Origin of the sequence: Salmonella sp. SAL04162 (assembly GCF_046551535.1) — a bacterium.
GTDB classification, from domain to species: domain Bacteria; phylum Pseudomonadota; class Gammaproteobacteria; order Enterobacterales; family Enterobacteriaceae; genus Salmonella; species Salmonella enterica.
In genome coordinates, this window is record NZ_JBGDVX010000008.1 from 173,015 (window position 1) to 229,057 (window position 56,043).

59 protein-coding genes and 1 pseudogene (2 of these 60 only partly in view) are annotated in these 56,043 nt (G+C 54.6%); 42 read left to right on the forward strand and 18 right to left on the reverse strand.

Features of this window, described 5'->3' with window-relative positions:
• On the reverse strand, positions 1–41 hold the beginning of the coding sequence (gene narQ, locus ACLJRH_RS17185) for a nitrate/nitrite two-component system sensor histidine kinase NarQ (protein WP_023223131.1). The gene continues 1,660 nt to the left of window position 1, outside the view; 41 of the gene's 1,701 nt are visible here — the first part of the coding sequence; its start codon is at positions 39–41; its stop codon lies beyond the left edge, outside the window.
• 185 nt (positions 42–226) lie between these two features.
• On the opposite strand from narQ, the gene aegA reads away from it, so the two are divergent.
• On the forward strand, positions 227–2,188 hold the full coding sequence (aegA, locus tag ACLJRH_RS17190; RefSeq protein WP_023223130.1) for a formate-dependent uric acid utilization protein AegA: 1,962 nt from the start codon (positions 227–229) through the stop codon (positions 2,186–2,188).
• 448 nt (positions 2,189–2,636) lie between these two features.
• Here the strand turns inward: aegA and pbp4b are convergent, their stop codons facing one another.
• Positions 2,637–3,935 carry a penicillin binding protein PBP4B gene (pbp4b, locus tag ACLJRH_RS17195; protein WP_000673298.1) on the reverse strand — a complete coding sequence of 433 codons (1,299 nt, stop codon included), beginning with the start codon at positions 3,933–3,935 and terminating at the stop codon, positions 2,637–2,639.
• Positions 3,936–4,138: 203 nt separating this feature from the next.
• Between pbp4b and nudK the strand changes: the two genes are divergently transcribed.
• The 3 genes from nudK (at position 4,139) to ACLJRH_RS17210 (ending at position 6,241) form a co-directional block, all read left to right on the forward strand.
• Positions 4,139–4,714 carry a GDP-mannose pyrophosphatase NudK gene (gene nudK / locus ACLJRH_RS17200; protein ID WP_000084033.1) on the forward strand — a complete coding sequence of 192 codons (576 nt, stop codon included), beginning with the start codon at positions 4,139–4,141 and terminating at the stop codon, positions 4,712–4,714.
• Between the two features lie 124 nt (positions 4,715–4,838).
• Positions 4,839–5,882, forward strand: a complete 1,044-nt coding sequence (locus tag ACLJRH_RS17205) for a DUF1176 domain-containing protein (RefSeq protein ID WP_001270669.1) — start codon at positions 4,839–4,841, stop codon at positions 5,880–5,882.
• A 128-nt stretch (positions 5,883–6,010) separates the two neighbouring features.
• Positions 6,011–6,241, forward strand: coding sequence for a hypothetical protein (locus ACLJRH_RS17210; protein WP_000700635.1), 231 nt, complete (start codon positions 6,011–6,013; stop codon positions 6,239–6,241).
• Between the two features lie 62 nt (positions 6,242–6,303).
• Here the strand turns inward: ACLJRH_RS17210 and tkt are convergent, their stop codons facing one another.
• Positions 6,304–8,304 (reverse strand): transketolase, encoded by a 2,001-nt coding sequence (gene tkt, locus ACLJRH_RS17215; RefSeq protein WP_023136445.1) that lies wholly within the window; start codon positions 8,302–8,304, stop codon positions 6,304–6,306.
• A gap of 19 nt (positions 8,305–8,323) precedes the next feature.
• Positions 8,324–9,274 (reverse strand): transaldolase, encoded by a 951-nt coding sequence (tal, locus tag ACLJRH_RS17220; protein ID WP_001072443.1) that lies wholly within the window; start codon positions 9,272–9,274, stop codon positions 8,324–8,326.
• 271 nt (positions 9,275–9,545) lie between these two features.
• Between tal and maeB the strand changes: the two genes are divergently transcribed.
• The 18 genes from maeB to eutR all read left to right on the forward strand — a co-directional run bounded on the left by maeB (position 9,546) and on the right by eutR (position 27,032).
• Positions 9,546–11,825 carry an NADP-dependent oxaloacetate-decarboxylating malate dehydrogenase gene (gene maeB / locus ACLJRH_RS17225; RefSeq protein WP_000344299.1) on the forward strand — a complete coding sequence of 760 codons (2,280 nt, stop codon included), beginning with the start codon at positions 9,546–9,548 and terminating at the stop codon, positions 11,823–11,825.
• 416 nt (positions 11,826–12,241) lie between these two features.
• Positions 12,242–12,577 carry an ethanolamine utilization microcompartment protein EutS gene (gene eutS, locus ACLJRH_RS17230; RefSeq protein WP_001031445.1) on the forward strand — a complete coding sequence of 112 codons (336 nt, stop codon included), beginning with the start codon at positions 12,242–12,244 and terminating at the stop codon, positions 12,575–12,577.
• Positions 12,578–12,589: 12 nt separating this feature from the next.
• A complete protein-coding gene (gene eutP, locus ACLJRH_RS17235; RefSeq protein ID WP_000820751.1) occupies positions 12,590–13,069 on the forward strand; it encodes an ethanolamine utilization acetate kinase EutP in 480 nt (159 codons plus the stop codon).
• Positions 13,047–13,736, forward strand: a complete 690-nt coding sequence (gene eutQ, locus ACLJRH_RS17240) for an ethanolamine utilization acetate kinase EutQ (RefSeq protein WP_000733867.1) — start codon at positions 13,047–13,049, stop codon at positions 13,734–13,736. Before eutP ends, eutQ begins: the two co-directional genes overlap by 23 nt.
• Complete coding sequence (eutT, locus tag ACLJRH_RS17245) at positions 13,733–14,536, forward strand: ethanolamine utilization cob(I)yrinic acid a,c-diamide adenosyltransferase EutT (RefSeq protein ID WP_000997661.1); 804 nt, start codon at positions 13,733–13,735, stop codon at positions 14,534–14,536. Before eutQ ends, eutT begins: the two co-directional genes overlap by 4 nt.
• Positions 14,533–15,549, forward strand: coding sequence for a phosphate acetyltransferase (pta, locus tag ACLJRH_RS17250; RefSeq protein ID WP_023203689.1), 1,017 nt, complete (start codon positions 14,533–14,535; stop codon positions 15,547–15,549). The genes eutT and pta overlap by 4 nt, the downstream gene beginning before the upstream one ends.
• Positions 15,550–15,589: 40 nt before the next feature.
• Positions 15,590–15,880, forward strand: a complete 291-nt coding sequence (gene eutM / locus ACLJRH_RS17255; RefSeq protein WP_000387716.1) for an ethanolamine utilization microcompartment protein EutM — start codon at positions 15,590–15,592, stop codon at positions 15,878–15,880.
• A gap of 112 nt (positions 15,881–15,992) precedes the next feature.
• Entirely contained in the window at positions 15,993–16,280 is a 288-nt protein-coding gene (gene eutN / locus ACLJRH_RS17260) for an ethanolamine utilization microcompartment protein EutN (protein ID WP_001522340.1), read from the forward strand.
• Between the two features lie 11 nt (positions 16,281–16,291).
• On the forward strand, positions 16,292–17,695 hold the full coding sequence (locus ACLJRH_RS17265) for an aldehyde dehydrogenase family protein (RefSeq protein ID WP_001075640.1): 1,404 nt from the start codon (positions 16,292–16,294) through the stop codon (positions 17,693–17,695).
• Positions 17,696–17,705: 10 nt separating this feature from the next.
• Positions 17,706–18,545 carry an ethanolamine utilization protein EutJ gene (gene eutJ / locus ACLJRH_RS17270; protein ID WP_000929675.1) on the forward strand — a complete coding sequence of 280 codons (840 nt, stop codon included), beginning with the start codon at positions 17,706–17,708 and terminating at the stop codon, positions 18,543–18,545.
• A complete protein-coding gene (gene eutG, locus ACLJRH_RS17275; RefSeq protein ID WP_001147505.1) occupies positions 18,535–19,722 on the forward strand; it encodes an ethanolamine utilization ethanol dehydrogenase EutG in 1,188 nt (395 codons plus the stop codon). Before eutJ ends, eutG begins: the two co-directional genes overlap by 11 nt.
• 119 nt (positions 19,723–19,841) lie before the next feature.
• On the forward strand, positions 19,842–21,068 hold the full coding sequence (eutH, locus tag ACLJRH_RS17280) for an ethanolamine utilization protein EutH (protein WP_000512357.1): 1,227 nt from the start codon (positions 19,842–19,844) through the stop codon (positions 21,066–21,068).
• Entirely contained in the window at positions 21,065–22,468 is a 1,404-nt protein-coding gene (gene eutA / locus ACLJRH_RS17285; protein WP_023223129.1) for an ethanolamine ammonia-lyase reactivating factor EutA, read from the forward strand. The genes eutH and eutA overlap by 4 nt, the downstream gene beginning before the upstream one ends.
• Positions 22,469–22,479: 11 nt before the next feature.
• Positions 22,480–23,841, forward strand: coding sequence for an ethanolamine ammonia-lyase subunit alpha (gene eutB, locus ACLJRH_RS17290; RefSeq protein ID WP_000769990.1), 1,362 nt, complete (start codon positions 22,480–22,482; stop codon positions 23,839–23,841).
• Positions 23,842–23,859: 18 nt separating this feature from the next.
• Positions 23,860–24,756, forward strand: a complete 897-nt coding sequence (gene eutC / locus ACLJRH_RS17295) for an ethanolamine ammonia-lyase subunit EutC (RefSeq protein WP_000372354.1) — start codon at positions 23,860–23,862, stop codon at positions 24,754–24,756.
• 9 nt (positions 24,757–24,765) lie between these two features.
• Positions 24,766–25,425: an ethanolamine utilization microcompartment protein EutL gene (eutL, locus tag ACLJRH_RS17300; RefSeq protein ID WP_001111056.1), complete on the forward strand. Its 660-nt coding sequence runs from the start codon at positions 24,766–24,768 to the stop codon at positions 25,423–25,425.
• Positions 25,426–25,437: 12 nt separating this feature from the next.
• Complete coding sequence (eutK, locus tag ACLJRH_RS17305) at positions 25,438–25,932, forward strand: ethanolamine utilization microcompartment protein EutK (protein ID WP_000606266.1); 495 nt, start codon at positions 25,438–25,440, stop codon at positions 25,930–25,932.
• A 47-nt stretch (positions 25,933–25,979) separates the two neighbouring features.
• Positions 25,980–27,032 (forward strand): HTH-type transcriptional regulator EutR, encoded by a 1,053-nt coding sequence (gene eutR, locus ACLJRH_RS17310; RefSeq protein ID WP_000753666.1) that lies wholly within the window; start codon positions 25,980–25,982, stop codon positions 27,030–27,032.
• Between the two features lie 166 nt (positions 27,033–27,198).
• Here eutR and ACLJRH_RS17315 read toward each other — a convergent pair.
• From ACLJRH_RS17315 to amiA, 4 genes and pseudogenes are all read right to left on the reverse strand, one after another.
• Positions 27,199–27,405: pseudogene (locus ACLJRH_RS17315) on the reverse strand (DUF1963 domain-containing protein); the annotation flags it as partial.
• Positions 27,406–27,480: 75 nt separating this feature from the next.
• Positions 27,481–27,810 (reverse strand): hypothetical protein, encoded by a 330-nt coding sequence (locus tag ACLJRH_RS17320; RefSeq protein ID WP_001194342.1) that lies wholly within the window; start codon positions 27,808–27,810, stop codon positions 27,481–27,483.
• A 20-nt stretch (positions 27,811–27,830) separates the two neighbouring features.
• Positions 27,831–28,730 carry an oxygen-dependent coproporphyrinogen oxidase gene (gene hemF / locus ACLJRH_RS17325; protein ID WP_000801324.1) on the reverse strand — a complete coding sequence of 300 codons (900 nt, stop codon included), beginning with the start codon at positions 28,728–28,730 and terminating at the stop codon, positions 27,831–27,833.
• Between the two features lie 2 nt (positions 28,731–28,732).
• A complete protein-coding gene (amiA, locus tag ACLJRH_RS17330; RefSeq protein WP_000102880.1) occupies positions 28,733–29,602 on the reverse strand; it encodes an N-acetylmuramoyl-L-alanine amidase AmiA in 870 nt (289 codons plus the stop codon).
• A 212-nt stretch (positions 29,603–29,814) separates the two neighbouring features.
• Between amiA and ACLJRH_RS17335 the strand changes: the two genes are divergently transcribed.
• The 10 genes from ACLJRH_RS17335 (at position 29,815) to cysM (ending at position 38,284) form a co-directional block, all read left to right on the forward strand.
• Positions 29,815–30,240, forward strand: a complete 426-nt coding sequence (locus ACLJRH_RS17335; protein WP_000406008.1) for a GNAT family acetyltransferase — start codon at positions 29,815–29,817, stop codon at positions 30,238–30,240.
• Positions 30,227–30,676, forward strand: a complete 450-nt coding sequence (locus tag ACLJRH_RS17340; RefSeq protein WP_000842940.1) for a DUF2919 domain-containing protein — start codon at positions 30,227–30,229, stop codon at positions 30,674–30,676. Before ACLJRH_RS17335 ends, ACLJRH_RS17340 begins: the two co-directional genes overlap by 14 nt.
• Before the next feature lie 61 nt (positions 30,677–30,737).
• Positions 30,738–31,313, forward strand: coding sequence for an RpoE-regulated lipoprotein (locus tag ACLJRH_RS17345; protein ID WP_000838971.1), 576 nt, complete (start codon positions 30,738–30,740; stop codon positions 31,311–31,313).
• Positions 31,314–31,407: 94 nt separating this feature from the next.
• Positions 31,408–32,307, forward strand: coding sequence for a porphyrinogen peroxidase (gene yfeX, locus ACLJRH_RS17350; RefSeq protein ID WP_000084583.1), 900 nt, complete (start codon positions 31,408–31,410; stop codon positions 32,305–32,307).
• Between the two features lie 237 nt (positions 32,308–32,544).
• A complete protein-coding gene (ucpA, locus tag ACLJRH_RS17355) occupies positions 32,545–33,336 on the forward strand; it encodes an SDR family oxidoreductase UcpA (protein WP_000517460.1) in 792 nt (263 codons plus the stop codon).
• 157 nt (positions 33,337–33,493) lie between these two features.
• Complete coding sequence (gene cysP, locus ACLJRH_RS17360; protein WP_001606692.1) at positions 33,494–34,510, forward strand: thiosulfate/sulfate ABC transporter substrate-binding protein CysP; 1,017 nt, start codon at positions 33,494–33,496, stop codon at positions 34,508–34,510.
• Positions 34,510–35,343: a sulfate/thiosulfate ABC transporter permease CysT gene (cysT, locus tag ACLJRH_RS17365; RefSeq protein ID WP_000881746.1), complete on the forward strand. Its 834-nt coding sequence runs from the start codon at positions 34,510–34,512 to the stop codon at positions 35,341–35,343. The genes cysP and cysT overlap by 1 nt, the downstream gene beginning before the upstream one ends.
• Entirely contained in the window at positions 35,343–36,218 is an 876-nt protein-coding gene (gene cysW, locus ACLJRH_RS17370; RefSeq protein WP_000852705.1) for a sulfate/thiosulfate ABC transporter permease CysW, read from the forward strand. Before cysT ends, cysW begins: the two co-directional genes overlap by 1 nt.
• The gene (cysA, locus tag ACLJRH_RS17375) at positions 36,208–37,305 is read left to right on the forward strand and encodes a sulfate/thiosulfate ABC transporter ATP-binding protein CysA (protein ID WP_000021076.1); all 1,098 of its coding nucleotides are present in this window, start codon (positions 36,208–36,210) and stop codon (positions 37,303–37,305) included. Before cysW ends, cysA begins: the two co-directional genes overlap by 11 nt.
• 67 nt (positions 37,306–37,372) lie before the next feature.
• Entirely contained in the window at positions 37,373–38,284 is a 912-nt protein-coding gene (cysM, locus tag ACLJRH_RS17380) for a cysteine synthase CysM (protein WP_001093875.1), read from the forward strand.
• A gap of 32 nt (positions 38,285–38,316) precedes the next feature.
• On the opposite strand, the gene ACLJRH_RS17385 is transcribed toward cysM, so the two are convergent.
• The 3 genes from ACLJRH_RS17385 to ptsJ are packed head-to-tail and all read right to left on the reverse strand — an operon-like array spanning position 38,317 to position 40,779.
• A complete protein-coding gene (locus ACLJRH_RS17385) occupies positions 38,317–38,694 on the reverse strand; it encodes a YfeK family protein (RefSeq protein ID WP_000710726.1) in 378 nt (125 codons plus the stop codon).
• A gap of 58 nt (positions 38,695–38,752) precedes the next feature.
• Positions 38,753–39,472, reverse strand: a complete 720-nt coding sequence (locus tag ACLJRH_RS17390; RefSeq protein ID WP_001606681.1) for a type 1 glutamine amidotransferase — start codon at positions 39,470–39,472, stop codon at positions 38,753–38,755.
• 14 nt (positions 39,473–39,486) lie between these two features.
• Entirely contained in the window at positions 39,487–40,779 is a 1,293-nt protein-coding gene (gene ptsJ, locus ACLJRH_RS17395; protein WP_001606679.1) for a transcriptional regulator PtsJ, read from the reverse strand.
• An 82-nt stretch (positions 40,780–40,861) separates the two neighbouring features.
• On the opposite strand from ptsJ, the gene pdxK reads away from it, so the two are divergent.
• Positions 40,862–41,728, forward strand: a complete 867-nt coding sequence (gene pdxK / locus ACLJRH_RS17400) for a pyridoxine/pyridoxal/pyridoxamine kinase (protein ID WP_000529601.1) — start codon at positions 40,862–40,864, stop codon at positions 41,726–41,728.
• Positions 41,725–41,964, forward strand: coding sequence for a hypothetical protein (locus ACLJRH_RS17405; RefSeq protein ID WP_000844541.1), 240 nt, complete (start codon positions 41,725–41,727; stop codon positions 41,962–41,964). Before pdxK ends, ACLJRH_RS17405 begins: the two co-directional genes overlap by 4 nt.
• 162 nt (positions 41,965–42,126) lie before the next feature.
• Here the strand turns inward: ACLJRH_RS17405 and crr are convergent, their stop codons facing one another.
• The 5 genes from crr to cysZ all read right to left on the reverse strand — a co-directional run bounded on the left by crr (position 42,127) and on the right by cysZ (position 46,990).
• The gene (gene crr / locus ACLJRH_RS17410; protein ID WP_000522253.1) at positions 42,127–42,636 is read right to left on the reverse strand and encodes a PTS glucose transporter subunit IIA; all 510 of its coding nucleotides are present in this window, start codon (positions 42,634–42,636) and stop codon (positions 42,127–42,129) included.
• A gap of 40 nt (positions 42,637–42,676) precedes the next feature.
• Positions 42,677–44,404, reverse strand: coding sequence for a phosphoenolpyruvate-protein phosphotransferase PtsI (gene ptsI, locus ACLJRH_RS17415; RefSeq protein WP_000623118.1), 1,728 nt, complete (start codon positions 44,402–44,404; stop codon positions 42,677–42,679).
• A gap of 48 nt (positions 44,405–44,452) precedes the next feature.
• The gene (gene ptsH, locus ACLJRH_RS17420) at positions 44,453–44,710 is read right to left on the reverse strand and encodes a phosphocarrier protein Hpr (protein ID WP_000487600.1); all 258 of its coding nucleotides are present in this window, start codon (positions 44,708–44,710) and stop codon (positions 44,453–44,455) included.
• A 383-nt stretch (positions 44,711–45,093) separates the two neighbouring features.
• Positions 45,094–46,065, reverse strand: coding sequence for a cysteine synthase A (gene cysK / locus ACLJRH_RS17425; protein WP_000036904.1), 972 nt, complete (start codon positions 46,063–46,065; stop codon positions 45,094–45,096).
• Positions 46,066–46,228: 163 nt separating this feature from the next.
• Entirely contained in the window at positions 46,229–46,990 is a 762-nt protein-coding gene (cysZ, locus tag ACLJRH_RS17430) for a sulfate transporter CysZ (RefSeq protein WP_000255004.1), read from the reverse strand.
• 231 nt (positions 46,991–47,221) lie between these two features.
• Here cysZ and zipA point away from each other — a divergent pair, with 231 nt between their 5' ends.
• The 3 genes from zipA (at position 47,222) to ACLJRH_RS17445 (ending at position 50,515) form a co-directional block, all read left to right on the forward strand.
• A complete protein-coding gene (zipA, locus tag ACLJRH_RS17435) occupies positions 47,222–48,208 on the forward strand; it encodes a cell division protein ZipA (protein ID WP_000983115.1) in 987 nt (328 codons plus the stop codon).
• A gap of 71 nt (positions 48,209–48,279) precedes the next feature.
• Positions 48,280–50,295, forward strand: coding sequence for an NAD-dependent DNA ligase LigA (ligA, locus tag ACLJRH_RS17440; RefSeq protein ID WP_023136734.1), 2,016 nt, complete (start codon positions 48,280–48,282; stop codon positions 50,293–50,295).
• A gap of 1 nt (position 50,296) precedes the next feature.
• Positions 50,297–50,515, forward strand: coding sequence for a DUF3820 family protein (locus ACLJRH_RS17445; protein WP_001519708.1), 219 nt, complete (start codon positions 50,297–50,299; stop codon positions 50,513–50,515).
• On the opposite strand, the gene ACLJRH_RS17450 is transcribed toward ACLJRH_RS17445, so the two are convergent.
• Complete coding sequence (locus ACLJRH_RS17450; RefSeq protein WP_000765569.1) at positions 50,512–51,510, reverse strand: bile acid:sodium symporter family protein; 999 nt, start codon at positions 51,508–51,510, stop codon at positions 50,512–50,514. The genes ACLJRH_RS17445 and ACLJRH_RS17450 overlap by 4 nt on opposite strands.
• Positions 51,511–51,599: 89 nt before the next feature.
• On the opposite strand from ACLJRH_RS17450, the gene ACLJRH_RS17455 reads away from it, so the two are divergent.
• On the forward strand, positions 51,600–52,526 hold the full coding sequence (locus ACLJRH_RS17455; RefSeq protein ID WP_001109835.1) for a LysR family transcriptional regulator: 927 nt from the start codon (positions 51,600–51,602) through the stop codon (positions 52,524–52,526).
• Between the two features lie 61 nt (positions 52,527–52,587).
• Here ACLJRH_RS17455 and ACLJRH_RS17460 read toward each other — a convergent pair whose 3' ends face one another.
• Complete coding sequence (locus ACLJRH_RS17460; RefSeq protein ID WP_000722937.1) at positions 52,588–53,349, reverse strand: outer membrane protein OmpK; 762 nt, start codon at positions 53,347–53,349, stop codon at positions 52,588–52,590.
• A gap of 255 nt (positions 53,350–53,604) precedes the next feature.
• Between ACLJRH_RS17460 and xapA the strand changes: the two genes are divergently transcribed.
• The 4 genes in view from xapA to ACLJRH_RS17480 are tightly spaced (at most 58 nt apart) and all read left to right on the forward strand, a layout consistent with a single transcriptional unit that may run on beyond the window.
• A complete protein-coding gene (xapA, locus tag ACLJRH_RS17465) occupies positions 53,605–54,438 on the forward strand; it encodes a xanthosine phosphorylase (RefSeq protein ID WP_023136735.1) in 834 nt (277 codons plus the stop codon).
• 54 nt (positions 54,439–54,492) lie between these two features.
• Positions 54,493–55,749, forward strand: coding sequence for a nucleoside permease (locus ACLJRH_RS17470; protein WP_000513245.1), 1,257 nt, complete (start codon positions 54,493–54,495; stop codon positions 55,747–55,749).
• 58 nt (positions 55,750–55,807) lie between these two features.
• Entirely contained in the window at positions 55,808–55,966 is a 159-nt protein-coding gene (locus ACLJRH_RS17475) for a XapX domain-containing protein (RefSeq protein WP_000658727.1), read from the forward strand.
• A 51-nt stretch (positions 55,967–56,017) separates the two neighbouring features.
• Positions 56,018–56,043, forward strand: the 5' portion of a protein-coding gene (locus ACLJRH_RS17480) for a LysR family transcriptional regulator (protein ID WP_000438884.1). It continues 859 nt past the right edge of the window; 26 of the gene's 885 nt are visible here — the first part of the coding sequence; it begins with the start codon at positions 56,018–56,020; its stop codon lies off the right edge, out of view.

Below are 56,043 nucleotides of genomic sequence, written 5' to 3' on the forward strand. Positions count from 1 at the left end.
GCCTTAGCCAGACTGGCTGAGACCGGGCGTTTAACCGTCACGCTGGCACTCCCCGCATTTAGCTGAATCGCAATTGCATTTGCTTTGAAATAAATTGATCTGCCACAGGTTCTGGACAGATAGTTGTGCTTCCTGGGCAGATGAACATTGCCGACCCCGCCTTCGTCAGTTAATAACAATGCTCATATAAAGAATAAGGTTTTTACAACCAAAACAGAAGGATGCCATGAATCGTTTTATTATGGCCAATAGCCAGCAGTGTCTGGGCTGCCATGCCTGCGAGGTCGCCTGCGTAATGGCTCACAATGATGAGCGACATGTCCTGACGTCACAGCGCTATCAGCCCCGAATTACTGTCATCAAACATCAGCACCAGCGCAGCGCGGTCACATGTCACCATTGCGAAGATGCGCCCTGCGCCCGTAGCTGTCCGAACGGCGCGATCGCGCATATTAACAACAGCGTGCAGGTCAATGCGCAGAAGTGCATCGGCTGTAAATCCTGCGTCGTCGCCTGCCCATTCGGCACCATGCAGATGGTATTGACGCCCGTCGCGCCAAACCAGTTCAAAGCCAGCGCGCATAAATGCGATCTGTGTCAGGGACGTGAACAGGGTCCGGCCTGCGTGGAAAATTGCCCGGCGGATGCGCTGCAATTGGTCACCGAAGACTCGTTGACCCGTCTGGCTAAAACGCGACGGCTGCGTACCGCCCGGCAGGAGATTCGCCCCTGGCATACCGTGGATACACAACACAGTGGGACAGCAAGCAGCAAAGTCGAGCGTATGCAGGCGACGCCGCCGCGCGGCGAACCGGATAAACTGGCGATTGAAGCGCGTAAAACCACCTTTGAGGAAATTTATCTGCCGTTTCGCGCCGCGCAGGCCGAGCGTGAAGCGTCCCGCTGCCTCACATGCGGGGAACACAGTATCTGCGAATGGACCTGTCCTCTGCATAACCATATTCCCCAGTGGATCGAACTGGTGAAAGCCGGCGATATTGATGCGGCGGTAGAGCTTTCCCACCAGACCAACTGCCTGCCGGAAATTACCGGGCGCGTCTGTCCGCAGGACCGGCTATGCGAAGGCGCGTGTACACTCCGCGATGAGTATGGCGCGGTTACCATCGGCAACATTGAGCGCTATATCTCCGATCGCGCTCTGAGCAAAGGCTGGCGTCCCGACCTGTCGGACGTACAGAAGAGCGATAAGCGCGTGGCGATTATCGGCGCGGGGCCGGCAGGTCTTGCCTGCGCTGACGTGCTGGCGCGCCATGGCGTAAGCGCCACCGTCTACGATCGCCATCCGGAAATCGGCGGTTTACTCACCTTTGGTATTCCGGCTTTCAAACTGGATAAATCTCTGCTGGCGCGCCGTCGGGAGATCTTCAGCGCGATGGGGATTCGTTTCGAGCTTAACTGCGAAGTAGGGAAAGATATTTCTCTGGAGACGCTGCTGGAGAGTTATGACGCCGTCTTTGTCGGGGTAGGAACCTATCGTTCCATGAAGGCTGATTTACCGAATGAAGACGCGCCGGGGGTATATGATGCGTTGCCATTCCTCATCGCCAATACCAAACAGGTGATGGGGCTTCCGGCGTTGCCTGACGAGCCGTTTATTGATACTGCGGGTCTTAACGTGGTTGTGCTGGGCGGCGGTGACACCGCAATGGACTGCGTACGTACGGCGCTGCGTCATGGCGCAGCCAACGTCACCTGCGCTTATCGCCGCGATGAGGCCAATATGCCGGGGTCGAAAAAAGAGGTGAAAAACGCGCGTGAAGAGGGCGCGAACTTTGAATTTAACGTTCAGCCGGTTGAGTTGGTGCTGGATACGCACGGGCGCGCCAGCGGTATTCGCTTTTTGCGTACGCGGCTTGGCGAACCGGATGGTCAGGGGCGACGCCGCCCGGTACCTGTACCGGACAGCGAGTTCGTGATGCCGGCGGATGCGGTCATTATGGCGTTTGGTTTTCATCCGCATGGTATGTCGTGGCTGGAATCGCATGGCGTGAAGGTGGATAACTGGGGACGTATTGCCGCCAGCGTCGAGAGCGAGTTTCGTTACCAGACGTCCAACCCGAAAATTTTCGCCGGCGGCGATGCGGTGCGCGGCGCCGATCTGGTGGTGACGGCGATGGCAGAAGGCCGACATGCCGCGCAGGGGATACTCGACTGGTTAGCTAAATAAGCGTATTTGTAGGCCGGTTAAGGCCTGGAACGGTTAAATGATTGAGTGATAAAAAATCTTAAACTTATTGGCTAACCTTACTCCGTTTGCAGAAATGTTGACGCTCGCAGGGCTGGACGCCCTGCGATAAACATTTTCCCGTCGGGTCGACGTTTAACAGGCCTGATGAGGCCAATCTTAGTATTGAAAATAGAGTGTAAATTGAAGGAAGGGACGCTATCAGAATCCCTTCTTAGAGCCTATCCCATTACGGCTATTTTACTTGCCATTTTGGTCCTGGGCAGTGCTCGCCAAAACGCGTTAGCGTTTTGAACGCCGCTAGCGGCGGCCCGAAGGGCGAGCGTAGCGAGTCAAACCTCACGTACTACGTGTACGCTCCGGTTTTTGCGCGTTGTCTGTGTTCAAACTGGCTGCGTCAATAACGCCTGGTGGGATAGGCTCTTAATTTTTATTTTAAGGAACCATATATCCGGTCAACAATCCAGCCATACGTCGCCGCAGGTAATAATCCACTGACAAAAACATTCGGATTTACTTTAGGATTTGCTACCGGCGAGTGCGGCCTGTTACCTAAAATCACAATCGCCATATGATTAACCGGATCGATAGACGTCAGCGTTCCGGTCCATCCGGTATGTCCATACGTTTGCGGACTGGCTAATACCCCGAACGTGGGGGTCATTGAGGCGTTGCCGTTAACGCGCCACCCCAGACCAAAGGTAGCGTCTTCTGGCGAGCGGCGAGTAAACTGCGCAACCGTTTTGTCGTCGAATAGCTTCACGTTACCGTAGCCGCCCCCATTGAGCATGACTTGCATTAACACAGCCATATCATGGGTGTCAGAAAACAGTCCGGCGTGTCCTGAAACGCCGCCCATTGAGTACCAGGCTTTTTCATCATGCACCTGGCCCCATAGTGTATTGGTGCGAATATTGGGGAAATGAATCACGCCGTCACGCGTATTGCCGTGTAGTTCCGTTGCGGCGATTTGCGGCGGCGTGAAGCCTTTCATCAGCGGGTTAAAGACGGTATGTTTTAATCCGAGCGGTTTATAAATGGTGGTTTCGACGTAGCGATCTAATGGCATTGCCGTTATCGATTCAACGATAAAACCAAGAATCATATAATCTACGTCGCTGTAGATATGCTTTGACCCAGGTTGATATTCCAGCGGCGTCTTTTTAATCATCTCCAGAGTAGTGCTTTTACTCTGTGAAAATAATTTACCGGCGACGTTTTTATTGGGATATTGTGGGTCGGCAGGAAAGCCCGCGACGTGATGAAGAATATCAATAATGCGGAGTTTATCTTTGCCTTTTATTTTATCCCCAGGCATATCCTTAAAGCCGGGGATGTATTTTGATACCAAATCATTGACATCTATTTTCCCTTCATACACCAGTTTTTGCAATGCAAAGTTAGTGGCATACATTTTTGTGTTTGAAGCCAGGTCATACATCGTGTTAGTGGTCGCCCGAATGGGATGGGCTAACAGCGTGGAACCGTCATATTTTTTGGCATAGCCCCAGGCTTTTTGTAGAACAATATGATTATCTTTTATCACCAGAAGATTAATACTGGGATATCCGGCATCAATTTGATTTTGAATCCAGCCATCAAGTCGGTGAAGTTTTTGGCTATCAAATCCCACCTGATCAGGGCTCGCGGTGGTCAATACCGGATACTCAACGGCAAAAGCTGAAAGGGAAAACGTCAGTAGAACCGTCGCAACGAGAGTAAATTTCATGATGATTCCCTCAGTCTCACTCCGGCCGTCAAATCATATCGCGAGCATGGACTCTGCGGCCCGGAGAAGCAGAATATGGTCATGGCAGTGACAGAAAAATATGGCTGTACGTCCGTTCAGTTGGCATTAAGGATTAACCCTTCAGCAGACAAAACCGGCCTCACGGCGTAATATTAATGCTCTTTTTACACCCTGGAGCCAGCATGTCGCAAACCATTACGCTTATTAAGGATAAAATTCTTTCTGATAATTATTTCACTCTGCGCAACATTACCTATGACCTGACCCGTCGTAATGGCGAGGTTATCCGTCACAAGCGTGAAGTTTACGATCGCGGGAATGGCGCAACCATTCTGCTTTACAACTCAACTAAAAAAACCGTGCTTCTGGTTCGTCAGTTTCGCGTGGCGACATGGGTCAACGGTAATCAAGACGGTATGTTAATTGAAACCTGCGCTGGCCTGCTTGATAACGACGAGCCGGAGGTCTGTATCCGTAAAGAGGCCATTGAAGAGACAGGGTATGACGTTGGTGAGGTACGCAAGATATTTGAGCTTTATATGTCGCCAGGCGGCGTCACGGAGCTGATTCATTTCTTCATTGCCGAATATCATGATAGCGAGCGTGCCAGCATCGGCGGCGGCGTGGAGGACGAAGAGATTGAGGTGCTTGAACTGCCGTTTTCCCGGGCGCTGGAAATGGTGCGCTCAGGTGAGATTCGGGACGGTAAGACCGTGTTATTGCTTAACTATTTACAGACGTCTCATCTAATGGACTGAAAAAAAAGAAATATATTTCTTTACACAAAAAAGACCAATCCGATAAATCTGATTGAGAACCCTGAGGCGCGCAAGGAAGATACCGCCTTAGCTGTGTTGTTCTGAATCTGGGGTTGTTCCGTTCATGCGCTACCGCGTTATTCTTTTTTGTCTGTTTGGCCTGTTGCCGGTCCAGCTACTGTGGGCTGCGCCTGCGCAACGGACTTTTTCCGACTGGCAGGTCACCTGCAATAACCAAAATTTTTGCGTAGCGCGCAATACTGGCGAACATCATGGGCTGGTGATGACATTAAGCCGCAGCGCCGGGGCGCGTACCGATGCGGTACTGCGTATCGACCGCGGCGGTTTGGCGCCGCCCGACGCCAAAGAAGCCGCAATTGCGCCTCGCTTATTGCTGGATGGCAAACCGCTTTCGTTCAACAGTCCACACTGGCGCGTGTCGCCCTGGCATCTCATGACCGGCGATCCTGCCACCATCACCGCATTTTTACAGACGATTCAGGATGCGCAAGCTATCACCTTAAAAAACGGCGTTCAGACGCTTTCGCTGGCGGGATTAAAAGCGGCATTACTGTTTATCGACGCGCAACAAAAACGTGTGGGCAGCGAAACCGCCTGGATTGAAAAAGGAAACGAACCGCCGCTCAGCGTGCCCCCGGCACCGGCATTAAAGGGGATCGCCGTGATTAATCCAACGCCCGTACCGCTGAGTGAGGAAGAACGCGACGATCTGCTGGACTACGCAGCATGGCGGGTAAACGGCATTCGTTGTTCGCTTGACCCGCTGCGTCGTGAGACGCAGGTCAGCGCGTTGACGGATGATAAAGCGTTATTGATTGTTAACTGCGAAGCCGGCGCCTATAACACTATTGATCTCGCCTGGGTAGTTTCACGCAAAAAAACGCTCGCCTCGCGCGCCGTACGTTTGCGGCTGCCGTTTAATCGCGGCGTCGAAAGTAATGACATGGAGTTGATGAACGCCTTCTTTGACGAGAAAACGCGCGAGCTGGTGACGTTGGCGAAAGGGCGGGGGTTAACCGACTGTGGTATCCAGACGCGCTGGCGTTATGATGGCGATCGTTTTCGTCTGGTACGTTATGCCGAAGAACCGAGCTGCGATAGCTGGCACGGGCCGGATGCCTGGCCTACGCTGTGGATCACGCGTTGAATCCTGGTTGTTATCCCCCTTTTCAGAATAGGGATACACCTATTGAGGTTTCATTTATGGTATAGAGATTGCTACGTTACGGTAGGATTGTTATTTTACCCGATAGCCTCACCACAGCAGGAAATAGTATGAAAATAAATAATGGCCCCGTATTATGCCCCCATTGTGGCTGCCTGAGCGCTTATTATGAAATAGATCGGCTGGCGGCGATAAGAGAAAAAGTGAATAAAGAAGGCGGATCAGCGGCGTGGGATTCAACATTGCAGGCGCATAAAAAAAAGGCCTTTTGCCTGATGTGCCATAAATCCATTGATGAGGTCGTCATCGGGCAGTCAGATGCGCCTGAGTCTACGAAGTAATTTTGCACAGCCTACAGAACAGGTCTGCAGACTGCGCAAAGTCTGTGTTGCTAACGCTCGCCTTAGCCTTTGATGTTCAGCACCCGGCGGGCTTTTTCTACAATATTTTCCACGGTAAAGCCAAAATACGGGAACAGTTTGTCAGCCGGGGCGGATTCACCGTATCCCGTCATGCCGATAATTGCGCCTTTTAGGCCAACATATTTATACCAGTAGTCGGCTATACCGGCTTCCACCGCGACGCGGGCGGTCACGTGCGCCGGTAGCACTGATTCGCGATATGCCTCGTCCTGCGCATCGAAAATATCCGTTGAAGGCAACGACACCACGCGAACGTTATGCCCCTCGCCAGTCAATTTTTCCGCCGCCTGGAGGGTAATTTCCATTTCCGATCCGGTAGCGATCAGAATGATATCCGGCTTGCCGCCGCTATCCTTCAGAATATAACCGCCGCGAGCAATTGCTTTCACCTGTTCCGGCGTGCGTTCCACCTGCGCCAGATTCTGCCGCGAGAGAATCAACGCCGTCGGCCCGTGCTGACGTTCAATGGCCAGCTTCCAGCCGACCGCCGCCTCAACCTGATCGCAGGGACGCCAGGTGCTGAAGTTAGGCGTTAAGCGCAGGCCCGCCAGTTGTTCCACGGCCTGGTGCGTCGGGCCATCTTCGCCCAAACCGATGGAGTCGTGGGTATAGACCATAATCTGCCGGGCTTTCATTAAGGCCGCCATACGCGCCGCGTTACGCGCATATTCGACAAACATCAGAAACGTGGCGGTATACGGTACAAAGCCGCCGTGGTGGGCGATGCCGTTGGCAATGGCGGTCATGCCGAATTCGCGCACGCCATAGTGGATGTAATTACCTGCCGGATCCTCTTTCAACGAGGTCGAACCTTTCCAGATAGTCAGGTTGCTCGGCGCCAGATCCGCCGATCCGCCCAACAGTTCCGGCAACAGGGGACCGTAGGCATTGAGCGTATTTTGCGATGCTTTACGGGTGGCGATTTTGGCCGGATTAGCCTGCAAGTCGTTAATAAATTTTTGCGTGGCGGATTCCCATGTCTCCGGCAGTCCGCCGCTCATCCGGCGGGTAAACTCTGCGGCCAGCTCAGGATAAGCCTTCTCATAAGCAGCAAACTTTTCCTGCCACTGCTGCTGCGCTTTCTCACCTTTTTCACGGCCATCCCACGCGCGGTAAATTTCTTTTGGGATCTCAAACGCCGGATGATGCCATCCCAGCTTCTGGCGGGTCAACGCCACCTCTTCTTCGCCCAGCGCCGCGCCGTGCGACTCCTCCTTCCCGGCTTTATTCGGCGAGCCAAAACCTATCACCGTCCGACAGATAATTAGCGAAGGTTTGTCTTTTACGCTCTGGGCTTCCAGAATGGCTTTTTTCACCGCCTCCGGATCGTGCCCGTCAATGTTATGCACGACATGCCAGTGGTAGGCTTCAAAACGTTTGGCGGTATCGTCGGTAAACCAGCCTTCGGTTTCGCCATCAATGGAGATGCCGTTGTGATCGTAAAAGCCGATCAGTTTGCCCAGCCCCAGCGTACCAGCCAGCGAACACACCTCATGCGAGATCCCCTCCATCAGACAGCCGTCGCCCATAAAGACATAGGTGTAGTGGTCGACAATCTCATGGTCCGGCCGGTTGAACTGTGCGCCTAACGTACGCTCGGCAATCGCCAGCCCGACGGCATTCGCCAGCCCCTGGCCCAGCGGCCCGGTGGTGGTTTCAACGCCGGGCGTATAGCCAATCTCCGGGTGACCGGGCGTTTTAGAGTGCAGTTGACGGAAGTTTTTTAACTCCTCCAGCGGCAGGTCATAACCGGTTAAATGCAGCAGACTATAGAGCAGCATGGAGGCGTGACCGTTGGAAAGGATAAAACGGTCACGGTCATACCAAGTTGGATCGGTGGGGTTATGTTTAAGAAAATCGTTCCATAGCACTTCAGCGATATCCGCCATCCCCATCGGCGCGCCGGGGTGCCCGGAATTGGCTTTTTGAACGGCATCCATGCTCAGCGCACGAATCGCATTGGCAAGGTCTTTACGGGACATAAATCACTCCATGCAAGGTTTATAGTTTGGCGGCAAGCAGGTCTTCCAGTTTGCGCTGGTCAACGGCAAAAAGACGGATACCTTCCGACAGCTTCTCTACGGCCATCGCGTCCTGATTATGTTCCCAGCGGAACTCCGCTTCCGTCATTGGCGTAGGACGGTGGAACATCTGCGAGGAAGGCACCAGTTTACGGATCACCGGTTCTTCTTTTTCTTTCAGCTCTTTAAGCAGGTTAGGGGAGATAGTCAGTCGATCGCAGCCGGTTAGCGCGAGGATTTGCTCAGTACGGCGGAAACTTGCCCCCATCACGATGGTTTCATAGCGATGCTGTTTAAAGTAATCGTAGATATTGCGTACCGATTTCACGCCGGGATCTTCCTCCACGACATACGGCTCCAGCGGACTACGCGCCTGATACCAGTCGTAAATTCGGCCCACGAACGGAGAGATCAAATAGACGCCCGCTTCGGCGCAGGCGCGCGCCTGGGCAAAAGAGAACAACAACGTCAGGTTGCAATTAATGCCCTCTTTTTCGAGCTGCCCGGCGGCGCGGATACCTTCCCAGGTTGCGGCGAGCTTGATCAGAATGCGCGATTTATCAATACCCTGCTGCTGGTAGAGATCCACCAGATGGCGCGCTTTCTCGATACTTTTTTCTTTATCGAATGATAACCGCGCGTCGACTTCAGTGGAGACGCGACCGGGAATACTTTTCAGTATTTCCGCGCCAAAATTGACCGCCAGTTTATCGCTGGCTGCTGCAACCTGCTGTTCCTGCGTACCGCCGTGTTTTTTTCCCCAGGCAATCGCATCCTCAATCAAATGACCATACTGCTCAAGCCCGGCGGCTTTCAACAGTAAAGAGGGATTTGTCGTGGCATCCTGCGGCTGGTAGTGGCGGATGGACTCGATGTCGCCGCTGTCGGCGACGACGGTAGTGAATTGTTTGATGCCGTCTAGCTGGTTCATAGGAAATACTCCTTGAAAAGTAAAGTGTTAGATGAGTGTGTTGATTCACACTTCTGAAAGATTGATACACTACATAACCAAAAAGCATAGCAGACAGGCATGGTATTGCTGGTATAAGCAGGTAACATGGCCGTTATAAGTTGATAACAAACTCTTGCGCCGCGTCGTGATAGTTTGCAGACCTTCAAAGTTTGTGTTGCGCAGTACGGTGATAATGTGCGGCGCACCAGGCCGCGTCACTTTTTGAACGATACGTGAAAGGAACAACAAGATGGATGAGCAGTTAAAACAAAGCGCCCTTGATTTCCACGAATTTCCGGTACCCGGTAAAATTCAGGTTTCTCCGACTAAGCCCCTTGCCACCCAACGCGATCTGGCGTTGGCTTACTCGCCAGGCGTGGCGGCGCCCTGCCTGGAAATCGAAAAAGATCCGCTGGCAGCCTACAAATACACCGCGCGCGGCAACCTTGTCGCGGTCATTTCCAACGGTACAGCGGTGCTGGGGTTAGGCAACATTGGCGCGCTGGCCGGCAAGCCGGTCATGGAAGGCAAAGGCGTTCTGTTTAAAAAATTCGCCGGCATCGATGTGTTTGACATTGAAGTCGATGAGCTTGACCCGGACAAATTTATCAATGTGGTCGCAGCGCTGGAGCCGACCTTTGGCGGCATTAACCTCGAAGACATTAAAGCGCCGGAATGTTTCTATATTGAACAGAAACTGCGCGAGCGCATGAACATCCCGGTTTTCCATGACGATCAGCACGGAACGGCGATCATCAGTACGGCCGCCATTCTTAATGGCCTGCGAGTCGTAGAGAAAAATATTTCCGACGTGCGGATGGTCGTCTCCGGCGCAGGGGCGGCGGCAATCGCTTGTATGAACCTGCTGGTCGCGTTGGGGATGCAAAAGCACAACATCGTGGTGTGCGACTCAAAAGGCGTTATTTACAAAGGCCGTGAGCCGAATATGGCGGAGACCAAAGCGGCCTATGCGGTAGACGACAGCGGCAAGCGCACGCTGGATGAGGTCATTGACGGCGCGGATATTTTCCTCGGCTGTTCAGGCCCGAAAGTGCTGACTCAGGAGATGGTGAAGAAAATGGCCCGCGCGCCAATGATTCTGGCGCTGGCTAACCCGGAACCGGAAATCCTGCCGCCGCTGGCGAAAGAAGTGCGTCCGGACGCCATCATCTGTACCGGTCGTTCCGACTATCCGAACCAGGTGAACAACGTATTGTGCTTCCCGTTTATCTTCCGCGGCGCACTGGACGTCGGCGCGACGGCGATCAACGAAGAGATGAAACTGGCGGCGGTCCGTGCGATTGCTGAGCTGGCGCACGCCGAACAGAGCGAAGTGGTGGCCTCGGCCTATGGCGATCAGGACCTGAGCTTTGGGCCGGAATACATTATTCCGAAACCGTTTGACCCGCGTCTGATTGTCAAAATCGCTCCGGCGGTCGCGAAAGCGGCAATGGATTCCGGCGTGGCGACGCGCCCGATTGCTGACTTTGATGCCTATATCGATAAACTGACCGAGTTTGTCTACAAAACCAACCTGTTCATGAAGCCGATCTTCTCGCAGGCACGCAAAGATCCGAAGCGTGTAGTGCTGCCGGAAGGGGAAGAGGCGCGCGTGCTGCACGCAACCCAGGAGTTGATCACCCTGGGGCTGGCGAAACCCATCCTGATCGGACGTCCGAGCGTGATCGAAATGCGTATCCAGAAACTGGGGCTACAGATCAAAGCGGGCGTTGATTTCGAGATCGTGAATAATGAATCCGATCCGCGCTTCAAAGAGTACTGGAGCGAGTATTACCAGATCATGAAGCGTCGCGGGGTAACTCAGGAACAGGCGCAGCGTGCGATGATCGGCAACCATACGGCCATTGGCGCGATCATGGTGCAGCGTGGGGAAGCGGATGCGATGATCTGCGGCACTATCGGCGACTACCATGAGCATTTCAGCGTAGTGAAAGCCGTCTTTGGCTACCGTGACGGCGTGCATACGGCAGGGGCGATGAACGCCTTACTGCTGCCAAGCGGCAACACTTTTATTGCCGATACTTATGTTAACGAAGATCCCACGCCGGAACAGTTGGCGGAGATCGCCGTAATGGCGGCGGAAACCGTTCGCCGCTTTGGTATTGAGCCGAAAGTCGCGCTGTTGTCGCACTCTAACTTTGGTTCCTCAAATTCGCTGTCCGCCAGCAAAATGCGCGAAACCCTTGAGCGGGTACGCGAACGAGCGCCCGATCTGATGATTGACGGTGAGATGCACGGTGATGCGGCGTTGGTGGAAAGTATTCGTAATGACCGGATGCCGGATAGCCCGCTGAAGGGAGCCGCCAATATTCTGGTGATGCCGAATATGGAAGCCGCCCGCATTAGTTACAACTTACTCCGCGTCTCCAGTTCCGAAGGCGTCACGGTCGGCCCAGTCCTGATGGGCGTGTCTAAACCGGTACATGTATTAACGCCGATCGCCTCTGTACGCCGTATCGTGAATATGGTGGCGTTAGCGGTAGTTGAAGCGCAAACCACGCCGCTTTAATAACGCATTACTCTCTCTTCTGGCGCAGGTTCTCCTGCGCTTTTTTTATGCGCCGCTGGGCTTCGCCATGGCATGAAAGGCTCGGGTGGGGATATTCTGGAACCTATTGCGTTACCCCTACTTATTTCACTGAATCTGTACTATGCATAAATCGAGTGATACGCATTATTTTTATCAATAGTAGTAATACAAAGAATAGCCAGTGGGTATTTATTGCGGAACAGGTTTAAATTCAGAATGACGCCTGAAAATGTGATGCACCACGATATTTATCGTTAACACCTTCGACAGAAGTCCCTTTTATTTTCTTTCTCTTAGTGATCTACCTCACCTTTTACATCACCTTGCCGAATTTTGTTATTTACTCCGACAAAAAATTGCCACGATGACGGCAGTTTCAGTGGAGATGGTGAGCAATGAATAAAGAACGCATTATTCAGGAATTTGTGCCGGGCAAACAGGTCACGCTGGCGCATCTCATTGCGCACCCTGGTGAAGAACTGGCGAAAAAGATCGGCGTTCCCGATGCTGGCGCGATTGGCATTATGACCTTAACGCCGGGGGAGACGGCCATGATCGCTGGCGATTTAGCGATGAAGGCTGCGGATGTACACATCGGTTTTCTCGACAGATTTAGCGGCGCGCTGGTGATTTATGGCACCGTCGGCGCAGTAGAAGAAGCGCTATTACAGACGGTCAGCGGGCTGGGGCGATTATTAAACTTTACCCTGTGTGAGTTAACAAAAAGTTAATTGGTGGCGGTAATGAAACGTATTGCTTTTGTCGGCGCGGTCGGTGCCGGAAAGACAACGCTTTTTAACGCGTTACGGGGAAATTATTCCCTCGCCAGAAAAACACAGGCCGTGGAATTTAATGATCATGGCGATATAGATACGCCGGGTGAATATTTTAGCCATCCCCGTTGGTATCACGCCTTAATTACCACGTTGCAGGATGTGGACACGCTGATTTATGTCCACGCGGCAAACGATAAAGAAAGTCGCTTACCTGCCGGGTTATTGGATGTTGGAACCCGTAAACGACATATCGCCGTTATCAGCAAAACGGACATGCCGGATGCCGACGTCGCCGCTACGCGGCAGTTGCTTTGCGAGATTGGATTCCGGGAGCCGATTTTCGAGCTCAACGGCCACGACCCGCAAAGCGTGCGGCAGTTGGTGGATTATCTGGCGGCTCTCAGTGAACAGGAGGAAGAGGCAGGTGAAAAAACTTATCACAGCTAACGATATTCGTGCGGCCCACGCCCGCGGCGAACAGGCGATGTCGGTAGTGCTGCGCGCCAGCATTATTACCCCGGAGGCTCGCGAAGTGGCGGAACTACTGGGATTCACGATTACCGAATGCGACGAGTCCGTCCCGGCATCCACATCGGCGCAGGCGTGTAAAAGCGAAAGCCAGCGCATTCGGGAAGCCATCATCGCGCAGCTCCCGGAAGGGCAGTTTACTGAAAGCCTGGTGGCGCAGTTGATGGAAAAAGTGCTCAAGGAAAAGCAGTCGCTGGAACTGGGGACGATGCAGCCGAGCTTTACCTCCGTCACGGGTAAAGGCGGCGTGAAAGTCATTGACGGCAGCAGCGTGAAATTTGGCCGCTTCGACGGCGCCGAACCGCACTGCGTCGGCTTAACCGATCTGGTTACAGAGCAGGACGGCAGCAGCATGGCCGCCGGGTTTATGCAGTGGGACAACGCCTTTTTCCCGTGGACGCTGAACTACGACGAAATCGACATGGTGCTGGAGGGCGAACTGCACGTACGTCATGAAGGCGAAACCATGATTGCCAAAGCCGGAGATGTGATGTTCATCCCTAAAGGCTCCAGCATTGAATTTGGCACGCCAACGTCCGTGCGCTTTCTGTACGTCGCCTGGCCTGCGAACTGGCAATCCGTATGAACGATTTCATCACCGAAACGTGGCTCAGAGCGAATCACACGCTCAGCGAAGGCTCGGAGATCCATCTGCCCGCTGATGCACGACTGACGCCCTCGGCCCGGGAACTGCTGGAAAGCCGTCGCCTGCGCATTAAGTTTCTGGATCAGCAAGGCCGGCTGTTTGTCGATGATGACGAACAGCAGCCGCAGCCGGTACATGGCTTAACCAGTAGCGATACGCACCCACAGGCCTGCTGTGAACTGTGCCGCCAGCCGGTGGTGAAAAAGCCCGATACGCTGACCCATCTGACGGCGGACAAAATGGTCGCCAAAAGCGACCCGCGCCTCGGCTTTCGCGCCGCGCTCGACAGCGCCATCGCGCTGACCGTGTGGCTACAAATCGAACTGGCGGAACCCTGGCAGCCGTGGCTTTTCGATATCCGGTCGCGGCTGGGCAACATTATGCGCGCCGACGCTATAGATGAACCGCTGGCGGCGCAGTCTATCGTCGGGCTGAACGAGGATGAGCTGCATCGCCTTTCCCACCAGCCGCTGCGCTATCTCGACCACGATCACCTGGTGCCGGAGGCCAGCCACGGTCGCGATGCGGCGCTGCTTAATCTCCTGCGAACCAAAGTCCGTGAAACGGAAACCCTCGCCGCACAAGTGTTTATTACCCGTAGTTTTGAGGTCTTGCGCCCGGACATTTTACAGGCGCTGAACCGACTCTCCAGCACGGTTTACGTGATGATGATTTTGAGCGTGGCGAAACATCCGCTGACGGTCGCCCAAATTCAACAACGGTTGGGAGAGAAGCCATGATCATTGAACGCGCCCGCGAACTGGCGGTACGCGCCCCCGCCAGAGTCGTCTTTCCCGATGCGCTGGACGAACGCGTGCTGAAAGCGGCGCATTACCTGCAACAGTGCGGTCTGGCTCGCCCCGTTCTGGTCGCCAGTCCGTTTGCGCTGCGTCAGTTTGCCCTGAGTCATCGTATGGCGATGGATGGCATTCAGGTCATCGACCCACACAGCAACCTGAGTATGCGCCAGCGTTTTGCGCAACGCTGGCTTGCCCGTGCCGGAGAAAAAACGCCGCCGGACGCAGTGGAAAAGCTTAGCGACCCGCTAATGTTCGCTGCCGCCATGGTGAGCGCCGGTGAGGCTGATGTGTGTATCGCAGGCAACCTGTCGTCAACGGCGAATGTGCTGCGCGCAGGGCTGCGGGTGATTGGCCTGCAACCCGGGTGCAAAACATTGTCGTCTATTTTCCTGATGCTGCCGCAGTATGCCGGTCCGGCATTAGGGTTCGCCGATTGCAGCGTAGTGCCGCAGCCGACGGCGGCGCAGCTGGCGGATATCGCTATCGCCAGCGCCGACACCTGGCGGGCCATTACCGGCGAAGAGCCGCGCGTGGCAATGCTGTCATTTTCAAGCAAAGGCAGCGCCCGTCACCCCAATGTTGCCAACGTGCAGCAGGCGACAGAGCTCGTTCGCGAACGTGCGCCGCAACTGCTTGTGGACGGTGAATTGCAGTTTGACGCCGCTTTCGTGCCGGAGGTCGCCGCGCAAAAAGCGCCTGACAGCCCGCTGCAAGGCCGCGCCAACGTGATGATTTTCCCGTCGCTGGAGGCGGGCAATATTGGCTACAAAATCGCTCAGCGTCTGGGAGGCTATCGCGCTGTTGGGCCGCTAATTCAGGGGCTTGCCGCGCCGCTTCACGACCTCTCCCGAGGCTGTAGCGTGCAGGAAATTATCGAACTGGCGTTGGTGGCAGCCGTGCCGCGCCAGGCTGACGTGAGCCGCGAACGCAGCTTACACACACTGGTTGAATGAACGGTCCCGTTCTGGACCCCTTTAATGAGAGGAAAACACGATGGAAGCATTAGGAATGATTGAAACCCGGGGCCTGGTTGCGCTGATTGAGGCCTCAGATGCGATGGTAAAAGCCGCACGCGTGAAGCTGGTCGGCGTGAAGCAGATTGGTGGTGGCCTGTGTACGGCCATGGTACGTGGCGACGTGGCGGCGTGCAAAGCCGCAACCGATGCTGGCGCCGCTGCGGCGCAGCGCATTGGCGAGCTGGTCTCCGTACACGTGATTCCACGCCCGCACGGCGATCTGGAAGAAGTGTTCCCGATCAGCTTCAAAGGCGACAGCAACATTTGATGGTAGGCCGGATAAGACGCGCAGCGTCGCCATCCGGCATGAATGCGCGCCATTGCCTGATGGTGCGCAGATTCAAGGCCTACGACCCAACGGGCAATCCATGGAGGCGGATATGAAACTGGCAGTCGTCACAGGACAAATCGTATGTACCGTCCGCCATCAGGGACTGGCGCATGACAAATTGCTGATGGTGGAAATGATCGATGCCCAGGGCAACCCCGACGGGCAGTGTGCCGTCGCTATCGACAGTATCGGGGCGGGAACCGGAGAGTGGGTACTGCTGGTCAGCGGCAGTTCCGCACGCCAGGCGCATCGCAGCGAATTATCACCGGTCGATCTGTGCGTCATTGGCATCGTCGATGAAGTGGTGGCTGGCGGGAAAGTGGTTTTCCATAAATAGGACTGAACATCATGAATCAACAGGATATTGAACAGGTGGTGAAAGCGGTACTGCTGAAAATGAAAGACAGCAGCCAGCCGGCCAGCACTGTTCATGAGATGGGCGTTTTTGCCTCCCTGGATGACGCAGTGGCGGCAGCAAAACGGGCCCAGCAGGGGCTGAAGAGCGTGGCGATGCGCCAGCTTGCCATTCATGCCATTCGCGAAGCGGGCGAAAAACACGCCCGAGAATTAGCGGAACTTGCCGTCAGCGAAACCGGCATGGGACGCGTTGACGATAAATTTGCTAAAAACGTGGCGCAGGCGCGCGGCACGCCGGGCGTCGAGTGTTTATCTCCGCAGGTGCTGACCGGCGATAACGGCCTGACGCTGATTGAAAATGCGCCGTGGGGCGTGGTGGCCTCGGTCACGCCGTCCACCAATCCGGCGGCCACGGTGATTAATAACGCCATCAGCCTGATTGCCGCAGGCAACAGCGTCGTGTTTGCCCCGCATCCGGCGGCGAAAAAGGTCTCTCAGCGGGCAATCACCCTCCTCAATCAGGCGGTGGTCGCCGCCGGTGGCCCGGAAAATTTGCTGGTCACCGTGGCGAACCCGGATATCGAAACCGCCCAGCGGCTGTTCAAGTATCCCGGTATTGGCCTGCTGGTGGTGACTGGCGGCGAAGCGGTGGTGGACGCGGCGCGCAAACATACTAATAAACGCCTGATTGCCGCGGGTGCCGGCAATCCCCCGGTGGTGGTGGATGAGACCGCCGACCTGCCGCGCGCTGCACAATCCATCGTCAAAGGCGCGTCGTTTGATAACAACATCATCTGCGCCGACGAAAAAGTGCTGATTGTGGTGGATAGCGTCGCCGACGAGCTGATGCGTCTGATGGAAGGTCAGCACGCGGTGAAACTGACCGCCGCTCAGGCCGAACAGCTCCAGCCGGTGCTGCTGAAGAATATTGATGAGCGCGGCAAAGGCACCGTCAGCCGTGACTGGGTCGGTCGTGACGCGGGCAAGATTGCCGCAGCCATCGGCCTGAACGTCCCGGATCAAACGCGCCTGCTATTTGTGGAAACGCCAGCCAACCATCCGTTTGCCGTCACTGAAATGATGATGCCGGTACTGCCGGTGGTGCGGGTCGCCAACGTCGAAGAAGCCATCGCCCTGGCGGTTCAGCTTGAAGGCGGTTGCCACCATACGGCGGCGATGCACTCGCGCAATATCGACAACATGAACCAGATGGCGAACGCCATCGACACCAGCATTTTCGTCAAAAACGGGCCGTGCATTGCCGGGCTTGGATTGGGCGGAGAAGGCTGGACCACCATGACCATCACCACGCCAACCGGCGAAGGCGTGACCAGCGCGCGTACCTTTGTGCGGCTGCGTCGATGCGTGCTGGTGGATGCGTTTCGCATTGTATAAGGGATGACTCATGGCGCACGACGAACAACTCTGGCTCACCCCAAGACTGCAAAAAGCGGCGGCCCTGTGTAACCAGACGCCCGCCGCCAGCGATACACCGCTGTGGCTGGGCGTCGATTTGGGCACCTGCGACGTGGTGTCGATGGTGGTCGACGGCAACGCCCAACCGGTGGCGGTGTGCCTTGACTGGGCCGACGTTGTGCGTGACGGCATCGTCTGGGATTTCTTCGGCGCCGTCACCCTCGTGCGCCGCCATCTCGACACCCTTGAACAGCAGCTCGGCTGCCGCTTTACCCACGCGGCGACCTCGTTCCCGCCGGGCACCGACCCGCGTATTTCGATCAACGTGCTGGAGTCTGCCGGGTTAGAAGTCAGCCACGTACTGGATGAGCCGACGGCGGTGGCGGATCTGCTGGCGCTTGATAATGCAGGCGTGGTGGATATTGGCGGCGGCACTACCGGCATTGCCATCGTCAAACAGGGCAAGGTGACTTACTCCGCCGATGAAGCCACTGGCGGGCACCATATCTCCCTGACGCTGGCGGGCAACCGCCGTATTCCCCTGGAAGAGGCGGAACAGTACAAGCGCAGCAATGCGCAGGAGATTTGGCCGGTAGTGAAGCCGGTGTACGAAAAAATGGCGGAAATCGTTGCTCGCCACATTGAAGGGCAAGGAATTGCTGATTTATGGCTGGCGGGCGGTTCCTGTATGCAGCCGGGCGTGGAGGCGTTATTTCGCCAGCGTTTCCCGGAGTTACAGGTGCATTTACCGCAGCACAGCCTGTTTATGACCCCGCTGGCGATAGCCAACAGCGGGAGAGCGAAAGCGGAGGGACTCTATGCAAGCTGAACTACAGACGGCGCTGTTTCAGGCATTCGACACCCTGAATCTGCAACGGGTGAAAACGTTCAGCGTACCGCCGGTCACGCTGTGCGGACTTGGGGCGCTCGGCGCCTGTGGACAGGAAGCGCAAGCGCGAGGCGTAAGCCATCTGTTTGTGATGGTCGACAGCTTCCTGCATCAGGCGGGAATGACCGCGCCGCTGGCACGTAGCCTGGCGATGAAGGGCGTGGCGATGACGGTCTGGCCGTGTCCGCCAGGCGAGCCGTGCATCACCGACGTCTGCGCGGCGGTGGCGCAACTGCGTGAGGCGGCGTGCGACGGCGTAGTGGCCTTTGGCGGCGGTTCGGTGCTGGACGCGGCGAAAGCGGTCGCCCTGCTGGTGACTAACCCTGACCAGACGCTGAGCGCCATGACCGAGCGCAGTACATTACGCCCGCGTCTGCCGCTGATTGCGGTGCCGACCACCGCCGGAACCGGTTCTGAAACCACCAACGTGACGGTGATTATCGACGCGGTCAGCGGGCGCAAGCAGGTGCTGGCGCACGCGTCACTAATGCCGGACGTAGCGATTCTTGATGCTGCCGTGACCGAAGGCGTTCCGCCAAACGTGACGGCGATGACCGGTATCGATGCGTTGACGCATGCGATTGAGGCCTACAGCGCGCTCAACGCCACGCCGTTTACCGACAGCCTGGCGATTGGCGCGATAGCGATGATTGGCAAATCGCTGCCGAAAGCCGTGGGTTACGGCCACGATCTGGCGGCGCGTGAAAATATGTTGCTGGCCTCCTGTATGGCGGGAATGGCCTTTTCCAGCGCTGGTCTGGGGCTGTGTCATGCGATGGCGCACCAGCCAGGGGCGGCGCTGCATATTCCGCACGGCCAGGCCAACGCCATGCTGCTGCCAACGGTCATGGGCTTTAACCGGATGGTATGCCGCGAACGCTTCAGTCAAATCGGTCGGGCGTTAACCAATAAGAAATCGGACGATCGCGATGCGATTGCGGCGGTGAGCGAGCTGATTGCCGAAGTAGGGCAGAGCAAACGGCTGGCTGACGCTGGCGCCAAACCCGAACACTACAGCGCATGGGCGCAAGCCGCGCTGGAGGATATTTGTCTGCGCAGTAACCCACGCACCGCCACACAGGCACAGATTATCGATCTGTACGCGGCTGCCGGGTAATGCCTGTAGGCCGGATAAGGTGCTCGCACCGCCATCCGGCAATAACACGGCGTTAATGCCGGAGGCGACGTAAACGTCTTATCCGGCCTACAAATCATAAATGGCAGGGAGTAAAGGCTATGGGAATTAACGAAATCATCATGTACATCATGATGTTCTTTATGCTGATTGCCGCCGTGGACAGAATCCTGTCGCAGTTCGGCGGGTCGGCGCGCTTCCTCGGTAAATTCGGCAAGAGTATCGAGGGGTCTGGCGGCCAGTTTGAAGAGGGCTTTATGGCGATGGGCGCGCTGGGACTGGCGATGGTCGGTATGACCGCGCTGGCGCCGGTGCTGGCGCATGTACTGGGGCCGGTTATTATCCCGGTATACGAAATGCTGGGCGCGAACCCATCCATGTTCGCGGGTACGCTGCTGGCCTGTGATATGGGCGGATTCTTCCTCGCCAAAGAGCTGGCCGGCGGTGATGTCGCGGCGTGGCTATACTCAGGGTTAATACTTGGGTCGATGATGGGGCCGACCATTGTGTTCTCCATTCCGGTGGCGCTCGGCATTATCGAACCGTCTGACCGCCGCTACCTGGCGCTTGGCGTACTCGCGGGTATCGTCACCATTCCCATTGGCTGCATTGCGGGGGGATTGATCGCCATGTACTCAGGCGTGCAGATCAATGGTCAGCCAGTGGAGTTTACCTTCGCGCTGATCCTGATGAACATGATCCCGGTATTGATTGTCGCGGTGCTGGTAGCGCTGGGGCTGAAGTTCATCCCGGAAAAAATGATCAACGGTTTCCAGATTTTCGCCAAATTTCTGGTGGCGCTGATCACCATCGGTCTGGCGGCTGCGGTGATTAAATTCCTGTTGGGCTGGGAGTTGATTCCGGGGCTCGACCCGATCTTTATGGCGCCAGGCGACAAACCTGGCGAAGTGATGCGCGCCATTGAAGTGATCGGCTCTATCTCCTGCGTGCTGCTCGGCGCGTATCCGATGGTGCTGTTACTGACCCGCTGGTTTGAAAAACCGTTGATGAATGTCGGTAAGCTGCTGAACGTAAATAATATTGCGGCGGCAGGCATGGTAGCGACCCTGGCGAACAATATCCCCATGTTCGGCATGATGAAGCAGATGGATACCCGCGGCAAAGTGATTAACTGCGCATTTGCCGTCTCTGCGGCGTTCGCGCTGGGCGACCATTTAGGCTTCGCCGCTGCCAACATGAACGCCATGATCTTCCCGATGATTGTCGGCAAGCTGATCGGCGGCGTGACGGCGATTGGCGTGGCGATGATGCTGGTGCCGAAAGATGACGCCGCCCAGGTGAAAACCGAAGCGGAGGCGCAATCGTGAACACTCGCCAGCTACTGAGCGTCGGTATCGATATCGGCACCACCACCACGCAGGTGATCTTCTCGCGCCTGGAGTTGGTTAACCGTGCGGCGGTGTCGCAGGTGCCGCGCTACGAATTCATCAAACGCGACATTAGCTGGCAAAGCCCGGTCTTCTTTACGCCCGTGGATAAGCAGGGCGGTCTGAAAGAGGCCGAACTTAAAGCGCTGATTCTGGCCCAGTATCAGGCCGCAGGCATCGCGCCTGAATCGGTGGACTCAGGGGCTATCATTATCACCGGCGAAAGCGCCAAAACCCGCAACGCCCGTCCGGCGGTCATGACGCTCTCGCAGTCGCTGGGCGACTTTGTGGTCGCCAGCGCCGGGCCGCATCTGGAATCGGTCATTGCCGGTTACGGCGCCGGAGCGCAAAGCTTGTCTGAGCAGCGGATGTGTCGGGTGTTGAATATTGATATCGGCGGCGGCACGTCTAACTACGCGCTGTTTGACGCGGGAAAAGTCAGCGGCACCGCCTGCCTTAACGTCGGTGGTCGCCTGCTGGAAACCGACGCTCAGGGGCGCGTGGTTTATGCCCATCAGCCGGGGCAGATGATTATCGATGAGGTGTTCGGTTCGGGTACTGATGCTCGCGCCTTAGCTGCCGCACAGTTGGGGCAGGTGGCGCGGCGGATGGCGGATCTCATCGTCGAGGTTATCACCGGCGCGCTCTCGCCGCTGGCGCAATCGCTGATGCAAACCGGGCTACTGCCCGCCGATATTACGCCGGAGGTGATCACCCTTTCCGGTGGGGTAGGTGAATGCTACCGCAACCAACCTGCCGATCCGTTCTGCTTTTCTGATATCGGGCCGCTGCTGGCGACCGCGCTGCATGAGCACCCGCGTCTGCGCGAGATGAACGTGCAGTTTCCGGCGCAAACCGTGCGCGCCACGGTGATTGGCGCTGGGGCCCATACGCTCTCGCTTTCCGGCAGTACTATCTGGCTGGAAGACGTCCAACTGCCGCTGCGCAACCTGCCGGTGGCGATCCCGCAGGATGACGCCGATCTGGTGAACGCCTGGCGGCAGGCGCTTCTCCAGCTTGATCTCGACCCGCAAACCGACGCTTACGTGCTGGCGCTTCCCGCCACGCTCCCGGTGCGTTACGCCGCATTACTCACGGTCATCAACGCGCTGACGGCTTTTGTCGCGCGTTATCCCAATCCATATCCCCTGCTGGTGGTGGCCGAGCAGGATTTTGGTAAAGCGCTGGGCATGTTATTGCGCCCACAGTTACCGCAACTTCCGCTGGCGGTCATCGATGAGGTGGTCGTGCGGGCGGGAGACTATATCGACATTGGTACGCCTCTTTTTGGCGGATCGGTTGTGCCGGTGACGGTGAAATCACTCGCATTTCCTTCCTGAGGGAACGACTTATGAAACTAAAGACCACATTGTTCGGCAATGTTTATCAGTTTAAGGATGTAAAAGAGGTACTGGCTAAAGCCAACGAACTGCGTTCGGGGGATGTGCTGGCCGGGGTTGCCGCGGCAAGTTCGCAGGAGCGCGTAGCGGCAAAACAGGTACTGTCGGAAATGACGGTGGCGGATATCCGCAACAATCCGGTGATTGCCTATGAAGAGGATTGCGTGACGCGCCTGATTCAGGACGACGTCAACGAAACGGCCTATAACCGGATTAAAAACTGGAGCATCAGCGAGCTGCGCGAATACGTGCTGAGCGATGAAACCTCCGTGGACGACATCGCGTTTACCCGCAAAGGCCTCACCTCCGAAGTGGTGGCGGCAGTGGCGAAAATCTGCTCCAACGCCGACCTGATCTACGGCGGCAAGAAAATGCCGGTGATCAAAAAAGCCAATACCACCATCGGTATTCCGGGCACTTTTAGCTGCCGTTTGCAGCCGAACGATACCCGTGACGATGTACAGAGTATCGCCGCGCAAATCTACGAAGGGCTTTCTTTCGGCGCGGGCGATGCGGTGATCGGCGTTAACCCGGTGACCGATGACGTGGAGAACCTGACCCGCGTGCTCGACACCGTTTACGGCGTTATCGATAAATTCAATATTCCGACCCAGGGCTGCGTGCTGGCGCACGTCACCACCCAGATTGAAGCGATTCGTCGCGGCGCGCCGGGCGGACTGATTTTCCAAAGCATTTGCGGCAGCGAGAAGGGCTTAAAAGAGTTCGGCGTCGAGCTGGCGATGCTCGACGAAGCGCGGGCTGTGGGGGCGGAGTTCAACCGCATCGCCGGGGAAAACTGCCTGTACTTTGAAACCGGACAGGGCTCGGCGCTGTCGGCTGGTGCGAACTTTGGTGCCGACCAGGTGACGATGGAAGCGCGTAACTACGGGCTGGCTCGCCACTACGATCCGTTCCTGGTGAACACCGTGGTGGGCTTTATCGGGCCGGAATATCTCTACAACGACAGGCAGATTATCCGTGCCGGTCTCGAAGATCACTTTATGGGCAAGCTGAGCGGCATCTCGATGGGCTGCGACTGCTGCTATACCAACCATGCCGACGCCGACCAGAACCTTAACGAAAACCTGATGATTCTGCTCGCTACTGCCGGCTGTAACTACATCATGGGGATGCCGCTCGGCGACGACATCATGCTCAACTACCAGACCACCGCTTTCCACGATACCGCCACCGTCCGTCAGTTGCTGAATTTACGGCCGTCGCCGGAGTTTGAACGCTGGCTAGAAACGATGGGCATTATGGCAAACGGTCGTCTGACCAAACGGGCGGGCGATCCGTCACTGTTCTTCTGATGACGCGGGGATAACACCATGGATCAAAAACAGATTGAAGAAATTGTACGTAGCGTGATGGCGTCAATGGGACAGGACGTACCGCAGCCCGTCGCGCCGTCAACGCAGGAAGGCGCAAAGCCGCAGTGCGCCGCGCCGACGGTGACCGAAAGCTGCGCGCTGGATTTAGGTTCCGCAGAGGCAAAAGCCTGGATTGGCGTCGAGAATCCGCATCGTGCGGACGTGCTGACCGAACTGCGTCGCAGTACTGCGGCACGCGTCTGTACGGGTCGTGCCGGGCCGCGTCCACGTACCCAGGCGCTGTTGCGCTTCTTGGCGGATCACTCCCGTTCGAAAGACACCGTGCTCAAAGAAGTGCCGGAAGAGTGGGTAAAAGCGCAAGGGCTGCTGGAAGTGCGTTCGGAGATCAGCGACAAAAACCTGTACCTGACGCGCCCGGATATGGGGCGTCGCCTGAGCCCGGAAGCCATTGATGCGCTGAAGTCGCAGTGCGTGATGAACCCGGATGTGCAGGTAGTGGTCTCCGATGGCCTCTCTACGGATGCGATCACCGCCAACTATGAAGAGATCCTGCCGCCGCTGCTTGCCGGTCTGAAGCAGGCCGGGCTGAACGTCGGCACGCCGTTCTTTGTGCGCTATGGCCGCGTGAAGATTGAAGATCAGATTGGCGAAATTCTCGGCGCGAAGGTCGTCATCCTGCTGGTGGGCGAACGTCCGGGGCTGGGGCAGTCGGAAAGCCTTTCCTGCTACGCCGTCTATTCCCCGCGCGTGGCGACCACCGTCGAGGCCGACAGAACCTGTATTTCAAACATTCATCAGGGGGGGACGCCGCCAGTAGAAGCCGCCGCCGTGATTGTGGATTTGGCCAAACGGATGCTGGAGCAGAAAGCGTCCGGCATCAACATGACCCGTTAAGGAGACATCATGCCTGCATTAGATTTGATTCGACCTTCAGTGACTGCCATGCGCGTGATTGCCTCCGTGAATGACGGCTTTGCGCGGGAACTTAAATTACCGCCACATATACGTAGCCTCGGACTCATCACGGCAGATTCTGATGATGTGACCTATATTGCCGCTGACGAAGCGACAAAACAGGCGATGGTGGAAGTAGTCTATGGCCGCTCCCTCTATGCCGGGGCGGCTCACGGGCCGTCGCCTACCGCTGGTGAGGTGTTGATTATGCTGGGCGGACCGAACCCGGCGGAAGTGCGCGCCGGTCTGGATGCGATGGTCGCCAGCATTGAAAACGGCGCGGCGTTCCAGTGGGCGAACGATGCGGAAAATACCGCATTCCTGGCGCATGTGGTTTCGCGTACCGGCTCGTACCTCTCGTCTACCGCAGGTATCGCGCTGGGCGATCCAATGGCCTACCTGGTGGCGCCGCCGCTGGAAGCGACATTCGGCATTGACGCGGCGATGAAATCCGCTGACGTTCAGCTGGTGACTTACGTGCCGCCGCCGTCGGAAACCAACTATTCGGCCGCGTTCTTAACGGGAAGCCAGGCCGCGTGTAAAGCCGCCTGCAATGCCTTTACCGACGCCGTGCTGGATATCGCCCGTAACCCTGTCCAGCGTGCGTAACGGAGGCTGCCAATGATCAATGCCCTGGGATTACTGGAAGTGGACGGAATGGTCGCCGCCGTCGATGCGGCGGATGCCATGCTGAAAGCGGCCAACGTTCGTTTGCTCAGTCATCAAGTGCTCGACCCTGGCAGGCTCACGCTGGTGGTGGAGGGCGATCTGGCGGCGTGTCGTGCGGCGCTGGATGCCGGAAGCGCCGCCGCGCAGCGCACAGGCCGTGTGATTAGCCGCAAAGAAATTGGTCGTCCGGAAGAGGACACCCAGTGGCTGATTGGCGGGTTTGCGCGTGCGACAACGCCGACTGAGAAAGCGCCCCAGGTACCCGCAACGCCTGAGTTCGCTGAAGCGTTACTGGCGCTGCTGGCATCAGTACGCCAGGGAATGACGGCGGGAGAGGTTGCCGCGCATTTTGGCTGGCCGCTGGAGCAGGCCAGAAACGTGCTGGAACAACTCTTTTCTGACGGAGCGTTGCGTAAACGCAGTAGTCGCTATCGCATCAAAAATTAATCTGTCGGAGGGCCGGGCGTCCTGGCGGGCGTCCGGCATAGAAGATCATGAAAAAGACCCGTACAGCGAATTTGCACCATCTTTATCATGAAGCGTTACCCGAAGACGTTAAACTTACGCCCAGAGTCGAGGTGGACAATGTTCATCAGCGACGGACGACGGATGTCTATGAACATGCTCTGACTATCACCGCCTGGCAGCAGATCTACGATCAGTTACACCCGGGTAAATTTCATGGCGAGTTCACGGAAATCCTGCTTGATGAGATTCAGGTGTTCCGTGAATACACCGGCCTGGCGCTGCGTCAGTCGTGTCTGGTTTGGCCAAACTCTTTCTGGTTTGGTATTCCGGCGACACGCGGCGAACAGGGATTTATCGGCGCGCAGGGGCTCGGCAGCGCCGAGATTGCCACCCGACCGGGAGGCACCGAGTTTGAACTGAGCACGCCGGATGATTACACCATTCTGGGCGTCGTTATCTCGGAAGATGTTATTTCCCGTCAGGCCACGTTTTTGCATAACCCGGAAAGGGTGCTGCATATGCTGCGTAACCAGTTAGCGCTGGAGGTAAAAGAGCAGCATAAAGCGGCGCTGTGGGGCTTTGTGCAGCAGGCGCTGGCCACCTTCAGCGAGAGTCCTGAAACCCTGCATCAACCTGCGGTGCGTAAGGTCTTGAGTGATAATTTATTGCTGGCGATGGGCACGATGCTGGAAGAGGCGAAGCCGATTCATAGCGCCGAGAGCATCAGCCATCAGGGATATCGTAGGCTACTGTCGCGGGCGCGGGAATATGTGCTGGAAAATATGTCGGAGCCGTTGACGGTGCTCGACTTATGTAACCAGCTACACGTAAGCCGTCGCACGCTGCAAAATGCGTTTCACGCCATTTTGGGCATTGGCCCCAATGCGTGGCTGAAACGTATTCGCTTAAACGCGGTACGCCGGGAGTTGATTAGCCCGTGGTCGCAGAGCACCACGGTCAAAGATGCCGCGATGCAGTGGGGATTCTGGCATCTGGGGCAATTTGCCACCGATTATCAGCAATTATTTGCCGAAAAACCGTCGTTGACGCTGCATCAACGGATGCGGCAATGGGCTTGATATTGATGGGTAGGCTCTCCGGTTGCTGATAACGTGCGCGTGTCGGGAATTGCCCGGTGGCGGCTGGCGCCTTACCGGGCCTACGGATTCGCTGCTGTCTGTGGTTGGTAGCCCGGACAAGGCGCGCCAGCGCCGCCTCCGGGGAACCGCGCGCAATTTTGTCTCCGCAGATAAACCCGTAAAGCATTCCATCGGCATATTTCTCAATATCTTCATAACTTATTTGTGCGAGGAACATCATCGTTTGCGCGCACGTTGGGCACGTTGGATATTCCGCATCCTGAACCCAGGCCGGGTGGCCGCCGAGCTGTGAGAAGGTCGTGGGTGAATTAGGAACGGCCGTGGCGAAAACGGTGTTATATGCCGTACAACACTACCAGGTCAGAATGCGAATTACCGAGTTCTTTATCTACAATGAACTCGTTTATTTCTACGAGCCTGCTTTTATTCAACGACCAACCGGATAGGCGATAAACAAACCGGCTATCGTCAAAATACATGCCAGTATGCATAGCAAGATACAGTTAACGCTTTTACGCGGAATATGAATAATAAAGCAGAGTAATGCTATCAGGGCCATGACCACAGGGATGGTCACCATATTGATAACCAGAAGCACGATCAGACCGAAGCTCACCCCTCCGCTATGAGGGATGAATATTCTTTCTTCAAAATATATTTCTAGCGTAATGGCAAGCAGGCAGCCAATAAAACTTATACCCAGATGGGGATGCCATTTGGCGTCACTGGTTACTACTTTCCGTGTATTTGTTTGCATTGTTTTACTTTATAAATAAGTTACACCCAGTCGCGTACCTGAATAAACTCGCTCAGCGCCGCTTCCGGGCTACCCGCTTCCGGCTGCCAGTCGTACTCCCAGCGCACCAGCGGCGGCATCGACATCAGGATAGATTCAGTGCGCCCGCCGGTTTGCAGACCAAACAGGGTGCCTCTGTCCCACACCAGGTTGAACTCCACGTAGCGCCCGCGGCGATAAAGTTGAAAATTACGCTCCCGCTCGCCCCAGACCATCGCTTTGCGTCGTTCGACAATCGGTAAATACGCCTGGGTGTAGCCGTTACCGACCGCCTGCATAAAAGCAAAACAGTGGTCGAAATCCGGCGTATTCAAATCGTCAAAAAAAAGGCCGCCAACGCCGCGCTGCTCGTTACGATGCTTGAGGAAAAAGTAGTCGTCGCACCACTTTTTATAACGCGGATACACATCGTCGCCAAACGGCTGGCACAGGTCGCGGGCGGTGCGGTGCCAGTGAACGGCATCCTCTTCAAAGCCGTAGTAGGGCGTTAAATCGAACCCGCCGCCAAACCACCACACCGGATCGGCGCCCGGTTTTTCGGCAATAAAAAAGCGCACGTTAGCATGGCTGGTGGGAATATACGGATTGTGCGGATGCACCACCAGCGATACGCCCATCGCTTCAAAACTACGCCCGGCCAGTTCTGGCCGATGCGCGGTGGCGGACGCGGGCATTGCATCGCCGTGAACGTGAGAGAAATTAACGCCCGCCTGTTCGAAAATCCCGCCGTTGCGTAATACCCGGCTGCGTCCGCCGCCGCCCGCTTCGCGTCGCCAGCTATCTTCGACAAAGTTTGCGCCATCCGCAGCGGATAACTTTTGGCAAATATCATCCTGCAGGCGTAGCAGAAACTGTTTTACGTGATGTGCATCGGGTTTCATGATTACCGTTTCTTCGTGTGTGCTTTCTGATTATCAAACCAGTGAAAATAACTGATGATGCCGTTGGCGATCGCCGTAGCGATTTTCTGGCGAAACGCCGTCGTGCCCAGCAGGCGTTCTTCTTCCGGATTGGTAATAAACGAGGTTTCGACCAGTACCGACGGAATTGACGGTGATTTTAGCACCACGAAAGCCGCTTGTTCGGTAGTGCGGCTGTGTAATTTATGTATAGGTTTGATTTTCTTGAGAATATGCGAACCCAGCGTCAGACTGTTTTTAATCGTATCGGTTTGCACCAGATCAAACAAAACTTGTTGTAATAGATGATCCCGGTCAGTGGCTTTTTTACCCGCCACTTCGTCCGCGCGGTTTTCACGCTCGGAGAGATACTTCGCCATGGCGCTACTGGCCCCGCGGTTGGAAAGCGCAAAAACGGAAGCGCCCGCCGCTTTCGGATTGGTAAAACCATCGGCATGAATGGACATAAACAGATCCGCGCCGTGCTTATGGGCGATTTCCACTCGATCGTACAGCGGAATAAAGGTATCCCCTGTCCGGGTTAAACGCGCATCGATTCCGTGATTTCGCAAAATAGCGCGCACGTTTTTGGCAATTGCCAGCACGACGTGTTTTTCCTGAGAACCGTTGCGGCCAATCGCGCCGGTATCGATGCCGCCGTGTCCGGGGTCGAGCATCACCAACCGTTTACTGCCGGTTTTTTTGGTTTTGGGTTTGCTGTGACCATTACTGGTTTTTAGCGTTTCTTCTTTGGCTATTGCGTGCGACATACCTGACAGCGTCAGGGCCGCCAGACCTGTTTTGAGTACCTGGCGGCGCGATGTGAGAGTTTTTAGGAGTTTAAAAGTGCTCATACGGCCTGAGTTGTGAAAATTAAGTTCAAGATGTTATATCGTATCGCGTAATCCGTTACGACGGTTGGTGATGAGAATTGTTTTACTTTTCATTTCAATACGTGACACATCGCCATTATGCCATTTTTTCCGCTACATCGCGTCAGATATTGGCTGAATCAGATGTTTGCGCCATAATCTTGGTTTTTCCACCCGAAAAGGCAACGAATACCATGGAAATACGCGTTTTTCGCCAGGAAGATTTCGAAGAGGTGATTACCCTCTGGGAGCGTTGCGACCTGCTGCGTCCATGGAACGATCCTGAAATGGATATTGAACGCAAGGTGAATCACGATGTCAGCTTGTTCCTCGTTGCGGAAGTTAGCGGCGAAGTCGTCGGTACGGTAATGGGCGGTTATGACGGGCATCGCGGCTCGGCGTATTACCTGGGCGTTCACCCGGAGTTCCGCGGGCGCGGCATTGCGAATGCGTTGCTTAACCGGCTGGAAAAAAAACTCATCGCCCGCGGGTGTCCGAAAATCCAAATTATGGTGCGTGATGATAACGACGTTGTGCTGGGCATGTATGAACGTCTGGGGTATGAGCATTCTGACGCCCTAAGTTTGGGTAAACGCCTGATTGAAGATGAAGAGTACTGAGTTTCATCCAGCCGATTATGATGTACACGGACGTTTACGCCTGCCGTTTCTGTTCTGGTGCGTACTGCTACTTCAGGCGCGCGCCTGGGTACTCTTTGTCATTGCCGGTTCATCCCGTGGACAGGGTAATACTTTGTTAAACTTTTTTTATCCCGACCATGACAATTTTTGGCTGGGGCTGTTGCCCGGCGTTCCGGCGGTAGTGGCATTTTTACTCAGCGGGCGGCGTGAAGCGGTTCCTGGTGTGTGGCGCTGGCTGCGCGGACTCCTGATCCTTGCTCAACTGGTGTCGTTGTGCTGGCTGCCGGTGATGTGGCTGGGTGGCGACCCGGTCAACGGCGTCGGGCTGGCGCTGCTGCTGGCGGACATCGTCGCGCTGATCTGGCTGTTAACCAATCAACGTTTGCGTGCCTGTTTTTCCCTTGAGAAAGAATAACGGCACTTTTTGGCGAACCCGCACTCCAACCAACGTTAATTAATAAAAGAAAGGAAGTGAGATGAAATCGCTGCGTTTGACTTTACTCGCACTGCCGCTGGCGCTGACCGGCTGCTCAACGCTCTCCTCGGTCAACTGGTCTGCCGCAAATCCATGGAACTGGTTTGGTTCCTCGACAGAAGTTACTGAGCAAGGCGTGGGAGCGCTGACCGCCGCCACGCCGCTGGAAGAGCCGGCTATTGCAGAGGCATTAGATGGCGATTATCGCCTGCGTAGCGGTATGAAAACCGATAACGGTAACGTGGTGCGCTTTTTCGAAGCGATGAAGGGCGACAGCGTCGCGATGGTGATCAACGGCGAGCAGGGAACCGTGAGCCGTATTGATGTGCTGGATAGCGATATCCCAACCGCCGCGGGGGGCAAAATCGGTACGCCGTTTAGCGACCTTTACAGCAAAGCGTTTGGTCACTGCGAGCCGGTTTCCAGCGATAGCCATACCAGCGTCGAATGTAAAGCCGAGGGAAGTCAGCATATTAGCTATGTTTTCTCCGGCGAGTGGAGCGGACCGGAAGGCTTAATGCCTCCTGATGACGTCTTAAAAAACTGGGATGTGCGCAAAATTATCTGGCGTCGTTAATTTGCGCCTGAACAAACCGCTTCGCTTAAAAACAAGGTAAAATAGCCTCCATTAATGCCACGACTGCGTGGCATTCTCATTTTCAGGAGGAATCATGTCTCAGGTTCAAAGTGGCATTTTGCCGGAACATTGCCGTGCGGCAATTTGGATTGAAGCCAATGTAAAAGGCGACCTGGACGCCCTGCGCGCGGCCAGCAGAACATTTGCCGATAAACTGGCGACCTTCGAAGTCAAATTTCCGGACGCCCATCTTGGGGCCGTTGTGGCGTTTGGCAACAATACCTGGCGCGCCCTGAGCGGCGGCGTCGGGGCGGAAGAACTGAAAGATTTTATTCCTTATGGTAAAGGGCTGGCGCCGGCCACGCAGTATGACGTGCTGATCCATATCCTTTCCCTGCGCCACGATGTGAATTTTTCTGTTGCCCAGGCGGCGATGGAAGCCTTCGGCGACTGTATCGACGTGAAAGAAGAAGTTCACGGCTTCCGTTGGGTGGAAGAACGCGATCTGAGCGGCTTTGTCGACGGGACAGAGAACCCGGCGGGCGAAGAGACGCGTCGTGAAGTGGCGGTGATCAAAGATGGCGTGGATGCCGGCGGCAGTTATGTGTTCGTGCAGCGTTGGGAACACAATCTCAAGCAACTTAACCGGATGAGTATTCACGATCAGGAGATGATGATTGGGCGTACCAAAGAAGCCAATGAAGAGATTGACGGCGATGCGCGTCCGGCAACGTCTCACCTGAGCCGCGTCGATCTCAAAGAAGATGGCAAAGGGCTGAAGATTGTGCGCCAGAGCCTGCCATACGGCACCGCCAGCGGTACTCATGGTCTCTATTTCTGCGCTTACTGCGCACGCCTGCACAATATCGAACAGCAGCTTCTGAGTATGTTCGGCGATACCGACGGTAAACGCGACGCGATGCTGCGCTTCACCAAACCGGTGACTGGCGGCTACTATTTTGCGCCGTCGCTGGATCGCCTGTTAGCGCTATAAGGTAAAACCCTGTCGGATGGCAGCGCAAACGCTTTATTCGACCTACGATTGGTAGGCCTGATAAGCGCAGCGCCATCAGGCAGAACAGCATAAAAATGCCCATCCCCGCCTCCGCGGGGATTTTTTTACCTAATATTTACCTGAATTAGTGAGCTATTCCTCAGCACTTATTTGTTATTACTGTATTTTCAGTGTTAATGGAGTGTAAGACTCCATATTCAAAAGGAGACATTGAAAATGGGTAAACTCACGGGCAAGACAGCATTGATTACGGGCGCATCGCAGGGCATTGGCGAAGGGATCGCTCGCGTATTCGCACGCCACGGCGCGAACTTAATCTTGCTGGATATCTCCGATGAGATTGAAAAGCTGGCGGATGAGCTGGGCGGGCGCGGACATCGCTGTACTGCCGTTAAGGCTGACGTCAGAGATTTTGCTTCGGTGCAGGCGGCGGTTGCGCGCGCCAAAGAGACTGAAGGTAGAATTGATATTTTGGTGAATAACGCTGGCGTGTGCCGTCTGGGCAACTTCCTCGATATGAGTGAAGAAGATCGCGATTTCCACATTGATATTAATATTAAAGGTGTCTGGAACGTCACCAAAGCCGTCCTGCCGGAGATGATTAAACGTAAAGATGGCCGCATTGTGATGATGTCTTCCGTCACGGGAGATATGGTGGCGGACCCGGGTGAAACGGCCTATGCGCTGTCAAAAGCCGCCATTGTCGGTTTAACCAAATCGCTGGCGGTAGAGTATGCGCAGTCCGGTATTCGTGTGAATGCCATTTGCCCCGGTTATGTAAGAACGCCGATGGCGGAAAGCATTGCCCGTCAGTCTAACCCTGACGATCCGGAATCGGTATTAACGGAAATGGCAAAAGCTATTCCGCTACGCCGTCTTGCCGATCCGCTGGAAGTAGGGGAACTGGCGGCATTTCTGGCTTCCGATGAGTCCAGCTATCTTACCGGAACGCAAAACGTCATTGATGGCGGCAGTACCCTGCCTGAAAGCGTAAGCGTAGGCGTCTGATTGATGCCGGTCTCCTCCCCGCGCCGCGTGGGGAGGGATTCTCTTATTCCCTTTTCAACTTTCAAATCATCAAACGGTATATAAAACCGTTACTCCTTTAGCGCTGGTTATAAATATGATGACCATAAGAAAGTCATTAAATTTATAAGGGTGCGCAATGGCCGTTAACTTACTGAAAAAGAGACCCCTGACGCTGGCAGCAATGCTGTTACTGGTAGGGCAGGCGCAGGCAACGGAGCTGCTGAACAGCTCATACGATGTCTCCCGCGAGCTGTTTGCCGCCCTTAACCCGCCGTTTGAGCAACAATGGGCGAAGGATAACGGCGGCGATAAGCTGACGATTAAGCAGTCTCATGCCGGGTCATCAAAACAGGCGCTGGCGATTTTGCAGGGACTGAAGGCAGACGTCGTGACCTACAATCAGGTGACCGACGTACAGATTCTCCATGATAAAGGCAAACTGATCCCTGCCGACTGGCAAAGCCGTCTGCCGAACAACAGTTCGCCATTCTATTCCACGATGGGCTTCCTGGTGCGCAAGGGGAACCCCAAAAATATTCACGACTGGAGCGATCTTGTACGTTCCGACGTGAAGCTGATTTTCCCTAACCCGAAAACCTCTGGCAACGCCCGTTACACGTATCTGGCGGCATGGGGCGCGGCGGATAACGCGGACGGCGGCGATAAAGCCAAAACCGAACAGTTTATGACCCAGTTCCTGAAAAACGTCGAAGTGTTTGATACCGGCGGTCGCGGCGCTACGACTACCTTTGCCGAGCGTGGTCTGGGCGATGTGCTGATTAGTTTTGAATCGGAAGTGAACAACATCCGCAAACAATATGAAGCCCAGGGATTTGAAGTGGTGATCCCGAAAACGAACATTCTTGCTGAATTCCCGGTCGCCTGGGTAGATAAAAACGTGCAGGCCAACGGCACAGAAAAAGCCGCCAAAGCTTACCTGAACTGGCTGTATAGCCCGCAGGCGCAGACCATCATTACCCATTACTACTACCGCGTGAATAACCCGGAAATCATGGGCAAGCAAGCAGATAAATTCCCGCAGACCGAACTGTTCCGCGTGGAAGACAAGTTTGGCACGTGGCCTGAGGTGATGAAAACGCACTTTGCCAGCGGCGGCGAGCTGGACAAACTGTTGGCGGCGGGGCGTAAGTAATGCTTGCCGTTTCTTCCAGACGCGTGCTGCCCGGCTTTACGTTAAGCCTCGGCACCAGTTTGCTGTTTGTCTGCCTGATCCTGCTGTTGCCGTTGAGCGCGCTGGTGATGCAGCTCTCACAGATGAGCTGGTCGCAATACTGGGATGTCGTGACCAACCCACAGGTGGTGGCTGCTTATAAAGTGACGCTGCTGGCGGCATTTGTGGCGTCGATTTTTAACGGCGTGTTTGGCCTGCTGATGGCGTGGATTTTAACCCGCTACCGTTTTCCTGGGCGCACGTTGCTGGATGCGCTGATGGATCTGCCATTTGCGCTGCCGACAGCGGTAGCGGGGTTAACGCTGGCCTCGCTGTTCTCTGTGAACGGTTTCTACGGTCAGTTTCTAGCGCAGTTTGATATCAAAGTGACCTATACCTGGCTTGGCATTGCGGTGGCGATGGCCTTTACCAGCATTCCATTTGTGGTACGCACCGTCCAGCCGGTACTGGAAGAGCTGGGGCCGGAATATGAAGAAGCGGCACAAACGCTGGGGGCCACCCGCCTGCAAAGTTTTCGCAAAGTCGTGCTGCCTGAGCTGTCGCCTGCGCTGATTGCCGGCGTGGCGCTCTCTTTTACCCGTAGCCTGGGCGAGTTTGGCGCGGTGATTTTTATCGCCGGCAATATCGCCTGGAAAACAGAAGTGACCTCGCTGATGATTTTTGTGCGTTTGCAGGAGTTTGATTACCCCGCCGCCAGCGCCATTGCCTCGGTGATCCTTGCGGCATCCTTGCTGCTGCTGTTCTCTATCAATACTTTGCAAAGTCGCTTTGGTCGACGTGTGGTAGGTCATTAATGGCGGAAGTGACTCAATTGAAGCGATACGACGTCCCCCGCATTAACTGGGGAAAATGGTTTTTGATTGGCGTCGGGATGCTGGTTTCGGCGTTTATCCTGCTGGTGCCGATGATTTACATCTTCGTGCAGGCGTTCAGCAAAGGGTTAATGCCGGTACTGCAAAATCTGGCCGATCCGGACATGCTGCACGCCATCTGGCTGACGGTGTTGATTGCCTTGATCGCAGTGCCGGTGAATCTGGTGTTCGGTATTCTGCTGGCGTGGCTGGTGACGCGCTTTAACTTCCCCGGACGTCAGCTACTGCTGACCCTGCTGGATATTCCCTTCGCCGTCTCGCCGGTGGTGGCCGGTCTGGTTTATCTGCTGTTTTATGGCTCCAACGGCCCGTTGGGCGGCTGGCTGGATGAGCATAATTTGCAAATGATGTTCTCCTGGCCGGGGATGGTACTGGTCACTATTTTTGTCACCTGTCCGTTTGTGGTGCGCGAACTGGTGCCAGTGATGCTCAGCCAGGGCAGTCAGGAAGATGAGGCGGCGATTTTACTGGGCGCATCCGGTTGGCAAATGTTTCGCCGCGTGACGTTGCCGAATATTCGCTGGGCGCTACTCTACGGCGTGGTATTAACCAACGCCCGCGCGATTGGCGAGTTTGGCGCGGTGTCGGTGGTGTCCGGCTCGATTCGCGGCGAAACGTTATCGCTACCGTTACAGATTGAATTACTGGAGCAGGACTACAACACCGTCGGCTCCTTTACCGCCGCCGCATTGTTGACGCTAATGGCGATTATTACCCTGTTTTTGAAGAGCATGTTGCAATGGCGTCTGGAGAATCAGGAAAAACGCGCGCAACAGGAGGAAAATCATGAGCATTGAGATCGCCAGAATTAAGAAATCGTTTGGTCGTACTCAGGTACTGAATGATATCTCGCTGGATATTCCTTCCGGCCAGATGGTTGCCTTGTTGGGGCCGTCAGGTTCCGGCAAAACGACGCTGCTGCGCATTATTGCTGGGCTGGAACATCAGTCCAGCGGCCATATTCGTTTCCACGGTACGGACGTTAGCCGCCTGCACGCGCGTGAGCGTAAAGTCGGTTTTGTGTTTCAGCACTATGCGCTGTTTCGCCATATGACGGTGTTTGACAACATCGCTTTTGGCCTGACGGTGCTGCCGCGACGCGACCGCCCAACTGCGGCGGCGATTAAAACGAAAGTGACGCAATTGCTGGAGATGGTGCAACTGGCGCACCTCGCGGATCGCTTCCCCGCCCAGCTTTCCGGCGGACAAAAACAGCGCGTGGCGCTGGCGCGCGCGCTTGCCGTGGAACCGCAAATTCTACTGCTGGATGAACCCTTTGGCGCGCTGGATGCCCAGGTACGTAAAGAGTTACGTCGCTGGTTGCGCCAGCTACATGAAGAACTGAAATTCACCAGCGTCTTTGTCACCCACGATCAGGAAGAAGCGACGGAAGTGGCGGATCGGGTGGTGGTGATGAGTCAGGGCAATATCGAACAGGCTGATGCGCCGGATCGGGTGTGGCGTGAACCGGCAACCCGCTTCGTACTGGAGTTTATGGGCGAGGTGAACCGCCTGACAGGCACCGTCCGCGGCGGGCAGTTTCACGTTGGCGCGCATCGCTGGCCGCTGGGTTATACGCCCGCGTACCAGGGGCCGGTCGATCTGTTCCTGCGTCCGTGGGAGGTGGATATTAGCCGCCGCACCAGCCTGGATTCTCCGCTACCAGTACAGGTCATTGAGGCCAGCCCGAAAGGTCATTATACACAGTTAGTGGTACAGCCGCTGGGGTGGTATCACGATCCGCTGACGGTGGTGATGGCGGGTGAGGATGTTCCGGTTCGCGGCGAGCGTTTGTTTGTTGGACTGCAAAAAGCGCGTCTGTATAACGGCGACCAGCGTATTGAAACGCGTGAAGAGGAACTTGCTCTGGCGCAATCGGCCTGATAGGTTAATTTGTATAGTTATCGCCCGGTGGCGCTACGCATACCGGGCTTTTTTACGAGCTGAAAACGTGAATACATTAGAACAAACCATCGGCAATACGCCGCTGGTCAAATTACAACGTCTGGCGCCGGATAATGGCAGTGAAATCTGGGTCAAGCTGGAAGGCAATAATCCGGCAGGATCGGTGAAAGATCGCGCGGCGCTATCGATGATTGTCGAGGCGGAAAAGCGCGGGGAAATTAAACCGGGCGATGTCTTGATTGAAGCGACCAGCGGCAACACTGGCATTGCGCTGGCGATGATCGCCGCGCTGAAAGGTTATCGCATGAAGCTGTTGATGCCGGACAACATGAGCCAGGAGCGTCGGGCGGCAATGCGGGCCTATGGCGCGGAACTGATTCTGGTCACTAAAGAGCAGGGAATGGAAGGGGCGCGCGATTTAGCGCTCGCTATGTCTGAACGAGGCGAGGGCAAACTGCTCGATCAGTTTAATAATCCTGATAATCCCTACGCCCACTACACGACCACCGGCCCGGAAATCTGGCGGCAAACGTCAGGTCGCATCACCCATTTTGTCTCCAGTATGGGGACGACCGGTACCATTACCGGCGTGTCGCGTTTTCTGCGCGAGCAGGAAAAGCCGGTCACTATCGTTGGCCTGCAGCCGGAAGAGGGCAGCAGTATTCCGGGCATTCGCCGCTGGCCTGCGGAATACATGCCAGGCATTTTTAACGCCTCGCTGGTAGATGAGGTGCTGGATATTCATCAGAATGATGCCGAAAACACCATGCGTGAACTGGCCGTTCGTGAAGGCATTTTCTGCGGCGTCAGCTCTGGCGGCGCGGTAGCGGGCGCGTTACGCGTCGCACGAGCCACGCCCGGCGCGGTAGTGGTGGCGATCATCTGCGATCGCGGCGACCGTTACTTGTCTACCGGCGTGTTTGGTGAAGAGCATTTCAGCCAGGGGGCAGGGATTTAAACGAGGTGCCATCGTCGTATGGCACCCGTGTGTTATAGCGTTTTATCCGTTTCCGCAATAAGCGCATGTAAATAAGGCTGCGCGTTTTCATCGCTTTTACCGGGAATTTTAACGATATAGGGTTTTCCGGTGATGGACGACGACGACGCGACTTTATCGATAAACTGTTCGGCGGTGTCGATACGATTGCGCGTGTTACCCAGTTTTAAGCGCAGGTGCGATACGGCTTCCTCGCAGTTATGCGCATCACCGTTACGAACGAATGTCAGATCCTTTTTCTGCGCCAGCGCATTAAGCATGGCGTTAATGCGCGCTTCTTCGTGGGCGTTTAGCTTCGCCCAAGCGGGTAGGGCCAGCAGGAGCGCAACGACGGCGCAGACAATTTTCTTCATGGTAAAATCCTTTTTCATGCGAGAATCACTGCACCTCAGACCGTTAGCCGGGTAATAAGTTGCACTCCTGGTGGGGTTATTTCTGTGAGTGCGCCAGCGTGAGTTCATCCAGAAAACGCCACAGCTTTTCATTCATTTGCTGGTAATCCCATGCGCGCATCTCGGCGACCGAGCGGATAAAACGCTTCCCTTGCGCGTCGGCCAACTCCTGTTGCGAATGTTGGATTAATCCTTCAACCGCCTCGACGGTAAATTCCATATGACACTGGAAGCCGTAGACAAAATTGCCGTACTGCACTATCTGACGTGGACAGCCGGCACTTTCAGCCAGCACGGTCGCCTGATCGGTGAGTCCTGGCATATCGTTGTGCCAGTGGCCGACGGTTAACGGGGAGCCAAAGTGGGTGATAAGCGGATGCCGCAGACCGGCTTCAGTGAGCGTAATAGGGTAGTGACCAATCTCTTTTTCCGGACTTTGGCACACAGCGGCGCCCAGCGCCTCGCCAATGAGCTGCGAACCAAGACAAATGCCGATAACCATTCGCCGGGCCGTAATCGCCTGATTAATTAAGTGCTGTTCGGCGTGAGAGTCAAAGTACGGGCACTCTTCGCGGGTGGTGCGCGGCGACTGCGGACCGCCAAATACCACGAGCATATCGAACTCATCGGCATTGGGCGGTAGCGCTTCTCCGGCATAGACGCGCGACCATGAAATGGTATAACCGCGATCTTCAGCCCATTTCAGATAAGCGCCAGCGGATTCAAACGACTCATGGACAACAAAATGAACTCGCACGTTATTTTCTCCTGTTAGCGATTTAGCGCCTGATGGATATCAGCCGCCAGCGTGTTGATCTCGCCGTCATTTAATGTCGACAGCGTGATACGTAGACCGTGAGACGGCGCGCTTACGCCAAAGGCTTCTCCCTCACGTACCAGCCAGCCGGATTTTGCCAGCGTAAACGCGGTAGCCTGGCTATGGGTGTCCAGCGGGAGCCAGGCATTCACGCCGTCGCCGGGAGAAATGGCGATGCCATATTGCTGTAGGGCGCAGGCCAGTTTTTGTTGCCGGGCGGCGTAAAACAGCCGCGTTTGCGCCAGCCTGTGCTGATACTCAGGGTCGGTCAGGCAGGCGTAGACCAGATCCTGTAACAGATGGCTGACCCACTGACTACCGGCATTTAGCCTCAGCCGAAGTTTTTCCGAGGTCGCGCTGTCGCTGGCGACAATAGCAAGACGTAAATCGGGGCCGAGGGCTTTGGAAACGGAGCGTATCACCGCCCAGTGTTGCGTTGTCTGCGCAATAACCGGCTGCCAGGGCGACGAAGAAAGTAGAGCGAAGTGATCGTCGATAATGACCAGTACCTGAGGGTAACGCGCCAGTATATTTTGCAGCGCAGCGGCACGGCGAGCGCTCAGACTACAGCCGGTAGGGTTGTGCGCGCGCGGCGTTAAGATCACTGCCCGCGCGCCCTGATTTAGCGCCTGCTCCAGCTTTTCAGGCTGCATTCCTTCGCTATCTACGCTGACCGGGCTGGCGCTAAAACCGGCATAGCGCAGCATATTGATACTGCTTAAAAAACAGGGATCTTCCACCGCGACGCTGTCGCCCGGCAGCAGATGCGCGCAAAGCAGTCTTTCGATAGCGTCGATAGCTCCGCTGGTGATATCAATTTCGCCTGCGACGGGAGTGGCATCCCGTAGCCAGCGCGCCGCCCAGGCGTGTAGTTCAGGGGAAACGGGCGCATCGCCGTAGAGATGCGGCGTGCGGTTGAGACGGGCAAAATAATGGCTGAGGTCAGGCAGACGCTGCGGATCGGGATTGCCGCCGGAAAGGTCGTGCAGAGGCGTATGCGGATCGCCGCCTTCCAGCGCTACGGGAGACGGACTGCCTTTAATCACCGTCCCATTGCGGCCTAAACTTTGCGCCAGTCCCGCCGTTATCAGCCGTTTATACGCCGCTGCGACGGTATTGCGGTTCACCTTTAATTCGTTTGCCAGCTCCCGTACCGGCGGGAGCGAATCCTCTGCCCGTAACGTGCCGGCAATAATGTGTTGACGGATACTGTCAAAAATTTCGTTAGCGGTTTTTCCGTCGATCATTATTGACCTATGACAAAATGAATTTTAGCATATGACAATGATAATGAGGCGGTAGCCTGCTGTCCAGCGAGAGGAAAATTTTATGGGACAAGAGAGTGATATTCAGTCAGTGCTCTTCGACGACAACCATCGGGCGTTACAGACCGATATCGTCGCCGTCCAGTCACAGGTCGTGTACGGCAGCGTAGGCAACAGCATCGCTGTTCCGGCCATTAAAGCGCAGGGATTACGCGTGGCGGCTGTCCCGACGGTGCTGTTCAGCAATACGCCGCACTATAAAACGTTTTATGGCGGCATTATTCCCGCCGAGTGGTTTGCAGGCTACCTTACGGCGTTGAATGAGCGCGATGCTCTACGTGAATTAAAAGCGATTACCACCGGTTACATGGGCAGCGCAGACCAAATTGTCTTGCTTTCGAAGTGGCTAATGGCGATCCGGGCTTCGCATCCGGATGTGTGTATTCTTGTTGATCCGGTCATTGGCGATACCGACAGTGGAATGTATGTGCAGGCGGAAATTCCGCAGGCTTATCGCACACATTTGTTGCCGCAGGCGCAGGGGCTAACGCCGAACGTATTTGAGCTGGAGATGCTGAGTGGTAAACCGTGTCGCACGCTGGAAGAGGCGGTGGCGGCGGCGCAATCGCTGCTTTCCGATACGCTGAAATGGGTGGTTATCACCAGCGCGCCGGGCGAATCGCTGGAGACCATAACGGTTGCCGTCGTTACCGCGCAGGTCGTGGAGGTCTTTGCCCACCCGCGGGTGGCGACGGAATTAAAAGGGACGGGAGATCTCTTCTGCGCCGAGCTGGTCAGCGGTATTGTGCAGGGAAAAAAACTGACGACCGCGGCAAAAGATGCGGCGCAGCGCGTGCTGGAGGTGATGACCTGGACACAGCAGTGTGGCTGTGATGAGTTAATTCTGCCGCCGGCAGGGGAGGCGCGATGAAGAGTTATCGGCTGGTAGTTCGCCAGCAGGGACGTATCGTGGGGCATTTTGAAACGAGCGGGCTGGACGCGCTGGAAGATATTTGCGTAGCGCGGGCGATGTTTGGTATCACTGGCGGCTATCAGTGCGAGTTGCAAGTGTCCGATTCCGAACGCAGGATGCTGGAGAGTGGCCCGGATGGGATGAAGATCCTGATGCGCGAGAAGTGCTTTCGCCCGGTGACCTCGCAGTTGTAACCCGTGGATTGGCGCTGAAATGTTCGCAACCTTGTAGGCCTGATAAGCGTAGCGCCATCAGGCAGTGCGCCGCACCATCGCCGGATGGCGGCGCAAGCGCCTTATCCGGCCACAGGCAAAAAAAATGGCGCCCAAAGGCGCCATTCTTCACTGCGGCAAGAATTACTTCTTAATGCGGATAACCGGAGTTTCACCCACGGTCACGCTACCGGACAGTTTGATCAGTTCTTTGATTTCATCCATGTTGGAGATAACAACCGGAGTCAGGGTAGACTTGGCTTTTTCTTCCAGCAACGGCAGATCGAACTCGATGACCGGATCGCCAACTTTCACGCGCTGACCTTCTTCAGCAATACGCTTGAAGCCTTCACCTTTCAGCTCAACGGTGTCGATACCGAAGTGAACGAACAGCTCAATGCCGCTATCGGATTCGATAGAGAACGCATGGTTGGTTTCAAAGATTTTGCCGATGGTACCGTCAACAGGGGCGACCATTTTGTTACCGGTTGGTTTGATAGCGATGCCATCACCAACGATTTTTTCAGCAAAAACTACATCCGGCACGTCTTCGATGTTGACGATCTCGCCAGAGAGCGGGGCAACAATCTCAATAGTTCCGGTGTCTTTCTTATCATCAGAAACCAGAGATTTTAGTTTATCGAACAAACCCATGATCTTCTCCTAAGCAGTAAATTGGGCCGCATCTCGTGGATTAGCAGATTGTTTTTTCTTCAATGAACTTGTTAACCAGCGTCATTAACTCGTCCGTTGTCGGTTGAGCAAGAGCCTGCTCTGCTAACACCTTCGCATCTTCGAAGTTCGTGTTACGGATAATCTTCTTAATGCGCGGGATAGAAATGGCGCTCATAGAGAATTCGTCCAGACCCATCCCCAGCAACAGAAGTGTAGCACGTTCGTCGCCTGCAAGCTCACCACACATGCCAGTCCATTTACCTTCTGCATGAGAAGCATCAATAACTTGCTTGATCAAGTTCAGTACGGACGGTGACATTGGCTGGTAAAGGTGTGAAATCATATCATTACCACGGTCAACTGCCAGGGTGTACTGCGTTAAATCATTGGTGCCGATACTAAAGAAATCAACTTCTTTGGCTAAATGACGCGCAATTGTCGCCGCAGCCGGTGTTTCCACCATCACGCCAATCTCAATGCTTTCGTCAAATGCTTTACCTTCGTCACGCAGTTCCTGTTTGTAGATTTCAATCTCTTTGCGCAGCGCGCGAACTTCTTCAACAGAGATGATCATCGGGAACATAATGCGCAATTTACCGAAAGCGGAGGCACGCAGAATCGCGCGAACCTGGTCACGCAGGATCTCTTTGCGATCCATGGCGATACGCACGGCGCGCCAGCCCAGGAACGGGTTCTCTTCTTTCGGGAAGTTCATGTACGGCAGCTCTTTGTCGCCGCCAATGTCCATGGTACGGACGATAACCGCCTGCGAGCCGCACGCTTCAGCGACCGCTTTATAGGCGGCAAACTGCTCTTCTTCCGTCGGCAGCGCGTCGCGATCCATGAACAGGAATTCAGTACGATACAGACCAACGCCTTCCGCGCCGTTGCGCTCAGCGCCTTCAACGTCACGAACGGTACCGATGTTGGCGCAAACTTCAACCTGATGTCCATCCAGCGTGATTGCCGGCAGATCTTTCAGTTTTGCGAGTTCCGCTTTCTCGGTCGCAACCTGCTCCTGGACGGCGCGCAGTTGCTCAATAACATCGTTGGTCGGGTTGACGTAAACCTGGTTGTTTACGGCATCCAGAATCAGATAGTCGCCGTTTTTCACCTGAGAGGTGACGCTACCGGTACCTACGATCGCCGGCAGTTCCAGAGAACGCGCCATGATGGAGGTATGAGACGTGCGTCCGCCCGCGTCGGTGATGAAGCCCAGCACTTTCTGCAGGTTCAGCTGTGCAGTTTCTGATGGCGTCAGGTCAGCGGCAACCAGGATAACTTCTTCCTGAATCGCGCTCAGATCGATAATGGCCAGACCCAGGATGTTGCGCAGCAGGCGCTTACCGATATCACGTACGTCAGCCGCGCGCTCTTTCAGGTATTCATCATCCAGTTCTTCCAGGGCAGTGGCCTGACCTTCGATAACTTCATGTGCGGCTGCGTCAGCCGTCATGTGCTTATCTTTAATCAGGGCTATGATTTCCTGCTCCAGCTCCTCATCTTCGAGCAGCATAATATGCCCTTCAAAGATGGCTTCTTTTTCTTCACCGAACGTTTCACCAGCTTTTGTCTTGATCGCTTCCAGTTGCGCAGATGCCTTGGCACGACCGCTCAGAAAACGTTCAACTTCCTGATCAACCTTGTCGGCAGAAATTTTTTTCCGGTCAATGACGATTTCGTCTTCTTTCAGCAGCAGTGCTTTGCCGAAAGCGATACCCGGGGATGCTAAAATGCCTGAAATCATAACCCTACCTTACTTGTGACTGATTTTTAAAAGAACCCGGAAAAAAACTTACTCGAGTTCCGCCATCAGTTTGACCAGATGTTCAACCGCTTTCTGCTCATCTTCACCTTCTGCGGAGATGGTGACGACGGTGCCTTGAGTCAGGCCCAGAGTCTGCAGTTTAAACAGGCTTTTCGCGCTGGCGCTTTTGCCGTTGGAAGTCACAGTAATCTCAGAAGTGAAGCCTTTTGCTTCTTTAACAAACTGAGCAGCAGGGCGGGTGTGCAGACCGTTCGGAGCGGTAATGGTAACTTCTTGCTGGAACATTGTATTTCCCCAACTTATAGGTTTAGTGTTGTGGAACTAAAGTCTAGCCTGGCGGCTCAACTTTAGCCTGTATTGTTAGCGCCGGCGTAAACGGGACGCGACACAAAAGGTGTTCTACGCAATCCGTTGCTGGCAACTTATGGCCGCTGACGTTTCGCTCGTCATTAAACATTATGCCGCGAAAGGAAGATTTGAACCAAATCATAAAATCGATTCAGCTAACGCTTTTCCTGTAACGATTAATTTCGCGCATCAAAATAATTAGTCTGGTTAAATACCAGTTCCGGCAGGGTGAATCAATGCCAGGTGAGGTGAAAGTTTGAAGCAGGCCACAAAAAAGCACCCAAAAAGGTGCTTTTTTACGCGTTTTTAACATGCTGGCATCACTGTTGCAGTTCTTTCTCAGTAAAGAGATCGGCGAACAACGCGGTGCTCAGATAACGCTCACCTGATGAAGGTAGGATAACCACAATATTCTTATTGGTAAAGCTTTCATCTTCCTGCAGCTTAAGCGCTGCAGCAACCGCGGCGCCGGAAGAAATTCCCGCCAGAATACCTTCCTCTTCCATCAGACGGCGCGCGGTAGAAATGGCTTCTTCATTGGTGATGCCAACCACTTTATCAATCAGTTTCAGATCCAGGTTGCCTGGGATGAAGCCTGCGCCGATGCCCTGAATTTTATGCGGGCCCGGTTTGATCTCTTCACCAGCCAGCGCCTGGGCGATAACCGGGGAGTCAGTGGGTTCTACCGCAACGGTGATAAGATCGGTTTTACCCTTCGTCCCTTTGATATAACGCGTGACGCCGGTTAACGTACCGCCAGTACCGACGCCGGAGATAAACACATCCACCTGACCATCGGTGTCTTCCCAGATTTCCGGGCCGGTGGTTTTTTCATGGATTTCCGGGTTGGCAGGGTTGCTGAACTGCTGGAGCAGGAGATATTTTTGCGGATCGCTGGCGACAATTTCTTCGGCTTTCTGAATAGCGCCTTTCATCCCTTTCGCCCCTTCGGTCAGCACCAGATTCGCGCCTAATGCTTTGAGTAGTTTGCGGCGTTCAATGCTCATGGTTTCCGGCATGGTCAGGGTGAGTTTGTAACCGCGCGCGGCGGCGACATACGCCAGCGCAATACCGGTGTTGCCGCTGGTCGGCTCCACCAGTTCCACGCCAGGTTTCAGTACGCCACGCTTTTCGGCATCCCAAATCATATTGGCGCCGATACGGCACTTGACGCTGAAGCTCGGGTTGCGCGACTCCACCTTCGCCAGAATGCGTCCATTACCGATACGGTTCAGTCGAACCAGCGGCGTATGACCGATAGTCAGTGAGTTATCTTCATAAATCTTACTCATGGCCTGTCCTTAACTGTATGAAATTGGGATACCTTCCCAGCATACCTTTCAGCCAGATATGGGGAAGTAAGGATTTCGCATATCTATATGCTGATGGGGAATAATGGTTATCAGTATGGAATAAGAGACAGCATAAGCCATCTCTTATTTATACATTTTTTCGTTATTTCCATAACGCGTGCTTAGCACGCCAGCAATCAACCCACATTGCCGTCGCGCCACAGACGGCAACAGGCATAATGAAAAGGTTAAGCACCGGAATCATCGTAAAGAGGCTGGTGAGCGCGCCAAATTGCATATTCGCGACCTTCTGCGTGCGCAACGCGGCGCGCATCGTTTTAAACGGCACTTTGTGGTTATCAAACGGGTAGTCGCAATACTGGATCGCCAGCATCCAGGCGCTGAACAAAAACCACAGCACCGGCGCGATGGTTTGGCCAATGCCAGGAATAAAATAGAGAACCAGCAGCACAATAGCACGCGGCAGATACCACGCCAGCTTTTGCCATTCACGTTTCATAATGCGCGGTACATCTTTCATGATGCCGAGTATGCCGGTATCTGGCGGCGTGGCGCCGGTTAACCGCGCCTCAAGCTGTTCGGCTAAAAGGCCGTTAAACGGCGCGGCGATCCAGTTGGCGAGGGTAGAGAAAAAATAGCCAAAGACCAGCAGAACAGAGATAACCGCAATCGGCCACAGCAGGTAGCTCAGCCATTGCAGCCAGTCCGGCACATGACTCATCAACGAAGGTATCCAGGCGTCAAGCTGCGTAAACAGCCACCAAAATGCGCCGCCCATCAGCACAATGTTGACCAGCAAAGGTAAAATAACAAAGCGGCGGATTCCCGGTAGGGTGACTAACTTCCATCCTTGCGAGAAATAATAGACGCCGCTATGTGGTACGGTTGTGGATGATGAAACCATATGCAGGACATACTCCTTTTTCTTAAAGCCCTGGGTAAACGTGGGATATCTTACCCGGTTATCAGACGGTGGATAGTTCGGAAATGTTCGAAAAAACAGCAAAAAGTACATTTTCCTTCATCTTTATGCTGCGAAAGCCAACAGTACACTTGCACTTGACGTAATCGGCAAATACTCTTAGTGAGTAAATGTTTGCCGTGGTGGCAAGGTGTTAGAACAACAGAGAATATAATGATGCAGGATTTGCGTCTGATATTAATCATTGTTGGCGCGATCGCCATAATCGCTTTACTGGTACATGGTTTCTGGACCAGCCGTAAAGAACGATCTTCTATGTTCCGCGATCGTCCACTAAAACGCATGAAATCAAAACGCGACGACGACTCGTATGACGACGATGTCGAAGAAGACGAAGGCGTGGGTGAAGTTCGTGTTCACCGCGTAAATCATGCCCCCGGCCAGCCGCAGGAGCATGATGCCCCTCGTCAGTCGCCGCAACACCAGTACCAGCCGCCTTATGCGTCTGCGCAACCGCGTCCAGCGGCGCCGCCGCAGCCGCAAGCGCCGATGCAACAGCCGGTTCAGCAACCGGTCCAACCTGCGCCGCAGCCTCAGCAGGTTCAGCCATCTGCGCCGCCGGTACAGCCGCCGCAACAGCAGCCTGCACCGCCGTCGCAAACGCCGCAGCCTGTTGCGCAGCCCGCGCCGCCGCCATCAGCGCAAACCTTCCAGCCTGCGGAACCTGTGGTTGAGGCAGAACCGGTAGTGGAAGAAGCGCCGGTTGTGGAAAAACCGCAGCGTAAAGAGGCGGTCATCATTATGAACGTCGCGGCCCATCATGGCAGCGAGCTTAATGGTGAAGTGTTACTGAACAGTATTCAGCAGTCAGGCTTTAAATTTGGCGATATGAATATTTTCCATCGTCATTTGAGCCCGGACGGCAGCGGCCCGGCCTTGTTCAGTCTCGCGAATATGGTCAATCCGGGAACGTTCGATCCTGAAATGACGGACTTCACTACGCCTGGCGTCACTATCTTTATGCAGGTACCGTCTTACGGCGATGCGCTGCAGAACTTCAAGCTGATGCTGCAATCCGCGCAGCATATCGCTGATGAGGTCGGCGGCGTTGTGCTGGATGACCAGCGTCGGATGATGACGCCGCAGAAACTGCGCGAATATCAGGACCGCATCCGCGAGGTGATGGACGCTAACGCCTGAGGTTAACGCAGGTGTGACATTTTTAACGTAACCCCCGCCTGTCGGGGGTTTTTTATCATTGATGGTGTGATATGGAACCAATAGAACAACAACTGACAGAACTGCGAACCACGCTTCGCCATCATGAATATCTGTATCATGTGATGGATGCGCCGGAGATTCCCGACGCCGAATATGACCGCCTGATGCGGGAACTGCGAAAGCTGGAGGCGCAACGTCCGGACCTTATCACGCCGGATTCGCCCACGCAGCGCGTTGGCGCGGCGCCGCTGACGGCATTCAACCAGATTCGCCATGAAGTACCGATGCTGTCGCTCGATAACGTATTTGATGAAGAAAGCTTCCTGGCGTTTAACAAGCGAGTGCAGGATCGTCTAAAAAGCACGGAAAATGTCATCTGGTGCTGCGAGCTAAAACTGGATGGCCTGGCGGTCAGCATTCTGTATGAAAACGGCGTGCTGGTGAGCGCTGCGACGCGTGGCGACGGCACCACCGGTGAAGATATCACTTCAAACGTGCGCACGATTCGCGCCATTCCTTTAAAGCTGCATGGCGATAACATTCCGGCGCGTCTTGAAGTTCGCGGAGAGGTATTTTTACCGCAGGCCGGGTTCGAAAAGATCAATGAAGACGCGCGCCGTACTGGCGGCAAAGTGTTTGCTAACCCGCGTAACGCGGCGGCGGGCTCGCTGCGTCAGCTCGATCCGCGTATTACGGCGAAGCGACCGCTAACATTTTTCTGCTACGGCGTCGGTATTCTGGAAGGCGGCGAGTTGCCGGATACGCATCTGGGACGTTTGCTGCAATTTAAAGCGTGGGGGTTACCGGTCAGCGATCGCGTGACGCTGTGCGATTCTCCCCAGGCGGTACTGGATTTTTATCACAACGTCGAAAAAGATCGCCCCACGCTCGGTTTTGATATCGACGGCGTGGTGATTAAGGTCAACTCGCTGGCTTTGCAGGAACAGCTGGGCTTTGTGGCCCGCGCGCCGCGCTGGGCGGTGGCGTTTAAATTTCCTGCTCAGGAGCAGATGACTTTTGTGCGCGACGTTGAGTTTCAGGTAGGGCGCACCGGGGCGATTACGCCGGTGGCGCGTCTGGAACCGGTTCAGGTGGCTGGTGTGCTGGTCAGCAATGCCACGTTGCATAATGCCGATGAAATTGAGCGACTTGGCTTGCGTATTGGCGATAAGGTAGTTATCCGTCGGGCAGGCGATGTGATCCCTCAGGTGGTCAACGTGGTTCTGTCCGAACGCCCTGAAGAGACGCGTCCGATTGTGTTTCCAACGCACTGTCCGGTGTGCGGATCGGACGTAGAGCGCGTTGAAGGCGAAGCCGTTACCCGTTGTACCGGCGGGCTAATTTGCGGCGCGCAGCGTAAAGAGTCGCTGAAACATTTTGTGTCGCGCCGGGCGATGGATGTAGACGGGATGGGCGATAAGATCATCGACCAACTGGTGGAAAGGGAGTATGTCCATACGCCAGCGGATCTGTTCCGTCTGACGGCGGGTAAACTGACCGGCCTGGACCGAATGGGGCCAAAGTCCGCGCAAAATGTTGTTAACGCGCTGGAAAAAGCCAAAGCGACGACCTTTGCGCGTTTTCTCTATGCGCTGGGCATCCGTGAAGTGGGTGAAGCGACGGCGGCGGGGCTGGCAGCTTATTTCGGCACGCTGGAGGCGCTGCAGGCCGCCACCATTGACGAGTTGCAGAAAGTACCTGACGTGGGGATTGTGGTCGCTACGCACGTCTTTAACTTTTTTGCCGAAGAGAGTAATCGTGACGTGATTGGGCAGCTACTGGCGGAAGGGGTGCACTGGCCCGCGCCAGTAGTCATTAATGTGCAAGAGATTGATAGCCCGTTTGCCGGTAAAACCGTGGTACTAACCGGTAGCCTGAGCCAGATGTCCCGCGATGACGCTAAAGCGCGTTTAGTGGCGGTGGGCGCGAAAGTGGCAGGCAGCGTATCGAAGAAAACCGATCTGGTGATTGCCGGTGAAGCGGCGGGTTCCAAACTTGCCAAAGCGCAGGAACTGGGTATTACCGTGATTGATGAAGCGGAAATGATCCGCTTACTGGGTGCCTGAGATGGAAAAAGAGCAGCTGGTTGAAATCGCCAACACCGTGATGCCGTTCGGCAAATATCAGGGACGTCGATTGATCGACCTTCCGGAAGAGTATTTGCTGTGGTTTGCCCGTAAAGATCAATTTCCGGCGGGTAAACTGGGGGAGTTGATGCAAATCACGCTGCTGATTAAAACCGAGGGGCTGACGCAACTGGTGCAGCCCCTGAAACGCCCGCTTTAAGCTTTCGCGGCGCGGCTTTCCTGCTGCGCCTGTAACTTCTCGGTCTGGCGTTTGTAGCGCCGCGCCAGCCCTGCGCAGACCATCAGTTGGATCTGGTGGAAGATCATCAGCGGTAATACCATCATACCCAGCACTGACGTCGGAAAAAGAATATTGGCCATCGGGATCCCGTTGGCCAGGCTTTTTTTCGAACCGCAGAAAACAATAGTGATTTCGTCGGCTTTATTGAAGCCGCATTTACGGGCGACAAAGACGTTAATAGCGATGACGATCGCCAACAGTATGAGGCTGACCACGACGATAAACAGCAGCGATCCCCAGCCGACTTTGTGCCAGATGCCGTTGACCACCGCTTCGCTGAACGCCGAGTAGACCACCAGCAGAATAGAGGTCTGATCCGTTTTCGCGATCCACTTTTTGTTGCGCGCGACCCAGTTGCCGATCCACGGGCGAGACAGGTGTCCCAGCACAAAAGGCAGCAGCAGTTGCAGCATAATTTTGCCCACCTCTTCCAGACTGCCCTGCGCGCCATGAATATTCATTACCAGACCGACCAGCAGCGGCGACAGGAAAATGCCCAGCAGACTGGACGCAGACGCTGAGCACACCGCGGCCGCGACGTTACCGCCCGCGAGTGAAGTAAACGCAATCGCAGACTGCACGGTGGCGGGCAAAATACACAGATACAGAAAGCCGCTGTAGAGCATAGGGTCGACATTGACAGGCGCCCACCAGGCAAACAGTACGCCGAGGACAGGGAAGAGCACAAAAGTGCTGCACATGACCCACAGATGCAACCGCCAGTGGCTGCCGCCAGCGATGATCGCTTCACGTGAAAGCTTCGCGCCATGCATAAAAAACAGCAGAGCGATGGCCGCTGTCGTAATGCCTTCAACGACAGGCACAAAGCCACCTTCCGCCGGGAAAAAAGAGGCCAGCAGTACCACGGTGATAAGTGTCAGCGTGAAAGGGTCAAGGATACGAAAAAGTTTCATAAAAACTCCTGAAAGTCGGTGCAGCTATTTTGCGTTTTTCGCTTTGAGAAATAAAATTGATTTATTGCATCTATATATGAATCTAGTCGATGAACTATTCACTGCGTCAACTGCGTATTTTTATTACCGTCGCCCAGGCCAAAAGTTTTAGTCGGGCAGGGGACAGGATTGGACTGAGCCAGTCTGCGGTCAGTCATAGCGTAAAAGAGCTGGAGCGGCAAACCGGCGTCAGACTGCTGGATCGCACTACGCGTGAGGTGGTGCTGACCGAGGCGGGGCAACAACTGGCGACGCGTCTGGAGCGGGTGCTTGATGAACTGAACAGCATACTGCGCGATGCAGGCAGAGTAGGGACACAATTAACCGGCACCGTGCGCGTTGCCGCGAGCCAAACCATTTCTGCGCATCTTATTCCGCAATGCATTGCCCAAAGTAATTCACTTTATCCCGCTATTGATTTTGTATTGCACGATCGTCCGCAGCAGTGGGTGCTGGAGAGTATCCGCCAGGGAGAAGTGGATTTTGGCATCGTTATCGATCCTGGCGCAGCGGTGGATTTACAGTGTGAAGCCATCTTATCAGAGCCTTTTTTACTGTTGTGTCGCCAGGATCATCCGCTGGCGCATCAGGAATGGGTAAGCTGGCAGGATCTTAAACAGGCGTCGCTGGTCTTACAGGATTATGCTTCCGGCAGTCGACCGCTGATTGATGCGGCGCTGGCCCACTTTTCGATTGATGCCAATATTGTTCAGGAGATTGGTCACCCGGCCACGCTTTTTCCAATGGTGGAAGCGGGAATCGGCATCAGCGTACTGCCCGCGCTGGCGTTACCGCTCCCGCAGGGCAGCCACTTACAGGTTAAACGGCTGACGCCCGTAGTTGAAAGGCAGCTCATGCTGGCGCGGCGAAAAAACCGTTCTTTATCCACCGCGGCGCAGGCGTTATGGGATGTAGTACGCACCCAGGCCAGCGAATTAACCGCCGCGAGGGCGAAAGATCCGCTGTATCAGCTATAAATATCTATCTGTCCGTGCGTGAGGTGCGGTCTTGCCCTGCCATTTTTGACAGGGCAGTGTATTAAAACAGGTATTTGATGGAATAAATAATGCCATCCTGCAGGAAGGATTCTCCTAACTTATTATCAGCGTAACGATATTGTACTCCTGTGGTCAGGTGAGGAGTCGCATTCCACCACAGCGCTACTGCGCCATTAATGCCATCTTTCCCGCCATTGCCCGCAGCGTAGGACGCATCGCGGTCAAACTCATACTCATTCCAGTTCGTTACGCTGAAATTCTCACTACCCAACGAGAAGCTATAGCCGGCCACCCAACCTAATACATAACCATTATCGCCTGTGTAGTAGGTCTGATCGGTATAACGTTTGGCAAAGAAGGGTTTAAACCAGTAACCGTTACCTGCGAAGTTATAGCCTAAACCATAGAGAAACATGTCATCATGGAAATTAGCGCGATGAGGTGAACCGTACGTCCCGTAGGCATGGAGATAGAGGTTTAATCCTGTATCGCCCAGATAAATACGGTTAGTATTTTTAAAGGTGTAACGCTGTTCGCTGCCGGGTTTAGCGTGGCGGCCATTGTAAAAATTTTCCCAGTCGAAAAAACCGTACATTTCTCCCCAGCTAAAATTCGCTCCGCCTTCCAGTTCCAGGTACCCAAAATCATCTTTATGAGATTTTTTACTGGTTTTTTCCGTGGTGTCTGATGTCCAGTCGAGGTAATGGAGGCCGATATCGGCGAACCCGCCTTTAAATTCCGCATGGGTGAGTGTGGGAATAATGAGTAAAGAAGAAAGCGTCAGAGTAAGGATTTTTTTCATAGCATATTTCCCTATGCCGATAATTATTAATGGGTTAATTAAAAAGAGGCAATTTATAAATATGAAAGCGGCATATTGTTAATATGAAGTGCAAGCAAAAACCAATACTGTTTTCCCTCTGTATTAATACAGAAGCGATCTAAATCTATCGATATTAAATGGCTATTGATGACACGTGAAAAGTGTATTGGTCAGCAAGGGGCGATGGTCGTTATAAAAAGGAGTCAAATTAAATCCGATAGAACAAGGAAACTTATGCCTCACGCTCTTTTTTCTCATAATCCTGAGTATTGTGTTGATATTATTCATGCACATAAAACGGCATTTACCCCGCGAGTCGCGTTTATTTTAGGTTCCGGGTTGGGGGCTCTGGCGGACCAAATCGAAGATGCGGTAGCCATTTCTTACGAGAAATTGCCGGGATTTCCCGTCAGCACCGTACACGGCCATGCTGGTGAACTGGTGCTCGGCCATCTGGCGGGTGTTCCGGTGGCCTGTATGAAAGGCCGCGGGCATTTTTATGAAGGGCGTGGAATGGCGGTGATGACCGATGCCATTCGCACGTTGAAATTACTGGGCTGTGAAGTGTTGTTCTGCACCAATGCGGCAGGATCTCTGCGTCCGGAAGTGGGGCCGGGTAGCCTGGTTGCGCTTAGCGATCACATTAATACGATGCCCGGTACGCCGATGGTGGGGCCAAACGATGATCGTTATGGCGATCGCTTCTTCTCGCTGGCTAATGCTTATGACGCAGATTATCGCGCCATGCTTCAGTCCGTTGCGGCAGAGGAGGGATTCCCCCTCACTGAAGGCGTATTTGTTTCTTATCCGGGTCCGAACTTCGAAACGGCGGCAGAAATCCGCATGATGCAGATTATTGGCGGCGATGTGGTCGGAATGTCCGTTGTCCCTGAGGTGATTAGCGCACGTCATTGTGGTCTCAAAGTTGTTGCTGTCTCAGCGATCACCAATCTGGCGGAAGGGCTGGGCGATGTAAAACTCTCCCATGCGCAAACGCTGGCTGCGGCTGAACTTTCTCGGCAGAACTTTATAAATCTGATTTGCGGCTTTTTACGTAAGCTGGCCTAAACACAATGACTACGGCCCCGTATTGGGGCTTTATCTCACGGCAAGGAATAAAAAATGGGTATTACGTCCCGCTTAAAAGTCATGTCGTTATTGCAATATTTTATCTGGGGGAGCTGGCTGGTTACCCTGGGCTCTTACATGATCAATACACTGGATTTTACCGGCGCGAATGTTGGTATGGTCTACAGCTCAAAAGGGCTGGCAGCGATTATCATGCCGGGCATTATGGGGATCATTGCTGATAAATGGCTGCGCGCTGAGCGAGCCTATATGCTTTGCCATCTGGTTTGCGCGGGGGCGTTATTGTACGCCACCACCGTTACCGATCCCCAGACGATGTTCTGGGTGATGTTGGTTAATGCGATGGCGTATATGCCAACGATTGCATTATCCAATAGCGTTTCGTACTCCTGTCTGGCGAAAGCAGGTCAGGATCCGGTAACGTCATTTCCGCCTGTGCGCGTTTTCGGCACAATAGGTTTTATTGTTGCGATGTGGACGGTGAGCCTGATGGGGCTGGAACTGAGCAGTGCGCAATTATACATCGCTTCTGGCGCATCGTTATTGCTGGCCCTGTATGCACTGACGTTACCGAAAATTCCGGTAGCCGAGAAGAAGGCGAACACCACGCTTGCCAGTAAGCTCGGACTGGATGCTTTTGTTCTGTTTAAAAATCCACGCATGGCAATCTTCTTTTTGTTTGCGATGATGTTGGGGGCGGTGCTGCAAATTACCAATGTCTTCGGTAATCCGTTCCTGCATGATTTTGCCCGTAATCCTGAGTTTGCCGATAGTTTTGTGGTGAAGTATCCCTCTATCTTGCTTTCAGTTTCGCAGATGGCGGAAGTGGGCTTTATCCTCACCATTCCGTTCTTCCTTAAACGCTTTGGTATTAAAACGGTAATGCTGATGAGCATGCTGGCATGGACGCTGCGTTTCGGCTTCTTTGCCTTTGGCGATCCATCCCCGTTTGGCTTTGTGCTATTGCTGCTGTCGATGATTGTTTATGGCTGCGCATTTGATTTCTTCAACATCTCAGGGTCAGTATTTGTAGAGCAGGAGGTGGACTCAAGTATTCGCGCCAGCGCGCAGGGGCTATTTATGACCATGGTTAACGGCGTGGGGGCGTGGATTGGGTCTCTTTTAAGCGGTATGGCCGTGGATTATTTTTCTATTGATGGCGTAAAAGATTGGCAAACCATCTGGCTGGTCTTTGCCGCCTACGCTCTGGCATTGGCCGTTATTTTTGCATTGTTCTTTAAATATCAGCACCATCCAGAAAAACTGTCGACCAAATCATTAGCACATTAATTTTATTTGACTGGCGAGAGGATGTTCGCCAGTCCATTTTTATGAACAAGGACACAGCATGAAAGAAATTATTCTCTCCTCCGGTATTGGATTTGGTATTGGCGCATTTTTTACTTTATGCCGTATACCTATTCCTGCACCAAATGTTTTACCCGGGGTGTTATCTATTGTATTTATGTATATTGGATATCTTGTCGTTAAATCTATTTTTTACTAGGTAATATGGTAAATTCCAGACGTTATCCCTTATTGCTGGAGTGCGATAGTGATGGAACGAGCCCATCGTATTGATCT

Bases quoted from the DNA above. Each gene is read 5' to 3' on its own strand.
- ACLJRH_RS17320 (WP_001194342.1), bottom strand. From the start codon at position 27,810: ATGCAAACAAATACACGGAAAGTAGTAACCAGTGACGCCAAATGGCAT.
- cysW (WP_000852705.1), top strand. From the start codon at position 35,343: ATGGCGGAAGTGACTCAATTGAAGCGATACGACGTCCCCCGCATTAAC.
- ACLJRH_RS17470 (WP_000513245.1), top strand. From the start codon at position 54,493: ATGGGTATTACGTCCCGCTTAAAAGTCATGTCGTTATTGCAATATTTT.
- amiA (WP_000102880.1), bottom strand. From the start codon at position 29,602: ATGAGCACTTTTAAACTCCTAAAAACTCTCACATCGCGCCGCCAGGTA.
- hemF (WP_000801324.1), bottom strand. From the start codon at position 28,730: ATGAAACCCGATGCACATCACGTAAAACAGTTTCTGCTACGCCTGCAG.
- cysA (WP_000021076.1), top strand. From the start codon at position 36,208: ATGAGCATTGAGATCGCCAGAATTAAGAAATCGTTTGGTCGTACTCAG.
- ptsI (WP_000623118.1), bottom strand. From the start codon at position 44,404: ATGATTTCAGGCATTTTAGCATCCCCGGGTATCGCTTTCGGCAAAGCA.
- ucpA (WP_000517460.1), top strand. From the start codon at position 32,545: ATGGGTAAACTCACGGGCAAGACAGCATTGATTACGGGCGCATCGCAG.
- ACLJRH_RS17460 (WP_000722937.1), bottom strand. From the start codon at position 53,349: ATGAAAAAAATCCTTACTCTGACGCTTTCTTCTTTACTCATTATTCCC.
- eutN (WP_001522340.1), top strand. From the start codon at position 15,993: ATGAAACTGGCAGTCGTCACAGGACAAATCGTATGTACCGTCCGCCAT.
- pta (WP_023203689.1), top strand. From the start codon at position 14,533: ATGATCATTGAACGCGCCCGCGAACTGGCGGTACGCGCCCCCGCCAGA.
- ptsJ (WP_001606679.1), bottom strand. From the start codon at position 40,779: ATGATCGACGGAAAAACCGCTAACGAAATTTTTGACAGTATCCGTCAA.
- ACLJRH_RS17455 (WP_001109835.1), top strand. From the start codon at position 51,600: ATGAACTATTCACTGCGTCAACTGCGTATTTTTATTACCGTCGCCCAG.
- pdxK (WP_000529601.1), top strand. From the start codon at position 40,862: ATGGGACAAGAGAGTGATATTCAGTCAGTGCTCTTCGACGACAACCAT.
- maeB (WP_000344299.1), top strand. From the start codon at position 9,546: ATGGATGAGCAGTTAAAACAAAGCGCCCTTGATTTCCACGAATTTCCG.
- ACLJRH_RS17210 (WP_000700635.1), top strand. From the start codon at position 6,011: ATGAAAATAAATAATGGCCCCGTATTATGCCCCCATTGTGGCTGCCTG.
- eutP (WP_000820751.1), top strand. From the start codon at position 12,590: ATGAAACGTATTGCTTTTGTCGGCGCGGTCGGTGCCGGAAAGACAACG.
- cysZ (WP_000255004.1), bottom strand. From the start codon at position 46,990: ATGGTTTCATCATCCACAACCGTACCACATAGCGGCGTCTATTATTTC.
- cysK (WP_000036904.1), bottom strand. From the start codon at position 46,065: ATGAGTAAGATTTATGAAGATAACTCACTGACTATCGGTCATACGCCG.
- eutG (WP_001147505.1), top strand. From the start codon at position 18,535: ATGCAAGCTGAACTACAGACGGCGCTGTTTCAGGCATTCGACACCCTG.
- ACLJRH_RS17405 (WP_000844541.1), top strand. From the start codon at position 41,725: ATGAAGAGTTATCGGCTGGTAGTTCGCCAGCAGGGACGTATCGTGGGG.
- eutR (WP_000753666.1), top strand. From the start codon at position 25,980: ATGAAAAAGACCCGTACAGCGAATTTGCACCATCTTTATCATGAAGCG.
- nudK (WP_000084033.1), top strand. From the start codon at position 4,139: ATGTCGCAAACCATTACGCTTATTAAGGATAAAATTCTTTCTGATAAT.
- eutK (WP_000606266.1), top strand. From the start codon at position 25,438: ATGATCAATGCCCTGGGATTACTGGAAGTGGACGGAATGGTCGCCGCC.
- crr (WP_000522253.1), bottom strand. From the start codon at position 42,636: ATGGGTTTGTTCGATAAACTAAAATCTCTGGTTTCTGATGATAAGAAA.
- tal (WP_001072443.1), bottom strand. From the start codon at position 9,274: ATGAACCAGCTAGACGGCATCAAACAATTCACTACCGTCGTCGCCGAC.
- ligA (WP_023136734.1), top strand. From the start codon at position 48,280: ATGGAACCAATAGAACAACAACTGACAGAACTGCGAACCACGCTTCGC.
- eutB (WP_000769990.1), top strand. From the start codon at position 22,480: ATGAAACTAAAGACCACATTGTTCGGCAATGTTTATCAGTTTAAGGAT.
- eutH (WP_000512357.1), top strand. From the start codon at position 19,842: ATGGGAATTAACGAAATCATCATGTACATCATGATGTTCTTTATGCTG.
- eutC (WP_000372354.1), top strand. From the start codon at position 23,860: ATGGATCAAAAACAGATTGAAGAAATTGTACGTAGCGTGATGGCGTCA.
- yfeX (WP_000084583.1), top strand. From the start codon at position 31,408: ATGTCTCAGGTTCAAAGTGGCATTTTGCCGGAACATTGCCGTGCGGCA.
- ACLJRH_RS17450 (WP_000765569.1), bottom strand. From the start codon at position 51,510: ATGAAACTTTTTCGTATCCTTGACCCTTTCACGCTGACACTTATCACC.
- eutS (WP_001031445.1), top strand. From the start codon at position 12,242: ATGAATAAAGAACGCATTATTCAGGAATTTGTGCCGGGCAAACAGGTC.
- pbp4b (WP_000673298.1), bottom strand. From the start codon at position 3,935: ATGAAATTTACTCTCGTTGCGACGGTTCTACTGACGTTTTCCCTTTCA.
- ACLJRH_RS17385 (WP_000710726.1), bottom strand. From the start codon at position 38,694: ATGAAAAAGGATTTTACCATGAAGAAAATTGTCTGCGCCGTCGTTGCG.
- eutJ (WP_000929675.1), top strand. From the start codon at position 17,706: ATGGCGCACGACGAACAACTCTGGCTCACCCCAAGACTGCAAAAAGCG.
- ACLJRH_RS17445 (WP_001519708.1), top strand. From the start codon at position 50,297: ATGGAAAAAGAGCAGCTGGTTGAAATCGCCAACACCGTGATGCCGTTC.
- aegA (WP_023223130.1), top strand. From the start codon at position 227: ATGAATCGTTTTATTATGGCCAATAGCCAGCAGTGTCTGGGCTGCCAT.
- cysP (WP_001606692.1), top strand. From the start codon at position 33,494: ATGGCCGTTAACTTACTGAAAAAGAGACCCCTGACGCTGGCAGCAATG.
- ACLJRH_RS17265 (WP_001075640.1), top strand. From the start codon at position 16,292: ATGAATCAACAGGATATTGAACAGGTGGTGAAAGCGGTACTGCTGAAA.
- zipA (WP_000983115.1), top strand. From the start codon at position 47,222: ATGATGCAGGATTTGCGTCTGATATTAATCATTGTTGGCGCGATCGCC.
- eutM (WP_000387716.1), top strand. From the start codon at position 15,590: ATGGAAGCATTAGGAATGATTGAAACCCGGGGCCTGGTTGCGCTGATT.
- eutT (WP_000997661.1), top strand. From the start codon at position 13,733: ATGAACGATTTCATCACCGAAACGTGGCTCAGAGCGAATCACACGCTC.
- ACLJRH_RS17345 (WP_000838971.1), top strand. From the start codon at position 30,738: ATGAAATCGCTGCGTTTGACTTTACTCGCACTGCCGCTGGCGCTGACC.
- ptsH (WP_000487600.1), bottom strand. From the start codon at position 44,710: ATGTTCCAGCAAGAAGTTACCATTACCGCTCCGAACGGTCTGCACACC.
- ACLJRH_RS17335 (WP_000406008.1), top strand. From the start codon at position 29,815: ATGGAAATACGCGTTTTTCGCCAGGAAGATTTCGAAGAGGTGATTACC.
- cysT (WP_000881746.1), top strand. From the start codon at position 34,510: ATGCTTGCCGTTTCTTCCAGACGCGTGCTGCCCGGCTTTACGTTAAGC.
- eutL (WP_001111056.1), top strand. From the start codon at position 24,766: ATGCCTGCATTAGATTTGATTCGACCTTCAGTGACTGCCATGCGCGTG.
- xapA (WP_023136735.1), top strand. From the start codon at position 53,605: ATGCCTCACGCTCTTTTTTCTCATAATCCTGAGTATTGTGTTGATATT.
- ACLJRH_RS17205 (WP_001270669.1), top strand. From the start codon at position 4,839: ATGCGCTACCGCGTTATTCTTTTTTGTCTGTTTGGCCTGTTGCCGGTC.
- tkt (WP_023136445.1), bottom strand. From the start codon at position 8,304: ATGTCCCGTAAAGACCTTGCCAATGCGATTCGTGCGCTGAGCATGGAT.
- ACLJRH_RS17340 (WP_000842940.1), top strand. From the start codon at position 30,227: ATGAAGAGTACTGAGTTTCATCCAGCCGATTATGATGTACACGGACGT.
- ACLJRH_RS17475 (WP_000658727.1), top strand. From the start codon at position 55,808: ATGAAAGAAATTATTCTCTCCTCCGGTATTGGATTTGGTATTGGCGCA.